We start from the raw sequence: 57,671 nt of genomic DNA, 5'->3' as shown, positions 1-57,671 counted from the left end.
GAAAAAATGCAACATGCTATTTTACTAAAATGGGAACAAGTTCGCGGGAAAATTCCTGATCGTATAAAAGAACTTGAGCACTATATTAATACAAAACAACATTATTTAAATAACGAAGAAGACTTCGAAGTTTCTTGTAAACTAAATTCAGAAATTGCCGATCTTGCTTCCATCATTAATGACCTTTGGCTTTGGTATCGACTCACTCAAAATGTATCTGAGGGGAAAGCACACCAATGAAAAAAGCATGCCCCTCAATTACTTTGGGTCATGCTTTTTTGTCATAACATGATTTACAATATATCTCTTGTGCTGTTTTTGCCAAACACACATCAAAAGGGCCAACTAATATACTTCTTTCTTTCGGCAACTTTACAAAAGCAACAAGCTCTTCTTCATATTGAATTTTTTTCTGACATGAAATACATATTAATTCTTTTCTTTTGAACATTCCTTTTAGCATACCTTCACTCTCCCCTTCATCTATCTATATTAATATACTCTCATAATAGTTAAGACTTGTAAAAAAATGACACATTCCGAATCTAATGATTCATATACTATGTACAAAAGGAGGTCTACAGCTTATGCGTGCTTTCGTTATTATCGCTTTAACTTTTTTAAGTGTGATTAGTTGGGATGCGTTTTTTAAAGATAAAAGTGATGAAAAGAATACAACGGAATAAAACCCTTTTTTTCTTACTTATTGGACAAACCGTTACAAACTGTCCAATCCTCCGAAATAACTTAGGCTTTTCTACAAAAATATTTAAACATAACATTTTTTGTAGATTCCCTCCGTTTATTGTCGGTTTCCATCCGCATACATTTTTTAAAAGTATGATATAATAGTATAAATCTTGAAGGAAGGGATTTTGATATCATGATCGCTCGAAGGAGCATGTGGCATCGTATTGACGAATCATACACGTAGCGTATTTTTCAGCTCAGATACTTTAGTCTAGCGAAAAAAATACGAGAGTGGGGAAATTATGATTGCCCGAAGGATAATTTGGCAAAAAAAAGACTCTTCTTACACATAGCGTTTTGTTTAGGACTTAATTGTTACTAACTAAACAAAACAAAGAAGAGCAGGATTGCTAAATGACGAATCCTACTCCACGTTTTGTTTAGTCGTTTTAAGACTTAAACTAAAACGAAGGTAGGGAGAATTGATGGACGAGAGGATTATTCGTTATTTCTTCAGCGACATATAGCGTAGTTAGTTTTTTCGTAAACTAACTGAAAGCTACATGTGAGCTCGTAGTTAGTTTACAACACAAAAAGGACTACTAACTACGGAAAGAAGGAATAACGATGAGGAACATCCAAAGTCGGCAAATTATTAAAGAAATTTTTATGGTTTTAATCGGTTCATTTATTTTAGCAGCAGCGCTATATCACATTCACTTCCAAAACCACTTAACAGAAGGTGGCTTTGTAGGAATTGCACTATTCATTCAAAACTTTTATGATATTTCACCATCTATTTCAACTGTATTAATGGATATCCCAATTATTTTACTGTGCGCTTCATTTTTAGGTAGAAAAATGGTTGGTTATTCATTCCTAGGTTCAATTTCATTCGGAGTATTTTATTCCTTTATGGAAAATTATTCTCCATTTACGGTAGATTTATCAAATAACTTATTTATAGCTGCAGTATTTGGCGGTGCGTTAGCTGGTATTGGACTCGGTTTTATATTGCGATTTGGCGGTGCAACCGGTGGAGACGATATTTTAACAATTGTATTAAGTAAACGAACTCGTTTTACAATTGGGCAAATTTTCTTCGTCTTTGACGCGATTGTTCTTGCGCTTTCATTATATTATTTAAATTGGACAGAAATTGCTTTTACTATTCTTTCGATTGCCGTACAGGCAAAAACATTGGATTTAATTTATTATCCAAAAACAGAAAAAACAGCAGAAAAACAGCCAGTATCTGTTCCAATGTCCAAAAAACATGCAACAAATTAAAAAAGCGAAAGGCTTCGGCCTCTCGCTTTTTTTATGCTCTTTTTTCTTTCTCGACTATATGGCGCACTTGATAAAATCTATTTGCAAATTCAGTAACGTTTCTTGTTAAACGATAATTCACTGTAGATCCAATTGCCATTCCAATTACCGGTATACCTTGGAATAATTTACGACGAAGAGCATAAATCGAAAATGTCTTCAAAATTTGTTTTAACACAACCTCAGTAGAAGCTGTTTGTAGCACTGCTTCGTCTCCTTCGTAGAAGAACGAATCTTCTTGCTCCAGCTCTTGCAATAAATTGTACCATGCGTATTGCTGAAGTCTTCCTGGTAGTAATGACGCATGAAACACCTTTAACGCAAGCATCATTTCATACGGCTTGTTCACATCATGTCCAAATGATGTTGCAATAAGTTGGACTGCCTTCACATTTAATGCGATCATAACCGGAAAATCCGCCGTTAATAATAATAAACCTCCAGCACCTGTTGCCCCGCCTTGTACAAATGAATATAGACGATGACGTGCTGTTTGCTGCTCTGCTATGTATGTTAATTGATCAATAGATAATGCTTTCAAATCTTCAAGCTGTTCAATCGATTCATCAAATAATCTTGATGTTCCTAAAATCCGATTACGTGCATCTAACTGTGCTTGTGAACTTTGAATAAATGCATGCAAATGAAAGAGCCATCCATCTGCTTTCGTGAAGAATTCTTTTCGCTTTTTCTCAGGTAATTTCGCAACTGTAGTATGTAACCATTTATCAAACACTTTTTGAAAATCGGTCGCTTCTTGCTCAACTAATTGCGCTTCCCATTCTTTTATATTGTCTAAAATGGCTTGTTCTCGCTTCGATCGCATCGTAACAACCACCTCGTTCGATTTTTTTCTATTGTAACATATTTCTGCTTATTCTTTGCAAATATGCTTGTCTATCTTTATTCACATACCATTTTTGAATGGCATAAAATATTAACAAAAAGGATGAGATAAATCACATGAATCTATCCGATATAAAAAAAGAATATAATGCGGTATTCAGCTTAGGACAAAACTGCTGGCCTGCTTGGGCATTATATCAATTAGAATTATCACCATTTTTTGGCGTTATTGATTTTATGCTAAGCCCCTCATTAGAAAAAGTGAATGTATTATTACAAAATCGATTTGACCGCTTTTTAAATTTCGAAAATTTATCCTTCATCTCATTTTGGGATGATGATGCAAAATTAAGATTAAGGGACAACCTTTATGAAATTGACTCCTGTCATGACTTTAAAACAGATGTAAACACACCAACTTCTTGGCCTTCTTATACAGAAATTAAGTTAAATTATGAACATCGTATTAATCGTTTTCTAGCTACAATTGAAACGGCCGAATCCATATTATTTATTCGAACTGGAGGAACATATGAAGAAGCATGTTCCCTAGAACAAATTTTATCTCAAATCGTTACACATACATTCTCTGTCCTGTTACTAATTCCTGCCGATATACCAACTATCACCCAAGAAGATTGGGGATTACAACGTGTTTGCGTTATGAAATGTCCTATTATGGATGTATACCAATACAATGAAGCATTTTGGAAAGACTTATTTGATGGAATTACGATTAGACCACATTCTTAAATACATGACACCTTTACTACAAAACATATTATAATCTTCCTTATACAAAAAATAAGGAGTGATTGTATATGTATCCACGTGCAAAGGCTTTTGGCATTGCTATACATCACGGGCGTCTTCTCGTACAAGAATATCATTCAGCCGATGAAACATTTTACCGACCTCTTGGTGGTTCAATTGAACTTGGTGAACAATCAGCACATACCGTTATTCGTGAATTTAGGGAAGAGCTTCATACAGAAGTGGAAATCACCAATTATTTAGGTTGTTTAGAAAATGTCTTTCATCTAGATGGAGACATTGGTCATGAAATTATTCAACTATATTCTTTGCGTTTATTAGACACGTCACTATATGAAATGAAAATATTAAATATACAAGATGAGGAAACAGTAACATATGCGAAATGGATTCCTATTACGGCATTCATTCAGAAAGAAAAAATATTATATCCGGATGGAGTTTTAAAATACATCCAAAAGAAAAAAGACGAAATCCTATAGGATTTCGTCTTTTTTTTCATATATTAACCAATATCTCCAAGACGTAGTACGTCACGAGCAATCATAACTTCTTCGTCAGTTGGAATTACGATAATTTTTACTGGAGAGTGTGGGAAGCTGATGAATGCTTCTTCACCGAATACGTTATTACGTTTTGCATCGAAGTATACGCCCATGTACTCAAGGCCTTCTAATACGCGCTCACGAATAATCGCACTGTTTTCACCTACACCAGCTGTGAAGATGATTGCGTCTACACCTTTCATACGAGCAGTGTAAGAACCGATGTATTTGTGGATACGGCTTACGAATACATCAAGTGCTACTTTCGCACGGTGGTCGCCTTCTTCTTCTTTCGCAATGATGTCACGTAGGTCACTAGAGTAACCAGTAAGACCTAACATACCACTCTTCTTGTTTAATACGTTAACTACTTCTTCTACTGTTTGGCCTGTTTTTTCCATGATGTATGGAATTAACGCAGGGTCAAGGTTACCAGAACGTGTACCCATTGTTACACCAGCAAGTGGAGTGAAGCCCATAGAAGTATCAATAGATTTACCGCCTTCTACTGCTGCGATACTTGCACCGTTACCTAAGTGACAAGAAAGTAAGCTTAAGCTTTCAATTGGACGACCTAATAATTCAGCCGCACGCTCAGTTACATATTTATGAGAAGTTCCGTGGAAACCGTATTTACGGATGCCGAATTTTTCATAGTACTCATATGGTAAGCTGTATAGGAATGCAGATTCCGGCATTGTTTGGTGGAATGCTGTATCGAATACTGCTACTGCTGGTACGTTTGGTAATACTTCTTGGAATGCTTTAATACCAACAACGTTTGCTGGGTTATGAAGTGGTGCTAAATCGCTTAATTCTTCGATATCAGCTAATACTTCATCAGTAATTAAAACAGAGTCAGCAAATTTTTCGCCGCCGTGAACAACACGGTGACCGATACCGCCAATCTCATCTAGAGATTTAACGATTCCGTTTTCAGTTAATTTTTTTAGAAGCATATTAACTGCTACTGCGTGATCTGGAATGTTTGTAATTTCTTTTTGTTTTTCGCCATCTACAGTAATAGTGAAGATACTATCTTCTAAACCGATACGTTCTACTAAACCTTTTGTTAATACTGTTTCACTTGGCATTTCAAATAATTGGAATTTTAAGGAAGAGCTTCCTGCGTTAATCGCGATGATTTTTGACATCTAGTCTTTCGCCCCTTTTTCTCTTGGTAGTTGTGTGGATGTTTCCACAAACCGCTCGATTTTATCTGATCAAATTCACTAAATATGAAAACGTTTCATCATTAGCAAATTTTATACTCACGATTTTAATTTAAACATCGTCCGACATATATTTCAAGTGAAAAAATTGTAACACCAAGAAAAAATATATATTACAGATTTCAAAAAAATTCAGTTAAATCTTGTATATATTTAAAAATATGACATATTATATAAAACTGTACTACATGAATCACTAATGCTGTTACATATACCTAGCTTTATTTATGTGTTGCAAACCAAGTATTTAATTGATCCATAATGTCTTCCATCGCCTTCATGTTAGAGAATTTAGGCAACTCCACTAATAACGCCTGTTTTGGCATTGTTACATTAGCGCCTTTCTTTTGGAGAACAAATATACTTTTTGCATTTTTCTCGTTTTTAAACATGGAAACAGGAAGCTGTAATAACCCTTGAATAAAGCATGTTTCTTTAATAAATGCATGTAATTTTGGTGCCTGGTCACTTTCAAAAATGAAGTTTGGTACTAAGAAGAATAAGTACCCGCCCTCTTTCGTATGTTTCACACTTTGTTCAATAAATAAGTGATGGGCATATGACATTCCTTCATCTGCTTTTAATTTATATTCACTTGCACCGATTTCGTTTGGATAATAACCAACTGGCAAGTCTGAAACGACTGCATCAACTGGATCGATATAAAGTGGTGCTAGTCCATCTTGATGGAAGAATTCGATTGCATGCTTTTGTAAATTTGCATTTACTAAAGCAAGTTTAATTAGCACTTCATCCACTTCTACACCAAATCCACTCATTGTTAGTCCTTCTTTAGCGCTATTAAACACTGTAGTCATTAAGTTACCTGTTCCAATTGCAGGATCTAAAACTGTAATTTCATTTTGACCTTGCATAAATTTATGGAATAAGTAACTCATGAACATCCCAACTGCATCAGGTGTCATTTCGTGATTCGCTTGTACGCCTTCTTTCATTCCTTTTAAGATGGCTAACTGAAATGCTTTACGAATTTCTTCACCTTTATATGTTTCTTCATTAAACGTACTATATTCACGATTCAGCCTTTCAATTGCTGATTCGGATAATTCCTCTTGTAAAATCGCTCCCTCAAACAAGTTATCACCTGTTTCTACAAGCGCCTCTAAATATGTTACATCTAATTCTTTACGTAAAACTACCGCAGAAGAATCAAAAATAGAAAATAATGTTTCTACTGTCTGACTCACGTACATTCCTCCTTCTCTCTTTTACACATAACTTATATCATACCACAAAGTGTTTTTTTCCAAAAAGAAAAAGCGACCTCCTGTAAAGAGCTCCCTTTTAAGTTATATATGATATAACGTTTTTTCTCATATATCGATGCCGTTACAGAGCAATATATGAGAAAAAACGACCTCTTTATAAGAGGTCATTTCCTTCACATTACTTCGCAGATTTAGCTGCTTCTAATGCTGCTTCATAGTTTGGATGGCTTGTACCTTCGCTTACGTACTCTGCGTAAACTACTTTGTCGTTGCTATCTACTACGAATACTGCACGAGCAAGTAAACGAAGCTCTTTCATTACTAAGCCGTAAGCTTCACCGAATGAAAGGTCACGGTGGTCAGAAAGTGTTACAACATTTTCTAAACCGTTTGCTGCACACCAGCGTTTTTGAGCGAATGGTAAATCAGCGCTAATTGTTAATACTTTCGCATTTTCAATACCTGCTGCATCTTGGTTAAAACGACGTGTTTGTGCATCACAAACACCTGTGTCGATTGAAGGTACAACACTAATTAATTTCACTTCGCCTTTGTATGTTTCTAAACTTACTGGAGATAAGTCGTTTGCTAATACTTGGAAGTTTGGCGCTTGATCGCCAACTTTAACTTCTGTTCCAACTAAAGTCATTGGATTACCTTTAAAAGTTACGTTTGCCACTTGAAAATCCTCCCTTATTTAAACAAAATATGTACAATGTAAATGATAGTTTGTCCCTATCGATAATGCAAATAAAATCGCTTTATTTACAAAAAAATTAAAGAAGCTAACCTATTGATTAGCTTCTTTATTCGTTAAATTTGAAATTCAGGATCATCTTCTTTTCGTTTATCCATCATTTCTTTCACTTTATCAACAGCTTGTGGAGCTAATTCAATTATTTTATCGATGACATGTGTTTGTTTATCTAAGTGCAATACTTTCACACCATCTCCATTTATAACAAGAAAGGCAACAGGATTAATAGAAACTCCTCCACCACTTCCCCCGCCAAATGGATGGCGGCCTGAATGTTCTACTTTACCAAATTCACTTCCACCAGCAGCAAATCCAAAACTTACTTTTGAAACAGTAAGAATTACACTTCCATCTGCCGCTTTAATTGGGTCACCAACAATGGTATTTACATCAGTCATTTGTTTTAAATGCTGCATTGCGGTTGTCATTAAACCTTGAATTGGATGGTCCATTCTATATCCCCCCTATGCTTGAACAGATTTTTCTGTCATACCAGATCTTTGCTTCCTCATAAATATGAGCAATTTCACCGCTGTTTTTATAGTGCGGAATATCCGAAAAGATGCTGTTAACTCACATCTTGACGCAAATCCTTTCCCTTGAAAAACAGGAGTAATTTCAAATTCTGGTACATCGACAATATGCATATATTGTCCGACAACTCCAGCAGCCATACCTTTTGTCCCCCATGCATATCCAGTGACAATTCCAGTACTAGCTGCGTCGCCTGCTCCAATTTGTGTATGCCATTTCCAACCATTGATTTTCACTCGTTTGAGAAAATCTTTAACAATAGTATGAACTTCTTGAAGCTTTTTTATCAGTTCACCAATGCTGTCAAGTTGCGCCATAATTTTATTATCGAGTCCGCCGTCCTCTTCAGCTTTTTCGATTTTCTGTCCTGTCTTTTTCTGCTGTTTTTCAATTCTTTCCAACACATCAAATGTATATCGAATCATCCATATTTTCACTTGAAGCAAACATTGCTTTTCCATTTCTGAATATAAAAATGTCACCTTAAGCTTTATTTTCGACAATAGTATAAACAAAATAAAAAGAAGAAGAATTATTATTCCAATTACGAACCACTTCATACGTATCATCCTTTCACTCCGTACCCATTATCGACAACTTTATTCATCATTAAACAGGGTTCTATAAGATTGAATATAAAAATTTTTCTAAAAATAAAAAGGTATTTTGACAATTTATATCGAAATATATTATTTGAACATATCATCAGGGAACGGACTCTAATGATATGTAGCACGAAAAACAGAAAATTTAACTGCAGTGGAGGGATACATAATGGCAGATCGTCGCAATTTATTTTTCTTTTATGGTGATGACAAAGCAACGCTCGTTGAAAAAATGAAACCAATCTATCGTATTTTAGAAGAGAATGGATTTACCATATTAGATCATCCAAAAAATGCAAACGCTATCGTCAGTGTTGGAGATGATGCAACCTTCTTACAAGCCGTTCGTAAAACTGGTTTTAGAGAAGATTGTTTATACGCAGGGATTTCTACGAAAGATGAAACTTCTTTCTACTGCGATTTCCATATTGATCACGTTGATACAGCCCTTCAAGAAATTACAAAAAATGAAATTGAAGTGCGTAAATATCCAACAATTCAGGTAGATGTAGATCACAGTACATCTTTCCATTGTTTAAATGAGTTCTCATTACGTTCTAGTATTATAAAAACATTCGTTGTAGATGTTCACGTTGATGATTTATATTTCGAAACATTTAGAGGTGACGGTTTAGTAGTTTCTACCCCAACAGGAAGTACTGCTTACAATAAATCATTGCATGGCGCAGTTGTTGACCCACTTATTCCATGTTTCCAAGTAAGCGAACTAGCATCTTTAAACAACAACACTTACCGTACGCTCGGTTCACCTTTCATTTTAAATCACGAACGTACATTAACTTTAAAACTAAGACCAGACGGTAACGATTATCCTGTTATCGGCATGGATAACGAAGCGCTTAGCATTAAACAAGTGGAAAAAGCTGTTGTACGCTTAAGCGATAAACAAATTAAAACGGTTAAATTAAAAAACAACTCTTTCTGGGAAAAAGTACAGAGAACGTTTTTATAGGATTAAAATAACCGCAGAATTATGGAATTCCATAATTCTGCGGTTATTTATTTACCCCGATTGGCGCGGACAATAATCTCTTACTATCCGGCCGTTATTCTTGTCAGTTTTTGTCGGTAAGTCGATATATTCCGATAATCGCTGATATATTTTTACGCATCTTTTCTATAGACAACTTGGCCATCTATTACGGTCATTTCTGCTTGTACTTCTTTTATTTCTTCTGCCTCAATTTCAAACATATTGCGGTCTAATATTGTAAAGTCTGCTTCATATCCTTTTGTAATTTGCCCTCGCTTCGCTTCTTTTCCAATTGCATAGGCACTTCCTGTTGTAAATAAAGAAACAGCCTCATATACCGTTAATCTTTCCTCAGGCATATAGCATACACCGTCAATAAAACTTCTACGTGTAACAGCGCTATATATGCCTAAAAACGGATTTACTTGTTCAATAGGAGCATCTGAACCACCGTTGCAGTGTAATCCTGCTTCCAGTAACGTCTTCCAAGCATACGCATAACGAAGACGACGCTCTCCTAATTTTTCAATGACTGACGGAAAATCTGATGAAAGAAAGACTGGCTGTATATCGATAATGGCTGGCAAGTTTTTCATTCTTTCTATCAACTCTTCACGAGCAAGCTGACAATGAATAATGCGGTCACGTAACCCTTTTGCTGGTGGATATAATTCGAGTGCATCAATGACATATTCAAGCGATAAATCACCGATAGTATGAATCGCAACTGGCATATGTAAATCTCGTGCTTTCTTCACTAATTCTGCAAGTTCTTCACGTGAGAAAATCGCAACCCCATTCGTTTCCTTAGCATCTTCATACGGTTCACTTAATAATGCTGTTCTTCCGCCAAAAGAACCGTCAGAAAAAATTTTCATTGCCCCAAATTCAATATAATGTTCATTTTCATATTCTTTTCGTTCATGTGCTACTTCATGGTGAACGAGCAAATGGGCTTTAAATGGCATTTCTTTTATCACATGAGAAAACGCATTATGCGTTTTTCTAAAACCACCATAATAATTTAAATCTTCCGTATGCCCGCCAACAAGTCCGTATTTCCAGCAATCTTTAATCGCTGTTTGCAGAGCTCTTTGTAAATAAGCTTCATCAATTTCTGGCTGAACATGTTTAATTAATTCTTGCCCTTGTTCATATAAAAGTCCTGTTAACTTATTTGATGAATCTCTGCCAATTTTCCCGCCTTTTGGATCTTCTGTCGCTTCTGTTATATCCGCTTCTTGCAGTATGTATGAATTCACCCATGTAACGTGACGACAAACTCTCTTTAATAAAATAGGATGGTCTTTCGAAATTTCATCTAAATCACGCGCGTGAACATCTTTCGTATCTGTAAAGTTATTTTCATTCCATCCTTCTCCAATAATCCAAGAGCCCTTTGGAGCTTCTTCCACTCGCTTCTGAACAAGAGTCAGTACTTCGCTATAAGATGTACAATTTGATAAATCTAGACGGAGTAATCTCTCTCCATGCCCAATAAGATGCATATGGCTATCAACGAGACCTGGGATCATTGTTTTTCCTTTTAGGTCATGTAACTTTACGTTTGAATATCTGCTTTCTAATTCTCCCTTATTACCAGCATCAACAATTATGCCGTTTTCAACGTAAACAGCGTCCACTTTTTCATTTTCTTCTCTCATTGTGTAAATGGTGCCACCATACCAAATTTCTCCCATATATCCCATCTCCTTTATTTTTTATTGTATAAAAAAAAAGCACCATTTCAAAACATGGTGCTTTTCTAAAAATTACTTTTGTTCAGTAGTAGACGTTGTAACTTGCCATTCAATATTAAATTTATCTTTTACTTGTCCGTATGCTGGGCTCCAGAATGTTTCTTGAAGTGGCATGATAACTTCTCCACCTTCTTGTAACTTATCGAATACTTCTTTTGCTTTTTCTGCATTACTAATTTGAATTGCGATTGTTACTTGAGATCCGATTGCATGTCCTTGACCTGGGAATGTATCAGAAATCATAAGATCCGTATTACCAACTTTTAAAGTAGCGTGTAAAACGCGCTCTTTCGCTTCAGCTGGAATCGGGTATTCTGGATTTTCAGGCATGTCACCAAAAGTTTGCATGACTTCTACTTTTGCATCTAAAGCCTCTTTATAAAACTGTACAGCTTCTTGCCCACTACCATCTAAAACTAAGTACGGATTAATACCTAAAATCATACGGACACCTCTTTTTTAAGTTTATAAAATCGAACTTGTGTTCGTTTTTATATTATCATTGTTTTGCATTTCATTCAACTATTTACTTCACTGTTTTCAAAATTATTTTGACGGAATCTCCATCTCTTGTTTTCTAAGTTCAATACGGCGAATTTTTCCAGAAATCGTTTTTGGTAGTTCATCTACAAATTCAATTTTGCGAGGGTATTTATATGGTGCAGTGAGTTCTTTGACGTGTTGTTGGAGTGTTGGAATTAATGTTTCTTCGTTCTTTTCTATATTCTCTCTTAATACGATAAATGCCTTCACGACACTTCCACGAATTTCATCAGGACTTGCGACAACTGCACATTCTCTTACGTAAGGATGTTTTACAAGTGCATCCTCTACTTCAAACGGCCCGATTGTATAACCAGAGCTAATAATGATATCATCACCGCGCCCTTCAAACCAGAAGTAGCCGTCTTCATCTTTCTTCGCTTTATCACCTGTAATATAATAATCACCGCGGAATTGCATCGCTGTACGTTCATCGTCTTTGTAATATTGTTTAAAGAGGGCCGGTGTTTCAATGTGAACTGCAATATCACCAACTTCGCCTACTTTAACTGGAGTACCTTCCTCATTTACGATATCGACGTGGTTACCTGGCGTTGGTTTCCCCATTGAACCTGGTCTAATATCCATCCCTTTCATTACACCAACAAGTAATGTATTTTCCGTTTGCCCATAGCCGTCTCTCACTGTAATATGAAAGTGCTTTCGGAACGTTCCAATGACTTCTCTATTTAACGGCTCACCTGCGGATACAGCGCTATGTAACGCCTCTAAATTGTACTGGCTTAAATCTTCTACCTTTGCCATTAATCTATACTCAGTCGGTGTACAACAAAGCACATTCACCTTATTATCGTCTAATAAGTTCAGGTACGTTTTCGGTTCAAACTTACCGTGATATACAAATCCTGTTGCCCCTGATCCTAGCGTTGCTAAAAACGGGCTCCAAATCCACTTTTGCCAGCCTGGACTAGCTGTTGCCCATACAATATCATTCTCTTCAATTCCGAGCCAATTTGGAGCGCTCGTACGTAAATGAGCGTATGCCCACGCATGTGTATGAACGACACCTTTTGGATTTCCTGTCGTTCCTGACGTGTAAGATAAAAAAACCATATCTTCTTTATCTGTCTTCGCCATTTCTAACATGTCACTCTCTGTTTCTAACGCTGTTTTTAAATTAATCCATCCATCTACTGACTGCTCGCTCAGGACAAATTTTCGAAGAGATTCCATCGCTTCTATATCATCAAACTGCCTAATATACGGCTCATAGCTTACTATCGCTTTTACTTCTCCATGTTCAATTCGATATTCTATATCTTTTTTACGTAACATTTCCGAGCTTGGAATTACGACAAATCCTGCTTTAATAGCAGCAATATACGTCATGTACGCTTCAATTAAACGCGGCATCATAATGAGAAGCTTGTCCCCTTTTTGCAAACCACTTTTTATAAAAGCGTTTCCAATTTTATTCGCACCTTGCATTAATTCAGCGTATGTAACTTCCCTTCGATTCCCTTTATCATCTTGCCAAATTAAAGCTAATTTCCCTTTATCACCCGTATATTTCTCTATTTCAGAAACTAAATTATAAGACGGTGGCGCCAACAATTCTTCTCGCTTCATAAAATATCCTCCCTTTTCTTTATGCCTCCTTTATATAATAAAGAATTTTCTGTTAATTTTGAACCCTCTTCTTTTGACAAATTTTTCAGTTCTGTCGAATTACTAAATGAAATTACATCAACTTACCGACAAATGGCAACACAAAAAAGAAAGAGCGGGAGAACCCGCTCTTTCTAAGCCATCATATGGGATTATTTTTGGTAACCGCCTAATTGTTGCTCAGCTAGTGAAACTAGACGTTTAGTGATTTCACCACCAACAGAACCGTTAGCGCGAGCTGTTGCATCAGCTCCAAGTTGAACACCAAACTCTTGAGCGATTTCGTATTTCATTTGGTCTAATGCTGATTCAGCACCAGGAACCGCTAATTTATTTGTGCTACGTGACATGTTATATCACCTCCTTGTGAGTATAGAGTGTGATAAATAACATGACTTCATACACGTTTTAGATATGGTAATTTATGGTTTAGAAAAGTTCTTCAAATTTTTCTTCTTCCGCCACTACTTCTATCGTTTGTAATACCATTGTTTCTTTGTTCGCTACAGCTTCATCGATTAATGGTGTGAAATCGTATTTCGCTTCAAAACGATTTGCTTTTTCACGTTTCGGCTTCGTCGCTGGGCTTGCTGGTGTAAATACAGTACAGCAATCTTCATATGGACGAATTGAAATATCATACGTGCCGATTTCTTCAGCGATTTTAATAATCTCTAATTTATCCATCGTAATAAGCGGACGAATAACTGGGTAGTTTGTTACTTCGTTAATCGTATGCATACTATCTAACGTTTGGCTTGCTACTTGCCCAAGACTTTCACCAGTCGTAATTGCAAGTGCGTTACGCTCCTCAGCAATACGCTCTGTAATACGCATCATCATACGGCGCATAACCGTCATTGAATAGCTAGATGGGATTTCTTTATTAATCGTTTTTTGCACTTCTGTAAACGGAACAAGGTGAAGCGTTACTCGTTTACAATACTTCGTTAACTCTTGCGCTAAATCGATTACTTTTTGTTTTGCACGCTCACTTGTGAAAGGTGGACTATGGAAGTGAACTGCTTCCACAGATACGCCGCGTTTCATCGTTAAGTACGCTGCTACTGGGCTATCAATACCACCAGAAAGAAGTACCATTACTTTTCCGCCAACGCCAACTGGTAAACCGCCAGCTCCCATACGCTCATCACACATAATGTAGCTATAACCACTGCGAATTTCTACACGTACATTTACATCTGGATTATGAACATCTACAGTAATATCTTCTGTATTTTCTAGAATGTGTCCACCAATCTCAGGTAATAATTCCATCGTTCTCATTGGGAAATGCTTATAAGAACGGTGTACAGTAATTTTAAATGTTTTCACATCGCCTTTTACTTGTAAGAAAGCTGCTAATGCACCTTCTTTAATGTCTTCTAATTCTGATGGTACTTTCATCGCTAAGTTAAATTTATGAATGCCAAATACATCTTTCAATCTTTCAGATACCGCTTCATGATCTTCGCCATTTAACTGGATGTACATACGGTCATGTGTTGCATCGATTTTAATATTTGGGAATTTTTTCAGTTTGAACTTCACGTTATCTTTTAATGTGCTTACAAATTTAGAACGGTTCTTACCTTTTGTCGTCATTTCTCCATAACGCACTAAAATATATTCATATTTCAACATAATTTCTTTACCTCATCACTTCATATAATTTTGGCATCGTCTCTTTTACAATACCTTCAAATTGTTTTACTTCTTCCATTGTGTTTTCTGGTGCCAAACTAATACGAATAGCGCTTGCAGCTGCTGCATGCGGCACTCCCATTGACACTAACACTCTGCTCACTTCATTTGCTTTTGAAGAACAAGCAGATTTCGTTGACACATATACACCGTGTTCTTCTAAAGCATGAACGACTACTTCTGGTTTTAAACCAACAAATGATACATTTAAAATGTGCGGTGCTGCATATGCAAGCGACGTGTTAATCGTTACATCTTCCATCTCTTTAAAGAAACGAACAAGCTCTGCTTGTAAACTTTGCAAATGAGCTACCTTTTCTTTCACTTGTTCCATTGTCATGCGAAGTGCTTTCACCATCGCTACAATGCCAGGTAAATTCTCTGTACCAGAGCGATACTTAAGCTCTTGTTGACCACCTGATAAAATCGGATCTAATCTTACGCCATCGCGTACATAAAGAAGACCTGTTCCTTTTACACTGTGGAATTTATGTCCAGATATTGAGCAAAGATCAATATGAGAAGCATATAAATCAAGCGGTACTTTTCCTATCCCTTGTACATGATCTACATGGAATCTTATTTTCGGATGATTCGATAATAACGTTCCAATTTCAGCAACGGGTTGAATTGCTCCGGTTTCGTTGTTCACATGAATAATTGACACAAGAATCGTATCTTCACGAAGCGCTCGTTTCACATCTTCTACCGATACAACACCATGCTCGTTAACCGGTAAATATGTTACATCAAACCCGAGTTCTTCTAATTGCTTATATGCTTCAAACACAGACGCGTGTTCAATATTTGTTGTAATGATATGTTTGCCACGCGAACGATTCCTCATCGCTATCCCTTTAATCGCAAGGTTATTTCCTTCCGTTCCACCTGATGTAAAAATAATTTCAGAAGGTTTAACACGAAGAAGCTGCGCTGCAATCGTTCTTGATTGTGTTAATAGACGCTCTGCCTCTCCTCCAAGCGAATGAATAGAAGAAGGATTACCAAAATATTTCCCAGCAACCGTCACGTACGATTGAAGAGCTTCTGGATATGGCTTCGTCGTCGCACTATTATCAAAATAGATCATCGTTCTTCCCCTTTCAGCGCTATCACATCGTATAATCATATCATAAATACGTGTCATTACGCTAAGACTACGCAAAGGTTCCGTTTTATCTCGATTGGTGAAGGCTAATAATTGGCGAGGATGCCCTCCCATTACAGTTTCACTTTATCCCGCATTAACGGGCAATAAGACTCTCACCTCAAAATCCAGTTAGAGCAAAGAAGTTAGATGGGAGATTAACTGCCCGTAAATGTCCGATTGGTGAAGGCTAGTAATCAGTGGGGATGAATCCTCCCACCGATTACAGTTTCACTTTATTTTGAAACGAATAACCTTGCTGTATTCCGCTATTCATTATAGCAACATCGCCTGCAAAATTACATAAAAAAACAAACCCTTTTATGAAAGGGTTTGTTCATTGTCTACATATTCAGCTATTTTTTGAACAACGCCAGGTTCAAGTTGCTCTAATACTGAAGCCGCTTGTTCTAAAGCTGCATCGTATTGGTATTCACGGAATAATTTCTCAGCATAATTTAAACTTTCTGCTAGGTTTTCATCATGACTACGGTAACGGTTACCGTACTGAATTAATTTTTCCACTAAATACGCTTGTCCAATTAACTCTTCTGTCATTTCAGCCACACCGTTCACAGTTGTATATGCTTCTTCTAAACTGCTATTTACAGCGTTCATATTTAACGGCTTCACTTCTAATTGTTCATATACAGCTTGCATTGCCATTTGCCCTCTTTTTAAATCTTCCATAATACTCTCTGGAAGACCTGGCAAATTCGACTTTTGCATAAAGCGTTTCGTTTCGAAAATAGTATTTCGCATTTCTTGTAACTTCTCACGTGCTTCAAATTCTTCTTTACGCATCGTTTGCAGCATTTCTTTATATTCTGCATGAAGTACTTTTAACGTTTCACATTGCTCATAAACCTCTTCTAGTTCCTCGCGAATAATAGAGAAGGCAATATCTTGTTCTGCAACGCGTAATTGTAGCATTTCAAAACGTTTCGTTAAAATGTGCATTTGCTTTTCAATTACTTTTTGAGACTCAATGTCTTTATCTTGTAACTGATAGCTTTGTTTCACAAGTTGTGTTTCTGTTTTCGTTTCAATCGTTTCGATGCGCATTTCTTCTAAATCATCATAAACAGAAAGTGTTTTTTGCTCCACATAATGTCTCGCATGTACTTCTTGTTCCAGTTGATCGTAGAAGCCATCTAAACGTATTTTTAAGTTTTCTACTTTTTCAGCCGCTTCTGTTATATGAAGCTCCTGTATATCCATTAAACATGTTTGTAGTTGTTTCGTCATATCACGAACTTCTTTAGGGACTTCCAAATAATCTAATACATAACCTTGTCTTACCATATCATTGTGTCCGTGTAATAAATCTTCCAGCTGAACTGGTAACGTCGCTTGACACTCTACCAATAAATCTGGAATTTGGTGAATAATGATTTCTAAATCTGCTAAACCTTCTTCCAAACTAATAACAATTTCTCTCGCTTTTAAATAGTCGCCATTGTTTGTCGCTTCTTCAAAGGTTTTAAATTTCTCAGATTCAGCGTCTAGCATCTCTTCGATTTTCTGCTCTGCTGCTCCATACATATGTCTATGAGCAAGAACACTCTTTTTCATACTACGATATGTATCACGTAACCCTTCAATTTCCGAGCTATTTTTCTCATGGCTTTCTAACAATTGCTGTAATTCATTTAAAATGTCCGTAATACGATTATCAGCGTCATCTAAACCACTTATGGATTCGTTCATCGCATGCTTTGCTTTTCGGAAGGAGAATTGCGAGGCGAATTTTCGCGCTTGCGCTAAATCTTTGTCAGCTTTCGGAAGGGTTGTTGATACAATTTCATCCCATTCTTCACGCCATTTACCAAACAGTTCTTCTGTTTGACCCGTCATGTTTAAATCTTTTACCCGTTTTAGTTCATCTGCCACAGGTTTATCTTTTATCTCTTGTTTCCACTGCTCCAGTGCTTCAATATCTTTATATGAACGATTTCTTATCACAAGCTCTATCATGAGCAGCACTAGAATAGAGCTTACTACAATGATAACGATCGTCAGGATAGAATCCATGCAAAAAAGCCTCCTAGTTATATCTCTTTTTTTGTCCGTTCCGTTTATGAAATGGAAGGCATTATGTATAAAAAGGGAATTCCCCTATATTTAACAACTAACAATGTACTAATCATACCATGTAATGGTTTGTTTTTGACCTAGTTTTTTTAAAAATTTCATGTTCCTTTCAATGTGATTGTAATCTTTCTCAATATTCCGCCTACCTCACTACCTATCCTCAAATGATTGTAATAACAAACAATCTTTCGTATGGGATACGAAATAAATTTTCCGCATGAGTGGTGGTTCAACAGAAATTACATGTACATTTCCTTGCCTTACAGACTGCTCTACTGCCCTTTCTGGAAGTAACGTGATACCAAGGCCAGCTTTTACCATTGCAAGCATCGGTTCTGCGTAAGATGTTTCCACAGCTATAGTTGGTTTTACACCTATTTCATGAAACATGTTCATAATCATTTTCCTTACATCACATATTTCTGGATATACAATTAATTTTTCATTGTGCAGCTCTTCTATTTGAATGACTATCTTCTCTTTGTACGGATGATTATTTGAAACGGCACAAACAATTTTCTCTTGTTGCACTTCTTTTATATACGTAGCACCTTCTACTACTGAATCGATGAACATCGCGTCAATCTCCCGCGCTTTAAATAACTCTCTTAATACTTCCGTATGTCCGATTTGCCATTCCACTTCGAACTCATCACCTAATATATCTTTACATTCTGATATGTAATACTCCGCTAAACTCGGTAGTATACCAATTGAAAACTTCCGGTTCTCTTGATACCCCCTCATTTCTGTTTTCACTTCATTTATTTGCTCCAAAATTGGTAACATTCTTTTTATAAATAACTCTCCTGCCTCCGTTAACTCTACTCCTTGCGCAGAACGTTTAAGTAAAGTAACCTCTAAATCCGCTTCTAACTTTTGAATTTGTTTACTAAGCGCTGGTTGCGATATATGTAAAATCTTACTTGCCTTTGATAAACTTCGCGTATGCTTCACTTCAATAAACGATCGTACTGCCTCCAAATCCATCGTACACACCTCTAACAAAAAGTTATAACCGTTATAAGAAATCGATATTTCCTCCTATAAACAATTACTCTTTATACTTATTTCATCAACTTACTATAACGAAATGTAAAGGGGAAAGATACTCTTGAACAAAAAACAAATGCTACTCGGATCCTTTCTATGCTTACTCGCCGTCACTGCCTGGGGATTTATGTTTCCTGTAATGGCAAATGCTCTGCAATTTATCGATCCATTCTTCTTCACAACGATTCGCTATGGATCAGCAGCTATTATTTTTCTTATTTTGCTATTAATTACTGAAGGAAAGACTTCACTCCGCTTAGAAAAAAGAACACTTTCTCTATTCTTTTACGGGACAGTCGGTTTCGCGGGGTATGGTTTTCTCGTTTTCTACGGACAACAACTTGCCGGACCTTCCGGAGCAATCCATGCAGCTATGATTCAATCCCTTATGCCACTGATTGCCTTATCACTGCAATGGATAACGAAAAATCGCCGCCCACAAAACTATACATTCCTTTGTATGTTCGTTGCATTACTTGGTGTTATGCTTGTCATTTCAAAAGGAAATATTGAATTACTATTTGGAGCTGCAAGCCACTTATCAACAAATATATTGATGCTATGCGGCGTTACTTGCTGGGTCATTTATACAAACGGGGGTGCTCGTTTTCAATCTTGGTCACCACTTAGGTACACGACATTAACTTGTTTATTTGGCTCCATTTCACTCATCGTTATTGTTACTTTCTTAACGTACACAAATATAGTTACTATGCCGTCACTGCGTACAGTTGTGAGCGTTCGTTTTGAACTCTTTTATATGTCGATTATCGCAGGCGTTATCGCTGTATTTTGCTGGAATATGGGAAATCGCTATATTTCATCTATTAACGGCATATTATTTATGAATTTAGTTCCTATCCTTGCACTGATTGGTTCTATCTTTCGAGGTTATACAGTCGATAAAATTGAAATCGCTGGAGCTGCATTAACAATTATCGCGCTATTATGTAACAATTTATGGCAAAGAAAAGTAAACATAAAAATCCCCACCTCAGTTCGTTAGGTGGGGATTCTTCACATATGAACAGCTCTTGGCCATTCATGGTACATATTCGCTTTACATAATGCTTGTTCCATCCATTGCTCAATCTCTTTCGTGTACATCTCTATAAAAAATGTCTCAGACGGGAAAGAATGCAGTACTTCTGATATATATTGTGGATATAAAAACGGCATATTTATCATACCTTTTAATTGCGTCATAAACATTGTAAATGATACTTTCTGAAATTCTTGTTTCATTTGTCCTTGTCTAATCATTTGTTCTATATAATATCTTTCTTTAGAAAAATAAACGGTCATCACTTCACGAATTAATGTCGTATCAAGCGAAAGCTCTCGGTAGAAGAAACGTGTTAGTTCTCTATTTTCAAATTGATATCGTAAAATCCCTCGCACCATTTGCACCATTACATCTTTAGCCGACAAATACTCTCTCTGTTCAAACGACATTTCAATCACATGAATATATCCTTCTAAAAAATCAGTAATAAGCTGTTCTAATAAACCTTGCTTCCCAGCAAAATAATATGAAATATTCGCTACATTCACATCCGCTCGCTTTGCAATGTCTCGCACTGACGTTCCATCATAACCTTTCGTATTAAACAACGATATTGCCGCATCAATTACTTTTTGTTTCGTCTGCTTCATGCGCTCACTTCCCTTCACTGAACAGCTATAGTTTAAATTTCTTGACTTTTAAGACAAATTCCTTTAATTTTCTATCGACAAAGTCATGTGAAATACATCGTATTTTGCTAATATTTTACACATCTCGATAAAAAAGGAGCTGTTTCCATGTTTACTAAAGAAAGTTATGCAGGATCTCGCGTGCAGCAATATGAGACAGTAATTAAACAACTGGATGCGTTATTAACTGGCGAATCAAACGTAGTCGCAAACTTATCAAATGCGTCCGCATTATTAAACCAATTTTTAGATCGCGTTAATTGGGTTGGCTTTTACGTAACAGAAGGAACTCAGCTTGTTCTTGGACCGTTCCAAGGAATGCCTGCTTGCGTGCGCATTCCATTTGGACGAGGCGTTTGCGGCGTAGCAGCTGAAACGAAAACAACACAGCTTGTAGCAGACGTTCACCAATTCCCAGGTCACATCGCTTGCGATAGTGCTTCTAATTCAGAAATCGTTGTACCGATTATGAAAGAAGGAGCTGTCATTGGTGTACTTGACATTGATAGTCCTGAAAAGAATCGTTTCGATGAAGTAGATCAGCGCTATTTAGAAAAGTTTGTGGAAACACTCCTAAAACATATGTAAAAAGAAAAGAGCGAGTTATCGATTTAGTACGTCCTGTACAAAACCGATAGCTCACTCTTTTTTATTGATTAACAGTAGATATTTTCTTTAATGCCTGCTCTAAATCAGAAACGATATCCTCCCACGATTCTAAACCGACTGATAAGCGTATTAAATTATCGAAAATGCCCATTTCTTTTCTTAGTTCAGCTGGAATCGCAGCGTGCGTCATCGTTGCTGGATGCTGAATTAACGTTTCTGTATCTCCTAAACTCACCGCAATTGTAATAAAGTGAAGATCATTAATAAACGCTTGCGTCTCTTCTTTTCCGCCTTTTACTGAAAAAGAAATAACACCGCCCCCGCGTTTCATTTGACGAGATGCTAACTCCCCTTCTGGATACCAAACACCTTCTACCGCATCATGTTTTCTTAGGAACGATACAATTTTTTCTGCATTATCACAATGACGATCCATTCTTACTGCTAACGTCTTTAACCCGCGTAATAATAACCACGCATCAAACGGTGCCATAATACCGCCGATATCCTTTCGCATCGGGCGAATCTTTTCAGCTAATGCTTTCGTTTTACAAATTGTTACGCCCGCTACAACGTCACCGTGACCACCAATATATTTTGTCGCACTATGCACAACAGCGTCACAGCCAAGCTCAAGCGGTCTTTGTAAATAAGGTGAACAAAATGTATTATCAACAATAACAAGTAAGCCATTTCGCTTTGCAACCCGAATCACTTGTTTTAAATCAATTAATTTCATTGTCGGATTAATCGGTGTTTCAACGAAAATAAGCTTTGTATTTGGGCGAATTTTATTTTCAATATCAACCTCTGTCTCCATATCACAAAACGAATGCGTAATCATAAATTTTTCTTCTAACACTTCTAAAAAACCGTACGTGCATCCATATAATCCATTTGAACAAATAATATGATCTCCAGCTTTTAGAAAACCGATTAACGTTGCTGAAATAGCTGCCATACCAGATCCGAAGGCAAGTGCTTCTTCTCCTCCTTCTAACAACGCCATACGTTCTTCAAATAATTTCACAGTTGGATTTCCAAGCCGTGAGTAAATATAAGATGGATCCACTCCCGCAAAACTCGCCTCTCCTTGCTGCGCAGTCTCAAATGTAAATGTAGAAGTTTGAAATAAAGGTGGTGTTAAACTTCCTTTATGTTCCTCAGGTGTATAACCGTGGTGAATTAACGCTGTCTCCATATGCTTCTTTTTCATAAAAACATCCCCCTTATGTTTTTATTGCCGCATATTCATCCATAAAAATTTGATGAACGTTTTCCTTTATTTTATGTAAGCGTTTTATTTGTGTTTCTATCTCTTCTTCTATATTGTTTTAAATTCCTTCTTATATTAATTTCCAAAATTTTTATGCATAAAACAAAAACGTACTTGCTTGACGAAACTCTGGGTAAAAGATATAATAGCGTTTGTGTAAAATAAAAAGGCAGCCTTGTAATGTGAGTTTATCGTTTGTATTTTGTTCCTCTACGGAGGTGTATCTCGTAACTCCCTGCTGCTGGAGCGAAGGTACATGAAAACAAAATGCCCGTAAATATCGATTACGTCTGTTTTTATTTTACGTAAATAAAAACATTTTTAAAGGAGGAGTCAACTATGGCTCGTTATACAGGTCCAGCTTGGAAACTGTCTCGTCGTCTTGGAATCTCTCTAAGCGGCACAGGAAAAGAATTAGAAAAACGCCCTTACGCACCAGGTCCTCACGGTCCTAACCAACGTAAGAAACTTTCAGAATACGGTTTACAATTACAAGAGAAACAAAAACTTCGTCACATGTACGGCATGACTGAGCGTCAATTCCGTCGCACATTTGACCAAGCAGGTAAAATGCCTGGTAAGCACGGCGAAAACTTCATGATCCTTCTTGAAGCTCGTCTTGACAACTTAGTTTACCGTATGGGCTTAGCTCGCACTCGTCGTGCAGCTCGCCAATTAGTAAACCACGGTCACATCATGGTTGATGGCGCTCGCGTAGATATCCCATCTTACCGTGTAAAACCTGGTCAAACTATCAGCGTTCGCGAAAAATCTAACAGCCTTGTTGTTGTTAAAGAAGCGATCGAAGTTAACAACTTCGTACCAGAATACTTAACTTTCGATGCTGACAAATTAGAAGCTACTTACACTCGTCACGCTGAGCGTTCTGAGTTACCAGCTGAAATCAACGAAGCATTAATCGTAGAGTTCTACTCTCGTTAATCTCGGTACTCTGCAAAGAGTCGTATTAAAAGCCTTAGGAACCTTGTTTATCAAGGGGCCTGGGCTTTTTTTATTAAATATAGCCTGTATATGTATAAAAACGGAACAATGTAACAAAATAAAACTTAGCCCTCTCTCTAAAATTTCATCCATTTTTATCCACATTAATAAAAACCTACCCCATAATTCATTTTTCTTTGCTGTACTCTCCTTTTGTTAACATTATTTTTACAACGTATTTATTTGTACATAATCTATACCTTCCCTTTTTCTATTCACATTCAACTTAAAAACCTCTTCATCACCCGAGCATCTGAATAAGATAAAAAAAACTTAATGAACAAGTATCTCTTTAACTGTCAAATTATTAGAACATTCAATTTACAACCCCTTCCTTAAATTGGTATTATTTTCTTGTAAGGGGAGGGAAAGTTACTAGAAGGAAGACATATTTCAGAGATTCCAACATCTAATAAAAAATTCAAAAAAATAGATGAATATATCAAGCTAGCAAAAGAAAAATATGATATTGATATTAGATTTAGGGAGGAATAATTGATGGCGTATGATTTAGAACCCGAAATTAAAGAGGTACTTGAGAAAATTGATTTTATTCAGAGATATAAAGCATTATCAAAACAATTTCCAGATAGAGAAAACACATTTGAAAACTATGAAAACGAAAAAGTAATTGCAGTATTTGAGTCTCTTGGCTATAAAGCTCGTTTCATGAAAAAAGAAAATTTTTTTATTGTTGGTGAGGTCAAGAATAAAAACATCTATACTTTTAGATTTAATATTAGTTTAAAACATGGCCTTGTTGAGTTTATTTGGTCTGCACGACATAATGGTGCAATAAGAGCTGGAGATCCATGGGCTATGTTTGTAGCAATATTATCAAATGATACAAAAAAAATACTTCGTCCATGCTTCCACAGTTACGATGAACTCAAAGAAATCATGAAAATTGCCTTTGAAATGTACGAAGATTTCAAGCGAGAATTAATTCCTATCTATTCATAATGTAAAAAGCTACCGAAGACACCAAAACAGTTACTTCGAGTAGCTTTTATTTATATATATTAAAGTTATTTATTTTCCTCTTTTTGAACATATACATAAGCATCTTTCTGCTCTTTATGTATATCAACTTTCGAATTCTCTGCAAGTTGACCCGCGTTTAGCAAAGAAAAAATAATCAACGCTTCTAGTGACATTTCGTTTTACCACTCCTTTCTAATTGTTATACGTTTATCATACCGCTTACATGTGATTTCCGTATGAACTCGAAAAGGAGATTAAAACAAAAAAGCTTTGAGGAAATTCCTCAAAGCTTTTTATTTATTAGTAACGAATTAAGAAATATTTCTTCTTACCGCGGCGAATGATTGTGAATTTACCTTCGATGCGGTCGTTTTCTGTTACAACGTAGTCTAATGCTTGTGTACGCTCACCGTTTACGTAGATTGCGCCATTCGTTACATCTTCACGTGCTTGACGTTTTGATGGAGAGATTTTGCTTTCTACAAGTAAGTCGATTAATACTGTATCTTCTGCAGTACGTTCTACAGATGGTACGTCTTTGAATCCTTGCTCGATTTCGCTTGCAGTCAGTTCTGCTACAGAACCGCTGAATAATGCAGCTGAAATTTTAATCGCTTGCTCTAATGCTTCTTCACCGTGAACAAGTTTTGTCATTTCAGAACCTAATGCTTTTTGTGCTGCACGTTTTTCTGGCGCTTCAGCTACTTGCTTTTCAAGCTCAAGAATTTCTTCATGAGATAAGAATGTGAAGTATTTTAAGTATTTAACAACGTCGCGGTCATCTGTGTTAATCCAGAATTGGTAGAACTCGTAAGGAGTTGTTTTCTCTGGGTCTAACCAAATTGCGCCGCCTTCGGTTTTACCAAACTTCGTACCGTCAGATTTAGTAACTAGTGGAATTGTTAAACCGAATGCTTTCGCATCTTCTTCTGATTTACGGATTAATTCAAGACCAGCTGTAATGTTACCCCATTGGTCACTACCACCGATTTGTAGACGGCAATTATGTTGCTGATATAAGTTTAAGAAGTCGTATGATTGTAAAATCATGTAACTAAACTCAGTGAATGAAATACCAGTTTCTAAACGAGATGCTACTGTATCTTTTGCTAACATATAGTTTAAACCGAAGTTTTTACCGATATCGCGTAAGAATGAAATTACATCTAAGCTACCAAGCCAGTCGTAGTTGTTAGCCATCGTTGCTGGGTTGTCCACGTTTTCAAACTCTAAGAAGTTTGAAAGTTGGTTTTTAATGCTTTCTGTGTAGTAAGCAACTGTATCTTTCGTATTTAATGTACGTTCTGCTTTTTTACCACTCGGGTCACCGATCATACCAGTACCACCGCCAACAAGTGCGATTGGTTGGTGACCAGCTAATTGGAAACGACGTAACATTAATACTGGTAACATATGACCAATGTGTAAGCTATCCGCTGTCGGGTCGAAACCACAGTATAATTTAACGCTTTCTTTTTCTAATAATTGCTCAAGGCCCTCAGCATCTGTTTGCTGATTAATTAGACCGCGAAATTCAAGATCTTGTAAAATACCCATATCCTACATACTCTCCTTTAAGTTCATTACTGGCGTGAAGGTTGAAAACATAAAAAAATCGCCCCTTCAAATAAGGGACGATTTTGATTATCGCGTTACCACCCTAGTTGCAGGCAAAAAAGCCTACCACCTTATTTACATAACGGCTTAGCACCGTCTTTTCCCTTTTGAATAAAATTCAATCGAAAAAAGATGCTCTAGGGGCGTAATTCGCGATCATCTATGTGCTGATTTTCACCGGCCATCAGCTCTCTAAAACAGGGAAATGATCACTACTTCTCCCTTTCCACGCTCAATTATTCATATACTTTTCTTTATACCATCATTTATATAGGCATGTCAAATAGAGGTGGAATTTCACTTCTCTCCAATCCTTTACAACGTCGCAAAGAGTAATTTATTAGACATATAAAAGCCTCCCTCATCTATTCTTTCATAAATGTATACAGACGAGGAAGACACTTCGTTCAAATATTATTTTAGTTTTTTTATAATCTTTGCAGGATTCCCGCCAACTACTACATTATTAGGCACATCTTTCGTTACGACAGCACCAGATGCGATCACCGCATTGTCTCCAATTGTTACACCTGGATTAATAATTGCTCTTCCGCCAATCCATACGTTATCGCCAATTGTAACTGGTTTTCCGTATTCTGATCCGCTTATACGCTCAATTGGATCAAGTGGGTGCGTTGCTGTATAAATGTGAACACCTGGAGCTAACATACAGTTCACTCCGATTGTTACCGGGCATACGTCTAAAATCGTACAGTCAAAGTTCGCGTAAAAATTTTCACCGACATGAATGTTATAGCCGTAATCACATCTAAAAGAAGATTCAAGATGAATATTATCTCCTGTCGTTCCGAATAATTCTTTTACGATTTCGCTACGCTCTTTCAATTGCTCTTCTGGCGTATCATTTAATTTTCTCGTTAATATACGTGCTTGCTCTCTTTCTTGTACTAAAACTGGATCAGCCGGTATGTACATTTCTCCTAGTATCATCTTTTCCTTTTCTGTTTTCATCATACTATCCCCTTTAACTTATATATATAAGTTCATGATATCATAAAAAAGAAAGGCCTGAACATTTTTCGTTCAGACCTTTCTCTCTTAATCTTCCATCGTTGATAAGTCACCTGTTGGTAAGTTTAACTCCCACGCTTTTAATACGCGGCGCATAATTTTACCACTTCTCGTTTTCGGTAATTTATCTCTAAATTCAATTTGTCGTGGCGCTGCATGAGCTGCTAGGCCTTTCTTTACAAATTGACGAATTTCTTCTTTTAATTCATCAGATGGTTCGTATCCTGCTCGAAGTGCGATAAATGCTTTAATAATTTCGCCGCGCACCGGATCAGGAATACCAATTACACCAGCTTCTGCAACAGCAGCATGCTCGATTAATTTACTTTCTACTTCAAACGGACCAACGCGCTCACCTGACGTCATAATTACATCGTCAATACGTCCTTGGAACCAGAAGTATCCATCTTCATCCATATAGGCAGAGTCGCCTGATACGTACCAATCTCCCGGCATGAAATAAGATTCATATTTTTGCTGGTTATTCCAGATCCCGCGCATCATAGATGGCCAACCTTTCGCAATTGCTAAGTTACCCATTGTGTAAGGAGGCACTTCATTTCCTTCATTATCAACAATCGCTGCTTTCACACCTGGAATTGGTTTACCCATTGAACCTGGACGGATTTCCATACAAGGGTAGTTACAAATAACTTGTCCACCTGTTTCTGTCATCCACCACGTATCATGAATACGAAGTCCAAATGCGTTCATACCCCAGCGAATTACTTCTGGATTTAACGGCTCACCAACGCTTAATACGTGACGAACTTGTGATAAGTCATATTTTTTAATTGCGTCTTGTCCAGCTCCCATTAACATACGGAATGCTGTTGGTGCGCTGTACCAAACCGTCACACCGTAATCTTGCAGTGCTTCATACCAAGCTTCTGGACTAAAGCGTCCACCTAAAATAACGTTTGACGCTCCAACTAACCACGGTGCGAAAATACCGTAAGCTGTTCCAGTTACCCAGCCCGGGTCAGCAGTACACCAATATACATCGTCTTCTTTTAAATCTAATACCCACTTCGCCGTTTGATAGTGCTGAACCATTGCGTTTTGCGCATGAAGCACACCTTTTGGCTTACCAGTAGAACCAGACGTGTAATGTAGAATCAAGCCGTCTTCACGGCCTAACCATTCAATATGTAATTCTTTTGAAGCTTGTTCAAATAAAGGATTGAACGCTACCGTTTTACCGCCTTCTTCTACATTATCTCCAACAAGGAAAACTGTTTTTAAAGCCGGTAAATCATTTAATGGTACGCGCTCTAACAATTCAGGCGTTGTAATTAACACCTTTGCTTCGCTATCTTCTAAGCGATCGCGAACTGCGCCTTCCATAAATGCTTCAAATAGCGGTCCAACAATTGCTCCTAATTTCACTGCACCTAAAAGTGCGAAATATAACTCTGGAGAACGTGGCATAAAAATAAAAACGCGATCGCCTTTTTCTACATCGCCATAATTCTTAAGGACGTTTCCTGCTTTATTAGAAAAATCCTTCATTTCCTTAAATGTATATTTCTCTTTTCGCGATCCATCTTGATAATAAAGAGCTACTTTATTCTTTCGATCGGATTTCGCATGCTTATCAATTGCCTCATACGCCATATTTACTCGGCCTGTTTCATTCCAAGTAAAGTTTTTATTAACCTCTTCCCAGTTAAAATTCGCGTATGCCTCATCATAATTCGGCAAATTATTTTCTCCTTTAATGACAGGAAGCGTTTCTACTTTCATACTTTACATCCCCCTCCTATGTATTCTATTATCTATTATAATGACATTATTTAAAATTTTCAGTATATTTGTTGATTTTTAGACAAATTTTTAATGACAAATTTCGATTCACATCGCATATATTATAAAGTACGATATTAATAGATTCACAAACCCTCAAGGTGGTGAGCAATACATTGATTCATAAAAAAATATATAATGCTAGAAACTTAAAAACAGCGAAAGGCACTTTAATTATTGAAGGTCCTGTCTCTACACATAACTTAGAAATGTATGAGTTTCATCCAGACTTAATTGCGTTTCGTCCTGCCGAGCAACAATATAAAGCAATTGTCGAAATTTCTAAATTACCAGAAGCTCGTCTCATTATTGCTAGACATGACCAAACAATTGTTGGATATGTTACATACTTGTATCCTGATCCACTTGAACGATGGTCAGAAGGAAAAATGGAAAACTTAATTGAGCTTGGGGCAATTGAAGTAGTCCCAGCCTTCCGCGGGAGTTCTGTCGGAAAGAACTTACTAGAGGTTTCTATGATGGACGATTATATGGAAGATTACATTATATTGACGACTGAATATTATTGGCACTGGGATTTGAAACAAACAGGATTGAATGTGTGGGAATACCGAAAAGTAATGGAGAAGATGATGAATGCTGGCGGGTTACAATGGATGGCTACAGACGATCCTGAAATTTGTTCACATCCTGCCAACTGTTTAATGGTCCGCATCGGTAAACGCGTTGATACGGATTCTATTCAAGCTTTTGATCGTCTACGTTTTCACAATCGTTTTATGTATTAATAAAGGGGGCAACTGGAATGATTGTAGAAGAAATTATGAATCAAAATGTAGTTACATTACATCCAAACGATACAATCGAAACAGCAATCCGAACGATACGCACGAAAGGCATTCGGCACATTCCAATTGTCGATCAAAATAATCATGTCGTAGGCATTATTTCTGATCGGGATGTAAGAGATGCAAGTCCGTCTATTCTAGATGAACAAGTTTCAATCGATATGCTACAGCAACCGCTCGAACTTATTATGAAACATCCTGTTATGACTTGCCATCCTCTCGATTTCGTTGAGGAAATTGCTACTTTATTTTTTGAAAATAAAATTGGCTGTCTTCCTGTTACAAAGGCCGGGAAGTTAGTTGGAATCATTTCTGAATCTACAGTACTGCACACATTAGTAAAATTAACAGGAGCACATCAACCAAGTTCGCAAATTGAAATTCAAGTAAAAAACGAACCTGGTATTCTTGGAAAAGTCGTTGCTATTTTTAGTGATTTACAAATAAATATCGTGAGCGTTCTCGTCTACCCAGCAAAAGACGAGAATGATAAAGTACTCGTTTTCCGCATTCAAACGATGAATCCTCTAAAAGTGATTGATGCACTTGAAGCAGAAGGTTACCGCGTATTATGGCCAAACATCATGGGGATGCAGGCATGAGTAGCGCGTTTATTTATTCGGATGACTTTCGGGGCTATTCATTTAGCCCTGATCATCCTTTTAACCAACTGCGCGTCACACTTACGTATGATTTATTACAAAAGGGCGGTTTCATCTCTCCCTCTCAAATCATCTCACCACGGATGGCTACAGATGAAGAGATCGCCTACGTTCATACAGAGGAGTACATAAATGCGGTAAAACGTGCTGGAGAAGGAAAGTTAGAAAAATCAATTGCAATGACATATGGACTCGGAACAGAAGATACACCGATGTTCCCAAATATGCACGAAGCAAGCGCATTGCTCGTTGGCGGTACGTTAACAGCTGTCGATGCTGTTCTTTCCGGAAAAGTAAAACACGCACTTAATTTGGGCGGCGGCTTACATCACGGCTTTCGCGGCAAAGCATCTGGCTTTTGTATTTATAACGACAGTTCTATCGCAATGAAATATATTCAAAAGAAATACGGTTTACGCGTCTTATATATTGATACAGATGCTCATCACGGTGATGGCGTACAGTGGTCGTTTTATGATGACCCTAACGTATGCACCATTTCACTGCATGAAACTGGTCGCTATTTATTCCCTGGAACTGGCGCTGTAAACGAACGTGGCCAAGGTAATGGTTATAGTTATTCTTTTAATGTTCCACTCGATGCTTTTACAGAAGATGAATCATTCTTAGAATCATATCGAACTGTTGTAAAAGAAGTTGCAGCGTACTTTAAACCGGATATTATTTTAACGCAAAATGGTGCTGACGCACATTATTATGACCCACTTACACATCTTTGTGCGACAATGAATATTTACCGCGAAATACCGAAGCTCGCTCGTGAAATTGCTAATGAATATTGCGAAGGTCGCTGGATCGCTGTCGGTGGCGGTGGCTATGATCACTGGCGCGTCGTTCCAAGAGCTTGGGCGCTCATTTGGCTCGAAATGAACAACATCCAAAACATCTCAGGTTATCTCCCTCCAGAATGGATTGAAGCTTGGAAAGGACAAGCAGAAACAGAACTTCCCCTCACATGGGAAGATCCAGACAACATGTATAAACCTATCCCCCGTAAACCAGAAATTGAAGAAAAAAACGCATTAACTGTAGCGAAATCCCTTGAAATTATTCGGAATAATATGACAAAATCTTTATACTAAACGAAAAGGAGGCTCGTTTTTGAATAGCCTCCTTTTATTTAAAGCTTGCTATTATTGTCGTTTTCTGTCGGTAAGTCGATATATTTTAATAATCGCTGATATATTCCGAGTTACGCCGATATATTTTGATAATCGCTGATATATTCCGATTTGCGCCGATATATTCTAATAATCGCTGATATATTTTCATTTCATAACAGCCTGGCCCAACTTTTATGAGAAAAGGTCGTGATATTATGTGGACACAACAAATAATCAACACGAAACGCGGTACATTTGAACTCTTTACAAAAGGAAATGGCGAATCGCTTTGTATTACACATCACTATTCACAATTTAATGAAACTGGGGATTACTTTGCGGATGTTTTTACTGCTACGCATCGTGTATTTCTCATTAATTTACGAGATACTGGTCGCTCTGTAACCGCCCAGTCAGAAAACGAATTAAGCATGATTGAAACAATCCACGACTTAGAAGCCATACGAGAAGTATTACAACTTCCAACATGGCATTTCGCCGGTCATTCAACAGGTGGTATGCTTGGACTTTTATATGCGATTACATATCCAAATTCCTTACAATCATTAGTCGTAGCAGGAGCTGCAGCAAGTAACTATACCGAAACACCATTTTGCATTTATCACCCAGCACATCCACAGTTTCATTATATGCAAAAACTCATCGAAAACTTAAAAAGCCCTCACCTTACAAGTGAAGAACGAAAAGAACTATCTACTGAGAGAACAAAATTATCATTGTATAAACCAGAAAACTACAACTCTTATTTTTGTAAACCAATCAACAAAACAATGTCCGTTAGCCGGATGAACGCTTTCGCCAATGAATATCCTTCATTTGATTTAAGAGAGTATTTACCTTTCATCCAAACAAAGACACTTATTATATGCGGAAGATATGATGTGCAGTGTCCAGTTCAATATTCTATCGAGATACATGATGGGATACGTAATTCTATCTTCATTCCATTCGAAAACAGCAACCATTATCCTTTTTTAGAAGAAGCGACCCTGTTTACTTCTACTACTCAAATATTTTATAAATCGTTACGCCAGTACCGTTATTATTAAGGAAAGCTCACAGTCTCTATAAGACTATGAGCTAAATTTTCAGAAGAAATATTTCGTACTATATAAAAATAAAAGATAAAAGGAAAAGAGCACCAAACCTACATCAAACAACACTGACTTTTTATCTCCTTCTTTTAAACCTATCGTAATATTAAAAATGCTTCTAACTATCCAACCTAATACTAAAAATAACCAGCCGAAATGATCATTTGTATAATCTTTATCATAAAACATTTGTATTGCACCAATAATTAATAAAATAATTATAATATTAGTTCCAATCCTTAAGACCTTGTTTGATTTATTATCTTGTAATGTATCTCCCAAAATGTAGCACACCCTCTCATGCTCTACTATGTTTTATCTCTCTTTATATCTTAACACGAATTACCTATTATTTCCTTTTAACAAATAACATAAAAAACCTGCCAATTACTCGGCAGGTATATTACACATTAAAACGATAACCAGCTCCCCATACCGTTTCAATATATTGCGGGTGAGCAGGATCTCTTTCAATTTTTTCACGTAGCTTTCTAATGTGGACGACAACAGTGGCTAAATCCCCAGCGGAATCTAATCCCCAAATGCGTTCAAATAACTGTTCTTTATTTAATACTTGGTTTGGATGTGTGACAAAGAATGTTAATAAATCAAATTCCTTCGTTGTAAACGCCACTTCTTCATTGTTTATAAAAACTTTTCTCGCTCGTTGATCGATAGAAATTCCGTGAATATATAACGTATCACGTTGCTTACTTACATTTCCTAATAATCTTTCATAACGGGCAATATGTGCTTTTACTCTTGCGACTAATTCACTCGGGCTAAACGGTTTCGTTATATAATCATCCGCTCCTAATCCGAGTCCACGAATTTTATCTATATCTTCTTTTTTTGCTGAAACAAGTAGAATCGGAATATCTTTTACAGCACGTATTTGTTTACAAATTTCGAATCCGTTCATTTTCGGAAGCATAATATCTAAAATAATTAAATCATAGTCTTCTTGCAGAGCTGTTTGTAAACCTATTTCTCCTGAATGCTCTACATCAACTTGGAAATCATTAATTTCTAAATAATCTCGCTGTAATTCTGCAATACTTACTTCATCTTCTATTAATAAAATTCTTTTCAATTTACTCACCACATTCCTCTACTTTTTCCAATGAGAAGAAAATGCTTGTGCCTTTCCCAAGCTCGCTTTCCGCCCAAATTTCCCCGCCATGTTCTTCAACAATTTGCTTCGCTATCGCTAAACCAAGTCCACTTCCACCTGTGCTAGAATTCCGCGATTGTTCTGCACGATAAAAACGTTCAAAGATATACGGCAATGTATCAGATTCTATACCTGATCCGTTGTCCATCACTTTCACAATAATTTTATTATTATCACTCGATACTGTTACAGTAATTTTCTTCTCTTCTTTATCCATGTATTTCACACTATTATGAATTAAATTTGATATCACTCTATTGATTTTTTCGCAATCAGCCGTTACATATAGTGGTGATGCATGTAACTGTAGGCGCACTTCTATACCTTCTTCACTTAAATCCATCTGCATCTCTTCTATTAATTCTTGCATAAACGTATTCAATTCAACTGTTTCAAACTGGAATGGAACTCGATTCAAATCGAGCTTCGAAAATAAAAATAGTTCATCAATGAGTGTGTCCATATGTTTTGCCTTCGTATGGATAGTTGTTAAATACTTATCCATTTTTTCTGGCGTATTTGCTACCCCGTCCTTTATTCCTTCTACATATCCTATAATTGATGTAATCGGTGTTTTTAAGTCATGAGAGATGTTTGAAATAAGCTCTTTTCGATTTTCTTCATACTGTGTTTGCATCTCTATCGATTCTTTTAATCTCTTCCTCATTTCCTCAAACCCTTGATTTAATTGCCCTATTTCGTCGTGTGATGTAATTGGTATTTGAAAATCTAAATTTCCTTCTTTAATTTTCTCCGTTGCGCCTTTCAATACAAAAATTGGTTTTATTACACTTCTTGAAACGAGGTAACTTAATAATCCAATGAGTAAAATGGCTAGTAGTAAAAGCGATACGAATAAGATTGGAAATAATTTTTGTGTAAGATCTACAAATGAACTTTGCTTTTTTAATACAAATATACTTCCCTCTTCTTCCTGAGGAAAATAAAAATCAAACTTTACATATCGATAAAATGTATCGCCTAGTTCCGTTGTACCACGACTATTAATATTTGCTGATTCAAATTTCGGAAGGGCTTCTTTTAAAGAAACACTTTCAAATACGTTTGAAGCATATGAAAGTGTTTCTCCTTTTCTTACTACTATTTTCACACCCTCTTTTTCTATTGCTGAGACAAACGACTCATCTAGCAATTGAGATTGATGCTGTTTGGCTGCTGACTTCAACTCAAGATAGGCATTCTCTTCTTCTGGTGTAAGCGGCTTTTGAATGTAAGAACTTTTATAGAAATTTTTCACTGCTTCCAAGTCACCTGTTATCGAAAAAACGATTAAAAATCCCGCGACTAATATAAGCGTAATGGAAACGAGGATAACAGCAATATAAGAAAATAAAAACCTTGTTTTAATAGACATATCTTAAATCCTCACTTTATCAAACCTTATTATTTATAAGCATAAAAATATATGTTCAATTACTCAAGCGATTTTATAGTAATTTTAGCGTCAGTTTATAAAAATTTAATGTTCCTATTTTACAGTTGAAATTAGGAGGTTGAAATTCCATGTTCAAAAAAACATTAAGTATGATATGTTGCGTAATTTTTTTACAAGGATGCTCGCAAGAACAAGAAGTAAAAAAGGAGATGATAAACATGGAGACTGCACTACTAGCAGCCACTGAAAAAAATGAAACGAATACTGTTATATCTTTACTAAAACAAGGCGCAAATATAAATGCGACGGATAGTCAAGGACGCACTCCGCTTATGATTGCTACATACAAAAATGATGTAAAAACCGCAAAGGTACTTATCGAAGCTGGTGCTGACGTAAATATCCAGGATGACATGAAAAATAATCCCTTTCTATACGCCGGTGCGGAAGGTTACTTAGACATTTTAAAACTAACAATTGATGCTGGTGCAGATCCTACGATTACAAATCGTTACGGCGGAACAGCTCTTATCCCAGCCTCAGAACATGGCTATATTGACGTTATAAAGGAACTCCTCACTCGAACAAATATTGATGTAAATCATGTAAATAACCTGGGATGGACAGCTTTAATGGAAGCCATCGTACTAAGTAACGGAAACGAAACACAGCAACAAGTCATTCGCCTTCTTATTGAGCACGGTGCAGATGTAAATATTCCAGACAATGATGGTGTTACCCCGTTAGAGCATGCTCGCGCTCATCACTTTGAAGAGATAGAGAAGATTTTGTTAGAAGGCCGTAAGTAAAAAGCTAATTTTTGCCTTCCTCCCCCACCCTATGCTACATTTAAGCCGTTACATTACTATTAATAGGGTGGGAATAAATATGAACAAACCTAAAATTGGGATGATTGGACTTGGAAGTATTGCGCAAAAGGCCTATCTTCCAACACTTACAAAAGAAACTGATTGGAATTTTGTAGGGGCGTTTACACCTAACGCAGAGAAAAGAAAACAAGTTTGCCAGCAATACCGAATTCAAGACTTTCATTCTATTGAAATGTTAGCTTCGGAATGCGATGCAATCTTCGTTCATAGTTCAACTGCATCGCATTATGAAATCGTTTCTGAACTTCTAAAAAAAGGGATCGACGTTTATGTTGATAAACCGCTAGCAGCTACAGTGGAACAAGCTGAGCAACTAGTCGAGTTGAGCGAGAAGTATAACCGAAAATTAATGGTCGGATTTAATCGCAGATTCGTTCCTATGTATGTCGCTGCCAAAGAACAGGCTAATGATATTTCATGGATTCGAATTGAAAAGCATCGTACAAATAAAGTCGGGCCATATACGTACGACTTCACTATGTTAGATGATTATTTACACATTGTAGATACTGCCCGTTGGTTAGCTAACGATGATCTTAACGTCGTTCACAATATGATGCAAATGAATGAAAAGAATGAACTTCTTTACGGACATCATACATATACAACGCCAAGTGGACTGTTACTTTCTACTGCAATGCATCGCCATGCCGGTACAAATTTAGAACAAATTGAACTTGTAACGACAGGAAAAATCATTCGCGTAAAAAATATGAATACATTTGAAATTGAACAGGAAAACTCAGTTTCACAAAATGGTTCCCCATCATGGGATACGACGTTAAAACAACGTGGTTTTGAAGATGCTGTTCATCATTTTATTGAGTGTGTACAAGGCGATACAAAGCCTGTTGTAGACGGATTAGAAGGATTAAAAACGCAGCAAATGCTACAATCTTTACTAGATGATGTAAATAAAAATTAAAACGGATACATTTTTCAGAATTTACTTTCATTCCCATTCCCTCTTTATTTCTCTCGTAAATTTCTATAGAATATGTTGATAGGAATTATAAATTTCATAATGAATCGTGGAAAGGATGGGATTAACACATGTGGAACGAGTTTAAAAAGTTCGCTTTCAAAGGGAATGTAATCGATTTAGCCGTCGGGGTTGTAATCGGTGCTGCATTCGGTAAAATCGTTAGTTCTTTAGTAAAAGATATCATCACACCATTACTTGGTATGGTATTAGGTGGCGTTGACTTTACAGATTTAAAAATTACATTCGGTAAATCATCTATTATGTATGGTAACTTCATCCAAACTATTTTTGATTTCTTAATTATTGCAGCTTCTATCTTTATGTTTGTTAAAGTTTTCAACAAACTAACATCTAAAAAAGAAGAAGAAGAAAAAGAGGAAGAAATTCCAGAACCAACAAAAGAAGAAGTTCTTCTTGGCGAAATTCGCGACTTACTAAAACAGCAAAACTCTTCTAAAGATAGAGCATAATTGAACGGATAAAAAGGCATGTCCCTCTGGACATGCCTTTTCTATATGCTATAACGTTTCCGAATTCATATGAATAAATAAAATAATACCAGCAACCATAAGTACCATAATGCTACCTGCAAATAGTGTAATACCAATAAACATTAAACTTGTGCTCATATCTACTGATACACTTTCAATAAAAATAGAAATTACATACGTGATAAGGGCAATTCCTGCAAGAATACTTCCTGGAACAAATCGCTTTAAACCATTTTGTTTTAACGTCATATATGCAAAAATAGCAGTCATACAAAGCGTAATTATCCAAAGAACGATCATCTCTTTTCCCCCCTCACAAGCCTTTTCTTTCTATTATACATGACATTGCCCTATAATAGTTAAATTTGCACTTATGTGACATATAACAAGGAATAGCCCCATCTATAGCGAAGGCATTATGAAGAGAATCACGATACACTTTTTGAAGAAAGCATTATTCTTGTTAAAGCAAACAGTTTAGAGGATGCTCACGAACTTGGTAAAAAAATTGCTATGCAATCTGAAGATACGTACGATAATATGTAAGATGAGCAAATAACGTGGACGTTCCGAAAAGTGTTACATGTGTTTGAATTAGACGATACCCCATTTGAAACTGGAAAAGAATTGTACGCAAGATTTTTACACGTTAAGAAAAATGAAACTGTAGATACAGTAATTGAAAAATATTATCCTGAATATGAATAAAAGCTCACAGCAATCGCTGTGAGCTTTTTTATACTTACTTCGTTGAATCTCTAAATTGGATACGGTGAGGTAAGATAACAGTGTGATCTTCCACTTTTTCTTTGTTCATATACTTTGTTAATAAACGCATTGCTACTGCACCGATATCATACATCGGTTGAACAACTGTTGAAAGCTGCGGACGAACCATTAATGCAAGGCGTGTATTATCGAAACCAAGTACTTCTACGTCAGTTGGTACGTTTAATCCAGCGTCTTGTGCTGCATGGATTACACCTAGTGCCATTTCATCAGAAGACACGAAGATTGCTGTTGGCTTTTCATCATTGCTCCAAAGCTTTTCGAATGCTTCAATACCTGAGTCATATGTGTAATCTCCATCGATCACAAGATTTTCATCATATGAAATACCTGCTTCTTCTAAAGCTTTTTTATAACCTTGTAACTTCTTCGCGCTTCCCGCTTTATCAATGAAAGGACCAGAGACGAAACCGATACGTTTATGTCCTTGCTCGATAAAGTGCTTCATTGCATCATAAGCTGCTTGTGTATAATCAATATTTACTGATGGCGTTTCATTTTGCTCATCAAATGACGCTGCTAATACAATTGGTACTGGAGATTTTTTAAATTCTTCAATGTGAATGTCTGTAATATCTTCACCCATGAAAACAATTCCGTCCACTTGTTTTCCAAGCATCGTATTTAATAAATGGAACTCTTTCTCTTTGTTTTGATCAGAGTTACTTAAAATGATGTTATATTTGTACATTGTTGCGATATCTTCAATTCCACGTGCAAGTTCTGCATAAAACGTATTTGAGATATCAGGAATAATAACACCTACTGTAGTTGTCTTCTTACTTGCTAGTCCACGTGCTACCGCATTCGGGCGGTATCCTAAACGATCAATTGCTTCTAATACTTTCTTTCTTGTTGTAGGCTTTACATTTGGGTTACCGTTCACAACACGAGATACGGTAGCCATTGAAACGTTTGCTTCGCGCGCTACATCATAGATTGTTACGTTCATCTCATCGCACACTCCTTCTATTTTTGTTATCTATTTTTATGTATCGGTTACTTGAATGAAAAAAAGACATCAACTCTATTTGCAGATGCCACCAATCGTCCCGAGTTCTTCCTTTTACTAATGATACGATAAAAACGCAGGCTCATACAATATTTTCCCGCAAAAGTTTCGAAAAAATTCGCTTCTTTTCTCGTATTTTCGTATTTTTTATGAAAAAAGGGCATTTTTTGTAAAAAAATAGATGTTTCCTAAGTAGAAATCTTATTTTAAGCAGTACGATAGTAAATGAAATTTATATCAGCGATTTTTCGAATATATCGACTATAACTCGAAATATATCAGCGATTTTCCAAATATATCGACCGCAACTCTAATTATATCAGCGATTTTTTAAATATATCAACTTACCAACAAAAATCGACAATGACAGTCGCTATACAATAAGAGAAAGCTGTTCCAAAATGCCTTTTTGGAACAGCCCATTAAAAGTTTTTATAATTTACTTCCAAATGATTTTAATTCATTCATAAAATCATTGAACTGCGGTATATTCATTTGTTGCGCTGCATCAGATAAAGCTACAGCTGGATCTGGATGTACTTCAGCCATAATTGCGTCTGCACCAATTGCCATCGCTGCTTTTGCAGTTGGTAAAAGAAGGTCACGTCGCCCTGTAGAATGCGTTACATCGACAACGACAGGTAAATGTGTTTCTTTCTTTAAAATCGGCACAGCGGAAATATCAAGCGTATTACGCGTCGCTCTTTCATACGTGCGAATACCTCGTTCACATAAAATAATGTTCCCATTTCCCTTTGCCATAATATATTCTGCCGCATTAATGAATTCTTCAATCGTTGCTGATAGACCACGTTTTAATAATACTGGTTTATTTACAGCACCAGCTGCCCTTAGCAAATCAAAGTTTTGCATATTGCGAGCACCAATTTGAATAACATCAACGTAATCTAATGACATCTCAATATCATTCGGATTTAAAATTTCACTAATAACAGCCAAATCATATTCATCTGCTACCTGGCGCAAAATTTGTAATCCCTCTAATCCAAGACCTTGAAAATCATACGGTGAAGTACGTGGTTTGAACGCACCACCACGCATTAATTTCAGACCTTGTTCTTTCATTGCTTCAGCAACTTGACGTACTTGTTCATAACTTTCCACTGCACACGGCCCCATAATAAAATGCTGATTTCCGTCACCAATTTTTTCACCATTAATTTCAACAATCGTATTTTCTGTTTTTTTCTTACGAGAAACAAGTAATGCTTTACGATGATCATCTTCTTGTAATTCTAAACCAGCTTGAAAAATTTGTTTGAAAATATGTTGTAAAGTCGAAGTTTCAAATGGACCATTATTATTCTCTGCAATTAAATCCAGCATATTTCTTTCACGTACAGGATCAAAACGTTTCACACCTTGTACTTCTTTTAAATTACCAACTTCTTGTACGAGACGACCTCTTTCGTTTAGTAACTCTAATATTTGTAAATTAAGTTGATCAATTTCAGAACGTAAACGACCTAATTGTTGTGATGCCATAAGAAAGCCACCTCTTTCAAATTCCTATATGTTACTTTTTTAAGATAACTTATTATAGCTGATACATATACGATTGTCACACGATATACAGCAATGAATTACTATCAAAAAACGTTGTATATTTTCATTTAAAATAAAAAAAGACAGTTTACATACTGTCTTTTTTACAAGAAGGAAACAAACGGTTTATCACTGTTTTTCTCTTTTATAATCACAGCCTCGATTTTACTCTCGGACTTGATCTGTAATTGTACTTTCGCATCTTTAGGCAATTTGTCTAACATACCTTGCGCAGCTAATTGGGTAAGAGCCATTAATTCTGTTTTACCGTTATATTTAATAACAATATTCATATTTAATGTATCCATTTGATCTTTCTTATAAGAAACTTTAGCGTTGACTGGAATAAAATCTCCATTAGAAAAACCTTTTATTTCCTTAGCAAAGTTATTTATTTTTGTATTATCTTCTCCATGTGCTTGTGTAAATTCATCAGAAGGATATGAATACGACTTTTCATCAATTGTACTCCAATTTCCAAGGTTCGTATCATTCTTTTGAACAGTAGCACTAGCAATATACGTACCATTTTTTAAAGAACTAGTACTTTCTTGCTTAAAGATAGCAAACGTAATTGGAGATTTGTTATACTTATCATTTTTGTTAATAGCTTCAATAAGTTGTTTAGCAACTTCAGTCCCTTTAGACATAGCTTCTTCATTCGATACACTTGAAGACATAGCTAAACCTATCATAACACCAGATAAACTTAGTTCATTTGAATTCTGTTTTCCGAAATAGTCTTGTTCTATAATATTCGTCAAAACTGGCGCTTCTACTTTCGCAACTAGTTCATCAATTAGTTTCTCTGGAATATACTGGTTTAATTGCAGTACGTGACTCTCTGTATCAAATTGCTGCGTTGCAATATTTATTAAACCATTTTCATACTCTGCTAAATCTAATTTAGAATTTGTTTTTATATTAGCTGTATTAATAACCTTTTGTTCTTTTAAAGGAATAACAGTTCTATAATAATCTTTAGAAACAGCAGTTCTCGGAATCATACTTTTTTCTTTTGTATCTTTTTGTATAACTTCATCCTTCTTACTAATCGTATTACTATTGTTACTACAAGCTCCTAGTAATAAACTTACGACTGCGAAGGATAATGCCATTTTCTTCATTACTTAAAACCTACTTTCAACAATCTAGTTATTTAGTTTGAACTATTAATAGTGTACCACTAAATATATTTCAACAAAAACAAAAAAAAGAAGCAAGCACCTTTAGCTTGCTTCTTTTTACTTTATATTCTCTTCTAAAGCATCTTTTTTAATATTCCAATGAGATGTATTCCATACTACCATCCCATCTTTTATGTATAGCACTTGCGGTGATTCATGTCTAATACTGTATTGTTCTGCAACACGATTTGACACATCTCTCGCATCTTGTACGTATAAGTAATACGCTGGCACTTCTCTTTCTTCGCTGCAATACGCTTGAAATTCTGTGTATGCACCGTGACTAATCGGGCATGTCGTACTATGTTTAAAAAGAACATACGGCTCGTTCTTTTCTACTAAGACTTCAAGCTCTTCAATTGTTTCAAGTTTTGTCATATTCATCACGATTCACCTCTCATACGAAATCTAGAGCGCTTCTCTTTCTTTTCAGCTTTTTTCTCAATTCTTTCTAATTTACGCTCTTCTTTTTCAACCTTCTTCTCTTGTCTCGACGCACGGTAATGATTGTATACTTCAATCGCCGCACTGCTCCACTGTACAACTTGCGCTACTTTATCAGCGTTATTTTCAATTTCGTCCGTTACAGAGTCCGATACATTACGAAGCTTCGTATTTAAAGATTGGATTGTCGTTCCAATCCCATCTACACCCGCTACCACTTTATTTAATGACTGTGACTTCTGTTGAATATCATCAGCTAACGCATTCGTTTTATGTAATAATTGCTCTGTCTCTACGCTAATTCCTTGCATTTGCTTTTCTAAACCTTCTAACGTACTTGCAACGTTTTCCAACGTCTTCTGAACCGATAACAACGTTCTGCATACATACACTACTAATACTGCGAAAGCAACCGCGATAATAGCCGCACTTACATATAAAAGAACTTGCATTTCATCACTTCCTTTATCTTTTTCATACTTTCCCCTATTATACAATCATTTTCCGTTTCATTCTAATCCCTATCTCATCATTAGAATTTTCATACTTATTCGTTAACTGTAACATAAATCATTCAACAAATTCCACTAAGTAGGTTACAATAGGAGAGGATACATAATTAGTAGGGAGGCTTTACATATGAAAGATCCACGTATTGAAAAGTTAGCATACAATTTAATTAACTACTCTATCCGCTTACAAAAAGGTGAAAAAGTATTAATTGAAAACTTTGGCTTACAAAAAGAACTTGTAACTGCACTTGTAAAAGAAGCATATGCAGCTGGTGGTTTCCCATTCGTCTCTTTAAAAGATCATCAAGTAGATCGCTCTTTATTAATGGGTGCTACTGAAGAACATTTCGAACAAATCGCTGCATATGAAGCAAGCGTAATGAAAGACATGGACGCTTATATCGGCCTTCGCTCTGGCGATAATATTAATGAACAAGCTGACGTTCCAAGTGAGCGTATGAAAGTTCATGGCCAAACAGTTGGTAAAAAAGTTCATAGAGACATTCGCGTTCCAAAAACACGCTGGGTTGTTCTTCGCTACCCAAATGCTTCTATGGCACAGCTTGCTAAAATGAGTACAGAAGCTTTCGAAGACTTCTACTTCGAAGTATGTAACTTAGACTACGGTAAAATGGATAAGGCAATGGATAGCCTTGTTACATTAATGAATAAAACAGATAAAGTTCGTTTAACTGGTCCTGGAACTGACTTAACATTCTCTATTAAAGACATTCCAGCAATTAAATGCTCAGGTCATTTAAACATTCCAGACGGTGAAGTATACTCTGCACCAGTTCGTGATTCTGTTAACGGTACAGTTTCTTACAACACACCATCTCCTTACAACGGTTATACATTTGAAAATGTACAACTTAAGTTTGAGAACGGTCAAATCGTTGAAGCAACTGCAAACGATACAGAGCGCATTAACAAAATCTTCGATACAGACGAAGGCGCACGCTACGTTGGTGAGTTCGCAATTGGCGTAAACCCATACATCTTACATCCAATGGGAGACATCCTATTCGATGAAAAAATCGATGGCAGCTTCCACTTCACTCCTGGACAAGCTTACGACGATGCATGGAACGGCAACAACTCGAACATCCACTGGGATTTAGTATGCATCCAACGCCCTGAATACGGCGGCGGCGAAATTTACTTCGACGACGTACTAATCCGTAAAGACGGACGCTTCGTTGTACCTGAACTAGAAGCTTTAAACCCAGAGAACTTAAAATAATAATAAAAACGCTCGGAATTTTCGCCGAGCGTTTTTATTTCTTTCCTACCATTTCTATTTTCACATGTGGATTTTCTTTCTCTATAAGCCCCAAGAATTCATCCATATTTTGCGGCATCGCAACCATATGTACTTTATATGCATTCGTCGTAATTTCAAGAGACTTTCCGACCTGACGTATAATTCTCACATCTTTTAATACAATATCATCATTTAAAATACCGTACTTTAATACGCCATTTTCTACTTTATGTTTTTTAATAAATACTTCCCAAACGAGTGGTACATTTACAATGAAGCATAAACCCATCCCAATCAACGCTGACATCCAATGCGCTTTATTGGTGAAAAGCATGACAATTGGATATATAAACATAAACGCTAACGTAAGACAAACGAAAATGACTACTGACTTACTTCTTTGAATTGGAAAGTTCATACCTACACCCCCTGACCCAAATTATACCACTATTTCCATTTTTCTTCATAGAAAAAGGCCATTTCTAAATGACCTTTTACACAATGTACCTATAAAATTTCTTATCTACCTGTAGCACCGGAAAGTTTTTCGGCAACTCGTCTATACTCACACTTTCAAAACCATTCTTTTCATAAAAACGATGTGCCGCTAAAAATTTTACTGTTGTTCCTAAGTAAATATCTTTCAATTTTTTATCCTCAGCCCATGAAATTGCTGTTTGAAGCAACATATGTGATGCGCCCCATTCTTTTCCGCGAAACTCTTTCTTCACGAACATTTTTCTTAACGCTACTTGATGATTCTCAATATCTAATAAAGCTACTGTTCCAACTACTTTACCATCATAAATTGCTACCCAAAAGTTTCCGTAATCCTTTTGATAGAATGTTTCTATTTCAAGTAAATCAGGTTGCTCTTCTTTCGTAATTGAAACATTATACTCTTTTTGCTGAATATGAACGATAAGATCTACTACTTCCTCTTGAAACGTACTTTCATACGGAATAATGCATATCTTCTCGTTCATCGAATCTCCTTCCACTCTGAAGCTAGTAAACTATATACAGCGATATCGTGAAAATGATCATATAGCCATTCATCATCTCTTAAAATGCCATCTAACTTAAATCCTAAACGTTCTGGAATAGCGCGGCTTTTCACATTTTCAACACCGCATCTAATTTCCATTTTATTTAATTTTAAATTCTCAAATGCATAGTGAAGTACAGCCTTCACACTACGCGTCATAATACCTTTCCCGCCAGCATCTTCTGCAAGATAATATCCAAGACTTGCCGCTTTCTTCCCCCAACTTACTGGGTGAATGCCTACCATCCCAACGAGCTTTCCTTTGTAACGGATACCACTTTCAAAACCGTCTCCCTCTGCAAACTTCTTTAACCACATCGGACAAATCTCATCATACGCATCAGCAGATTTGGTCCCATCTACCCAAGGAAGCCATCTTCGTAAATGATTACGGTTTTGGTCTATTAATTGATATAGTTCCTCCTTATGATGCTTCTCTAATAACTGTAATTCGATTTCATCGTCTACTCGAAGTGTGAACATGTTTTTTAGTCCCCTTTTTATTTTTCTTATTATTCTAACACTTCTAGATGTAAATTGTTAAATATTCACACTTTTTTCGGTTTTATTTGTATAAAATTAGAAGAATACAATACACCCGTAACAACTAATATCATTCCTACAGACTGTGCGAGCGTTATATTTACTCCTTCAATAAAAGAAATAATCATTGTAACAACAGGCACTAAATTAAAAAATAAAGATGTTCTGGCTGCTCCAATTTGAGCAATTCCATTATTCCACCATAAGTAACCGAGCACGCTCATTCCAATTGCCATAAAAAGAATCGCTCCCCAAGCTAACAAAGGAATTTCCAAAACTGGTACGATATTTTTTTGAGTTGAAGATATGATCATAAAGGCAATGGCACCAATAGTCATTGTGTATGTCGTCGTTTGTATTGGGCTACTAGTTTTAATAAACTTTCTGCCTAGCACACCGTATAACGCCCAGCAAATATTCCCTAATAAAATATAAAAATCTCCTTTTGAAAATGATAAGTTTTGTAGTATCGTAAACGAACCTTGTGTCAGTACAAAGACAACGCCAAGTAATGCAAGTAACATCCCAATACCTTGGCGTTTTATAATTTTTTCTCGTAAAATAAAACTTGCTAACAGCGTCGTAACGAGCGGATTTGTCGCCATAATAAGTGCACCATTCATAGCTTCTGTATGTTTCATACCTAAAAAGAAAAAGAAGTTAAAACCGAATACACCAACAATACCTAGCAAAAAGTAATAAACCTTATTCTCCCTCCATACCTCTACCTCAAAATCTTTTCGTATTTTTAACAAACATAACATCACAAATGCAGCAATTCCAAAGCGCCATGCTGCTATATGAATTGCTTCGAAATACTGTACAGCATATTTCGAAGCATTAAATGTCCCACCAGTGAAAATCGCAAATCCAAGTAACTGAGCGTATACTTTATTTTTCATTGTCAGCCTCTGAATTTCCACCTTCTAGAAAACCGTAATAAATTTCTAGTTTCTCCTCCGTTAGCTGAACAACTTTTTGCAATTGTTCCTGCTGTTTTTTTAATCTCTCTAAGTGAGTTGTTAAAATTGAAATTCTCTTTTTTACTTTCGCCGGTACTTCCTCTTTTCTCTGCCTAATTTCCTCTATAATACATCCATCACTTGCAAACTGAGCCATCTCTTCTAATGACATTCCAGTTTGTTTTAACGAATATAAAAATTTTAAAAGGCGTACATCACCTTCTGTATATTGGCGGATCCCGCTATTTCGCGTTGGTGGTGGTAATAATCCTAATTTCTCATAGTAACGCAAAGTATGAATACCCATCCCAGTTAACTCTGCTACTTCACCGATTTTATACATGTTCTCTCCCCCTTGTTTTTACATCTTCATCTTACAACCTAGAGTTAACTCTAGGTCAATACATAAATAAAAGTTGAACACAACAAAAAAGACGCACAGCCACCGCTATGCGTCTTTTCTATTATTTCTCTGCAACTTGAACTTCTTTTACGTAAGCCGCTTCGAATTTTTGGATGTCTCCTGCGCCCATGAAAATTAGAACGCCGTTTTTATGTTTCTTTAATACATCCGTTGTTGTATCTGTAATTAGTTCTGCACCGTCAATACGCTTTTGCAGATCTTCGATTGTTAATTCACCTTTGTTTTCGCGTGCTGATCCGAAAATATCACATAAGTATACTTGATCAGCTTTGCTTAGGCTTTCTGCGAACTCATCTAAGAACTTTTCTGTACGTGAGAATGTGTGTGGCTGGAATACAGCGACAATTTCACGCTCTGGATGTTTTTGACGAGCTGCTTCAATCGTTGCATTAATTTCTGTCGGATGGTGTGCATAGTCATCGATGATTACTTGCTCTCCCATCGGCTTTTCATTAAAGCGACGTTTTACGCCTTCAAAAGTTGTTAATTGATGTTTTACTGCTTCTACATCAACATTTTCATAATGGCAAAGCGCGATTACTGCTAACGCATTTAATACGCTGTGATTGCCGTATCCTGTAATTTTGAACGTGTCATAGTACGTATTACGAACGAATACATCAAAAATAGTGCCATCTGTTCTCTTTTGGATGTTGCGTGCTTGGAAATCATTATCTTCTCCAAATCCATAGAAAATAACAGGTACTTTCGCTTGAATTTTTTGAAGTTCTTCATCATCTCCACATGCAATAATGCCTTTTTTCACTTGCAATGCCATCTCTTGGAATGCACTGAATACATCATTGATGTCTGCAAAATAATCTGGATGATCAAAATCAATATTCGTCATAATTGCATAGTCTGGATTATAAGACAAGAAATGACGACGATACTCACAAGCTTCAAATACAAAATACTTACTATTTTCTACCCCATGCCCTGTTCCATCTCCAATAAGGTAAGATGTTGGATGTGCACCTTGCATTACATGGGCTAACAAACCTGTTGTTGATGTTTTTCCGTGTGCACCAGTTACAGCAACACTTGTGTATTGGCTCATCAGGTCACCTAAGAAATGATGGTAACGATGGACTGGGATGTTTAATTCTTTTGCTGCTACGATTTCTTCATGCGTATCAGGAAATGCATTTCCTGCAATAATCACTTGTCCTTCTTCTACATTATTCTTATCAAAAGGAAGGATCGAGATACTACGCTTTTCCAACGCTGTTTGTGTAAAGAAACGCTTTTCATAATCAGACCCTTGAACAGTATGCTTCATATCATGAAGAATTTGCGCTAATGAACTCATTCCTGTTCCTTTAATTCCTACAAAATGGTAAACTGTCATCTTAAAGAACCTCCAACATTTCGAACTAATACAACGGCCTATCTATAAGACAGTATATGAATCTTTTCTTATTTTGGTAATCATCATACATTTTTGATGTAGTGAAGTTATTCTTCCCTTCACTTATCAGGATAAACTCGTACGTACTTCTTTATATATCTATAACAAGTCCATTATAGCAAAAAAGAAGCCGCTATACTATGATAACAGAAAAACTGATAGGGTCAATCACCTATCAGTTTTTCTCTCTTTTACATCTCTTCTCTTTTTTCTAATTGAACACGCTCTAAACGTGGGTTTGGACGATATTTACGACCAGCTTTTGCTTCTGGTTTCCCATTTAATTCTACATTATCACCAGTAAAGCCAATATTCATTTTTAATAAGCTACTTCCTACCCCGTATATGTCAACAGGTACGTTTTGAGCTTCAAATTCACGAATACGCTTCTCATCAAATCCACCAGTTACAACGATGTCTACATGCTGGAATCCTTCTTCATCAAGTGCTTTACGAAGTGCGAATACAAGCGATGGGTTTACACCACGTGGATCGAATGTTCCAAGTACTTCTGGGTGGCGAATGAAGTATTGATCAATCATCGTGCGGGACGTATCTACACGTACACCTTTTAATGTTGATCCAAATTCACGCGCTACGCGAAGTGCATCTGTAATGACATCATTGTTGTAATCAATTAATACAACTAATTCATCTTCTGGGAATTTCTTATGATATGCTTTTGCCGCTTCTACAACATCACCATTAAACATTTGAATTAATGCGTGAGGCATCGTCCCCATACCACTTTTGCCCCACCATTCATTCATCGCATGCGTCGCTTGTGCGCTCATACCTCCGATGTATGCTGCATAACCGTCACCAGCTTGTTGTGTATAATGATCGTCACGATCTCCCATGAAAATAACTGGTTTTTCTTTATCTACGCTACGCGCAGCTTGGACAACGTTATATACGTTTGTCGCAACCGATGTACGACGAGCTAAAATCCCATCAATGACACCTTCTAAAAATCCGAAATTTTCATAAGGACCATGAATTGTTAACACTGTTTCAAATGGACTAATTTTATCGCCATCTTTTAAAGAGTTAATCTCAAGTTCCTCAGGATTTTTAGCGAATGTTTGTAACAACGCAATCACTTCATCTGTTCCGCAAAGAACTGCATTTTCCTTTTGGAAAAATTGCATCGTTACAACACTTTTCGGGCGAAATTCTTCAATGATTTCTCTAGTCTTTAAAAAGTAAACGGCAGAGAACCAACCTTCTCCAACGCGTTCGTCAAATTTAAATGTTTTATTTGTTAGTCTATTTATTTCACCTTTTAATTTTAATTCAATTTCTTTCATGTCGCTTTACTCCCTACTTTACTATCCAACATTTTCTCTTAGTATACAGCATAACCGTTTACTATACATTTGTTTCCTGCATAGCAGCGAATTCATCCTCAGAAATAAGGACATCTCTTGGCTTCGTTCCTCTTGCTTCAGAAATAATTCCTTGCGATTGCATCTCTTCAATGAGACGTGCTGCGCGATTATAACCGATTCGGAATTTTCGCTGTACAGAAGATGTGGACGCTCCCCCTTGTTCTACAACAAATTGACATGCTTCGAAGAACAATTCGTCTTCCGACTCAGCTTGTTCTGTTTTCGCTAATAAATCCTCTTGCTTAAATAAGTAATTCGGCTTCATTTGCTTTTTCACATGATCAACTGTCTTTTCAATCTCATCATCCGATACATATACACCTTGTACACGAACAGGCTTAGATGTACCGTTCCCTAAGAATAACATATCACCACGGCCAAGTAATTTCTCCGCGCCACCAATATCGATAATCGTACGCGAATCAACTTGAGATGATACAGTAAACGCAATACGCGTTGGAATGTTTGACTTAATTAAACCTGTAATAACATCTACAGATGGACGCTGCGTTGCTACTAATAAATGAATACCACAAGCACGTGCTTTTTGTGCAATACGACAAATCGCTTCCTCAACATCACCAGGTGCTACCATCATTAAATCGGCTAACTCGTCAATGACAATAACGATATAAGGTAATGTTTCTCCCGGAATTTCTCGCTCACTTACAATCGTATTATAACGAGTTAAATCACGAGCACCTGCGTGCGCAAACAATTCATAACGACGTTCCATTTCCTCAACTGCCCATTTTAATGCAGCTGTTGCTGCTTTTACATCCGTAATAACAGGTGCTACAAGATGTGGAACAGAATTGTATGGTGCAAGCTCAACCATCTTCGGATCAATTAACATTAACTTCACTTCATGTGGTTTCGCTTTATATAAAATACTCGTTAAAATCGCGTTAATACACACACTTTTACCTGAACCCGTTGCACCCGCAATAAGTCCGTGCGGCATTTTTCGAATATCCGTTACAATTGGATCCCCTGAGATATCAAGTCCAAGCGCAACAGTAAGCGGTGATTCACTCTTTGTGAATACAGGACTTCTTAAAATTTCGCGAAGAAATACTGGCTTACTTTCTTTATTCGGAACTTCAATTCCAATCGCACTCTTCCCTGGAATCGGTGCTTCAATACGAATATCTTTCGCAGCTAAGCTTAACTTAATATCATCACTTAAATTTGTAATTTTATTTACTTTCACACCTGGGTCTGGCTGCACCTCAAAACGAGTGACTGCCGGACCTTGCGATACATTAATAACATGTGCTCCAACGTGAAAATTATTAAACGTTGTATCTAATAATTCTTTCTGCTCCTCTAACCATTCTGTATTATCTAACGCTGATTGCTGTGGAATCGACAACAGCGCTAATGGCGGAACAGTGTATGTCGGTGGTGTGTGCAATACATTTCGCATATCGTTCTCTCTTTGATTTACAACATATGCTTTCTCTTGTACTTCCGTACTTGAAATTGGCTTTTGTACTTGCTCTACCACTACTTGCTGTATTGGTTGTTCTTCCACTTGTGGCTCTGCTACTACTTGCTGCACTGGGTGCTCTTCCACTTGTGGTTCTGCTACTACTTGCTGCACTGGGCGTTCTTCCACTTGTGGTTCTGCTACTACTTGCTGCACTAGGTGCTCTTCCACTTGTGGTTCTGCTACTACTTGCTGCACTGAGTGCTCTTCCACTTGTGGTTCTGCTACCTCTTGCTGCACTGGGTGCTCTTCCATTTGTGGTTCTGCTGCTACTTGCTGCACTGGGTGCTCTTCCACTTGTGGTTCTGCTACCTCTTGTTGCACTGGCTTATTCTCTACTCGTACATTAGCAGAAGGCTGCATTGCATTTGCTCTAGCTGCATGTCTTTCCATTAATCGTGTTCTATCTTGTTTCAACATAACAACATTAAATGGTACATGACGCTTTTTCTCACGTTTTGGTTCTTCTTTTTGTACAACTGGTTGTTCTTCTACGACTGGCGCTTCTTCTACAACTGATTGCTCTTCTACGACCGGTGCTTCTTCTACAACTCGTTGCTCTTCTGCGACTAGTGTTTCCTCGGCAACTGGTTGCTCTTCTGCGACTGGCGCTTCTTCTACAACTGGTTGTTCTTCTGCAATTAAAACATCCGCAAAGCTTTGAACATCTTTCTTCGTTTGTTCATCAGCCTCAGCAACATGTATGAATTCACTCTTTTGTTCAATTGCTTCATCTTCTTGCTGAATTTCCTCAAGTGCTACAAATGTCTCTACTACAGGCGCGTTTATTTCTGCAATTACTTCAGCTTCTTCTGACTCTTCTGCTTCCGCAATTACTTCCACTTCTTCTGACTCTTCTACTTCCGCAATTACTTCAGCTTCTTCTGACTCTTCTGCTTCCGCAATTACTTCTACTTCTTCTGACTCTTCTGTTTCTGTAATTACTTCCACTTCTTCTGACTCTTCTGTTTCTGTAATTACTTCCACTTCTTCTAGCTCTTCTGTTTCCGCAATTACTTCTACTTCTTCTAGCTCTTCTGTTTCTGTAATTACTTCTACTTCTTCTGACTCTTCCGCTTCTGCAATTACTTCCACTTCTTCTGACTCTTCTGCTTCCGCAATTACTTCCACTTCTTCTGACTCTTCCGCTTCTGCAATTACTTCCACTTCTTCTGACTCTTCTGCTTCCGCAATTACTTCAGCTTCTTCTGACTCTTCTGTTTCTGTAATTACTTCCACTTCTTCAGGTGCCTCTGTTTCCATAACTACTTCTTCAAACTCTTCCGTTTCTGCAATTACTTCTACTTTTGACACTTCTTCTGGTATTTCCACAATGATTGTTTCCTCAAGTTTTTCTTCTGCTTTGACAATCACTGATTCTTCTGGAGCTTGCTTTTCTACTTCAATAGTAGGTTGTTTTATTTCTGTATTACGTTTAATTTCTTCTGATAATATTGTATCCTCGTGCTCTACTTTAGAAGCTACTAATTCTTCTTGTAGATTGTTTTCGTTTAACACCACTACATCTTTTTCTAGCTTAGCACTTTCCATCTGCTCAGCTACTGTTTTATGAAGTAATTCATCCGCTGAAACTTCCTGCGGTGTACTCATTTCTTGAATCACTTCTTTTTCTTCTACTAAAGGCACTTGGCGTTCAATTTCATAACCGTTTTTCTCTAGCCATTGATCAACTACTGACTTTTCTTCCTTTTTATTCTCTTCATATTGTTGCTCCCCTTGCTGGTTAGCAGCTCTATGACTAGAAGAAGTTGGTGCTTGTCCTTCTGAGAAATCAGATAATGTATATCCTTTTTTCTCTAACCATGCATCAACGACTGATTTACCCTCTACAGATATTTCAAGGTCTTCTCTTTCCTTTACTTCCTCCTGCTTTTCTTCCTTTTTCTCTACTGAAGGACGATTATATCCATAAATTGGCGAAATCATTTCTGTTGGACGAAATGGTCTACGGTTACTCTCTTGCGAAGGTACAGATGCCTTTTTAACGACAGACTCCCGCACCGGTTCATATTGCACTTCCGGCTCTTCATATGTAGAAACTACCTTTTCCACATACGGTCGTCTGCTTCTTTCCACCTTTATTCCTCTTTGGGCAGTCGGTTCTTCATATGTTACTCCTTGAACAGGTTGTTCTTCGAAGCGATTTACTTCGCTTTCATCCTCTTCATCGAACCCATTATCCGGTACTAAAGGAAAACGGCATTTACCTGCATTCCTACTTGCCATTTGTGCTTCTCTTGCTTCAGTGTAGTGGTTTACACGAGGAATTTTCGGCTGACTTTCAATTTGCTTTGGTACTTCTTTATTCATCGCTGTTTGTTCTTCCTCTTTGTTAAACAGCTTTTTCATCCAATCTAACATGCTTACCACTCTTTCTACTAAATAGTAACATCCTTTATTGTATCAGCATTCGGCAAAAAGTGCAGGTAAAATTAAGCATGTCATATTTATCCACAATATTCTAATTTACGAGTGTTTCATATGAAAAAACGCAGCCTTTCATATAAGACTGCGCTTAAGCTTTACTCTTCTGATATGCATCTATGCTATCCGTTACACTTTGCAATAAAGAATTTACATATTGCGGGTCAGATAATTTTTTATCTTCTTCATGGTTTGACATAAACCCAAGTTCTAATAACACACCAGGAACCTTTGCCCAATTAAATCCAGAAAGATCATCCCGAAATTTAATTCCATTTACTTTTACTTGCTGGTTCTCCCTCATTTTATTTACAATCATTTGAGAGATTTGAAGACTTTCCGCATAAATCTCTTTCGTATACGGACTTCCTTCTGCCGGCGTCAATACAGCGAATCCACTTTGGTTTGGATTTTCAGAACCATCTGCATGAAGACGTAAAAATAAATTAGCCTTATGATTATTTGCGAATGTCGCCCTTTCTTTATTACTTATATCAACGTCTTGTGATGTTCTCGTCATTAATACTTGTATCCCTTTTGCTTCAAGCTTTTCTTTTAATAAAAAAGCCATTTCTAATACAAGTACAGCCTCTCTTTTTTTCGTCACAACACCAGTTGTACCATCTGTCACTTTATATTTTTGCGTCGCTGCCCCTGGCCCAATCGGCTCTAAATTTAAATTCGCTTTTTGTTGATGCCCTGGATCAATAACAACGAGAAACTTTCCTTGTTTTTCATTACTCTCTACTTTTTGTTCATTATTTTGCACTGGTTGCTCAGCCGGCTGCACTGGCGTAGTTTCTTCTTTCTTTTCATCAGATGATACTTCCTCTTGCTTATGTTCTACTTGCTCATTCGTTTGAATTGCTTGCGATTCTTCGTTCTTTTCTTGTTCTTGCTGCTTTTCTACCGGTGCGTCTTCTTTGGTATCTTTGTTTTTCTCTTGTATAGAAGATGTAGTTTCTTTTTTCGGCTGCCCTTGTGAACAACCGGCCATATATATTCCAATGAATGCAATCATGCTCATTATTTTTATATACTTCATACTTCTCTCCCATCACTTTGCACCGGATTCAAAGTTTTTCTTATAATTGCCCTATAATCTCATCTATATTTCCAATATAAACTGGTTGCCATTTTTCTGTACCACGTTCTGCAGTATAAAGCGGATAAGCGTCATCATCTATATTTACGAAAACTGGATCGCCCATATCCGTTTCATATCCAATTGTAATCCATTCTTCTTTCCATTTTCCGTGTTCTTCACTTATTAATGAATTTTTATGTTTATCGTATCGGTAACCGATTTGTCCTTTTTCTAATTCACTTTCACTAAACAAATATATTTCATAAGTACCTAGCTCAACATCTTGCTGTTTTGAAGTTTCAATTCGTTTTAGAAGTTCTGCGATTTTTGGTTGCTGTTTCATACTTCTATCCCCTTCTACTTTTCTAAATTTTAACTAGTTTGTTTATAAAATACAATATAGATTTTAAGAAAAAAGGTGACATCCTTATCATATTAACAATTTTTTGAATATATCTATCACTACTCTCAATATATCAACGATTTTTTAAATATATCTATCACTATTCTCAATATATCAACGATTCAACATGAAATTTCGAATTACCAACAATGAATGTAAAAAAAGAGAGGCTGTCCAAAAGGACAACCTCTCTTTTCTTATATCAATTAAAATTTGAACTCTTGTCCAACTTCAAAGCTATCTTCTAATACAAGAATACCTTTCTCTTGTGGAGCGTCTGGAAGCTCTAATTCACGTGCTGAACAAATCATTCCAGCAGAAGGAACTCCTCGAAGCTCAGCTGGCTTGATTAACATACCGCTTGGCATTACAGCACCAATTTTTGCAACGACAACTTTTTGTCCTGCATCAACGTTTGGTGCACCACATACGATTTGTAATGTTTCTGTACCGATTTCTACTTTACAGATGTTTAGCTTGTCAGCATTTGGATGCTTTTCTTTTTCAGCTACATAGCCTACAACAAATTTCGGAGAAAGATCTGCTTCTACTGTTTCTTCAAAGCCATTCTTCGCTAAAATTTCGTTGATTTTCTCTACAAGCTCTTTCGTTAATGTAAGGTTGCCTGTTTCTTTTACTTCTAAGTAAGAAGATGCATTAAAGATGTTGAATCCTGCTGTTACATTGCTTTCACGATCGTATACGCGTGCAACATCTCCTTTGCGATCAAAAGTACGGTTCTCTAAAGTAATATCTTGTAAGGCAACAATTAAAGTGTCACCAATTCCTTCAAGGTTGTAAAAAACGTTCACTTCGTTCACTTCGTTCATCCTTTCTCTTTTCCATCTGTCTTCTTCCGATTTTTCGCTAAAATAAAGATTGGTTCAAATTCTCCATCTTCATATACGAATGAAAGTGATGTAATCGGAACATGCCCTTCGGCAAAAAATTTCATTGTCATTTGTGCAATAATATCATAACCGATTTCGTTGACGATATCAGCAATAATTAATACATCTTGGTGAGGAACAGCAACAACCATGTCACCAGAAATCTTTTCACGCATCGATTGTAGTAACGATTCGTTTAAAATACGAGTCGCGTCATACCCATCATTTGTGTTTAAAAAGTAGAATGTATTACCCGCTACTGTGTCTTGTTTAAATTCATAACCTAATGAGCGTGCGTTGAATAATGCCATTTCACGCACTTGCTGTTCTGTAAGTTCTAATTTTTGTAATAGACGCTCATCAATTAGTCGATACGTTTTATTCGAATCTAACGCATAGTAAATACGTGTTTCCGCCGTATGATCCGTCATAATAAACGGATTTCCTTCTTCTGCTTGTTTCGGGAAAGAAGTAGAGCGAATAACAGGTAAAATTTTCGCTCCGCTATTTTCTTCTTTATGCATCGCAATTAGCGCTTCTTGTACGTAATAAGCAACTTCTTCAATTGCCTTTTCTTTGTTCACTTCCCATTTTGCCACAACTCCTGGAAGCGATACGTTAATACCTTTTTTGGAGTCTTTTTGTTCAATACGTAAAACTTCTTTCTCA

General features: G+C 36.7%; 59 protein-coding genes, 1 pseudogene and 1 other annotated feature (2 of these 61 only partly in view). Of the genes and pseudogenes, 18 read left to right on the top strand and 42 right to left on the bottom strand.

Going from position 1 to position 57,671, the window contains the following annotated elements; translation table 11 throughout:
- Positions 1 to 240, top strand: partial view of a hypothetical protein gene (locus tag AU379_RS01315; protein ID WP_000417218.1) — the 3' portion only. 78 nt of this gene lie to the left of the window's left edge; 240 of the gene's 318 nt are visible here — the last part of the coding sequence; its start codon lies off the left edge, out of view; the stop codon is at positions 238 to 240.
- A 28-nt stretch (positions 241 to 268) separates the two neighbouring features.
- Here the strand turns inward: AU379_RS01315 and AU379_RS01310 are convergent, their stop codons facing one another.
- Complete coding sequence (locus AU379_RS01310) at positions 269 to 463, bottom strand: hypothetical protein (protein WP_000911985.1); 195 nt, start codon at positions 461 to 463, stop codon at positions 269 to 271.
- A gap of 854 nt (positions 464 to 1,317) precedes the next feature.
- Between AU379_RS01310 and AU379_RS01305 the strand changes: the two genes are divergently transcribed.
- The gene (locus AU379_RS01305; RefSeq protein WP_061138921.1) at positions 1,318 to 1,980 is read left to right on the top strand and encodes a YitT family protein; all 663 of its coding nucleotides are present in this window, start codon (positions 1,318 to 1,320) and stop codon (positions 1,978 to 1,980) included.
- A gap of 31 nt (positions 1,981 to 2,011) precedes the next feature.
- Here AU379_RS01305 and AU379_RS01300 read toward each other — a convergent pair whose 3' ends face one another.
- Positions 2,012 to 2,845: an EcsC family protein gene (locus tag AU379_RS01300; protein ID WP_001256853.1), complete on the bottom strand. Its 834-nt coding sequence runs from the start codon at positions 2,843 to 2,845 to the stop codon at positions 2,012 to 2,014.
- A gap of 137 nt (positions 2,846 to 2,982) precedes the next feature.
- Between AU379_RS01300 and AU379_RS01295 the strand changes: the two genes are divergently transcribed.
- Both AU379_RS01295 and AU379_RS01290 read left to right on the top strand, forming a co-directional pair.
- Complete coding sequence (locus tag AU379_RS01295) at positions 2,983 to 3,618, top strand: DUF1796 family putative cysteine peptidase (protein ID WP_001053732.1); 636 nt, start codon at positions 2,983 to 2,985, stop codon at positions 3,616 to 3,618.
- 68 nt (positions 3,619 to 3,686) lie between these two features.
- Complete coding sequence (locus AU379_RS01290) at positions 3,687 to 4,121, top strand: NUDIX hydrolase (protein WP_000283470.1); 435 nt, start codon at positions 3,687 to 3,689, stop codon at positions 4,119 to 4,121.
- Positions 4,122 to 4,144: 23 nt separating this feature from the next.
- Here the strand turns inward: AU379_RS01290 and ackA are convergent, their stop codons facing one another.
- From ackA to AU379_RS01265, 5 genes are all read right to left on the bottom strand, one after another.
- On the bottom strand, positions 4,145 to 5,338 hold the full coding sequence (gene ackA, locus AU379_RS01285) for an acetate kinase (protein ID WP_000034575.1): 1,194 nt from the start codon (positions 5,336 to 5,338) through the stop codon (positions 4,145 to 4,147).
- Between the two features lie 299 nt (positions 5,339 to 5,637).
- The gene (locus tag AU379_RS01280) at positions 5,638 to 6,624 is read right to left on the bottom strand and encodes a class I SAM-dependent methyltransferase (RefSeq protein WP_000084367.1); all 987 of its coding nucleotides are present in this window, start codon (positions 6,622 to 6,624) and stop codon (positions 5,638 to 5,640) included.
- A 199-nt stretch (positions 6,625 to 6,823) separates the two neighbouring features.
- A complete protein-coding gene (tpx, locus tag AU379_RS01275) occupies positions 6,824 to 7,324 on the bottom strand; it encodes a thiol peroxidase (RefSeq protein ID WP_000024525.1) in 501 nt (166 codons plus the stop codon).
- Between the two features lie 134 nt (positions 7,325 to 7,458).
- Entirely contained in the window at positions 7,459 to 7,854 is a 396-nt protein-coding gene (ytfJ, locus tag AU379_RS01270; RefSeq protein WP_000350003.1) for a GerW family sporulation protein, read from the bottom strand.
- 12 nt (positions 7,855 to 7,866) lie between these two features.
- On the bottom strand, positions 7,867 to 8,505 hold the full coding sequence (locus AU379_RS01265; protein ID WP_002098024.1) for a DUF2953 domain-containing protein: 639 nt from the start codon (positions 8,503 to 8,505) through the stop codon (positions 7,867 to 7,869).
- Positions 8,506 to 8,710: 205 nt separating this feature from the next.
- On the opposite strand from AU379_RS01265, the gene AU379_RS01260 reads away from it, so the two are divergent.
- Positions 8,711 to 9,514, top strand: coding sequence for an NAD kinase (locus AU379_RS01260; RefSeq protein WP_000785186.1), 804 nt, complete (start codon positions 8,711 to 8,713; stop codon positions 9,512 to 9,514).
- Positions 9,515 to 9,666: 152 nt separating this feature from the next.
- On the opposite strand, the gene AU379_RS01255 is transcribed toward AU379_RS01260, so the two are convergent.
- The 8 genes from AU379_RS01255 to AU379_RS01220 form a co-directional block, all read right to left on the bottom strand.
- Positions 9,667 to 11,235 carry an amidohydrolase gene (locus AU379_RS01255; protein WP_061138920.1) on the bottom strand — a complete coding sequence of 523 codons (1,569 nt, stop codon included), beginning with the start codon at positions 11,233 to 11,235 and terminating at the stop codon, positions 9,667 to 9,669.
- A gap of 72 nt (positions 11,236 to 11,307) precedes the next feature.
- The gene (locus AU379_RS01250; protein ID WP_000600350.1) at positions 11,308 to 11,739 is read right to left on the bottom strand and encodes a VOC family protein; all 432 of its coding nucleotides are present in this window, start codon (positions 11,737 to 11,739) and stop codon (positions 11,308 to 11,310) included.
- A gap of 102 nt (positions 11,740 to 11,841) precedes the next feature.
- On the bottom strand, positions 11,842 to 13,428 hold the full coding sequence (locus AU379_RS01245; protein ID WP_061138919.1) for an acyl--CoA ligase: 1,587 nt from the start codon (positions 13,426 to 13,428) through the stop codon (positions 11,842 to 11,844).
- Between the two features lie 191 nt (positions 13,429 to 13,619).
- A complete protein-coding gene (locus tag AU379_RS01240) occupies positions 13,620 to 13,817 on the bottom strand; it encodes an alpha/beta-type small acid-soluble spore protein (protein ID WP_000091640.1) in 198 nt (65 codons plus the stop codon).
- A 79-nt stretch (positions 13,818 to 13,896) separates the two neighbouring features.
- Entirely contained in the window at positions 13,897 to 15,111 is a 1,215-nt protein-coding gene (gene thiI, locus AU379_RS01235; protein ID WP_000922336.1) for a tRNA uracil 4-sulfurtransferase ThiI, read from the bottom strand.
- Between the two features lie 7 nt (positions 15,112 to 15,118).
- Positions 15,119 to 16,261 carry a cysteine desulfurase family protein gene (locus tag AU379_RS01230; RefSeq protein WP_000638992.1) on the bottom strand — a complete coding sequence of 381 codons (1,143 nt, stop codon included), beginning with the start codon at positions 16,259 to 16,261 and terminating at the stop codon, positions 15,119 to 15,121.
- Positions 16,262 to 16,639: 378 nt separating this feature from the next.
- The gene (gene ezrA, locus AU379_RS01225) at positions 16,640 to 18,352 is read right to left on the bottom strand and encodes a septation ring formation regulator EzrA (protein WP_030028553.1); all 1,713 of its coding nucleotides are present in this window, start codon (positions 18,350 to 18,352) and stop codon (positions 16,640 to 16,642) included.
- A 210-nt stretch (positions 18,353 to 18,562) separates the two neighbouring features.
- A complete protein-coding gene (locus tag AU379_RS01220; protein WP_000362536.1) occupies positions 18,563 to 19,402 on the bottom strand; it encodes a LysR family transcriptional regulator in 840 nt (279 codons plus the stop codon).
- A gap of 124 nt (positions 19,403 to 19,526) precedes the next feature.
- Between AU379_RS01220 and AU379_RS01215 the strand changes: the two genes are divergently transcribed.
- Positions 19,527 to 20,471: a DMT family transporter gene (locus AU379_RS01215; RefSeq protein WP_061138918.1), complete on the top strand. Its 945-nt coding sequence runs from the start codon at positions 19,527 to 19,529 to the stop codon at positions 20,469 to 20,471.
- A gap of 11 nt (positions 20,472 to 20,482) precedes the next feature.
- Here AU379_RS01215 and refZ read toward each other — a convergent pair whose 3' ends face one another.
- Positions 20,483 to 21,121: a forespore capture DNA-binding protein RefZ gene (gene refZ / locus AU379_RS01210; protein WP_000814921.1), complete on the bottom strand. Its 639-nt coding sequence runs from the start codon at positions 21,119 to 21,121 to the stop codon at positions 20,483 to 20,485.
- A 147-nt stretch (positions 21,122 to 21,268) separates the two neighbouring features.
- Between refZ and AU379_RS01205 the strand changes: the two genes are divergently transcribed.
- Positions 21,269 to 21,748 (top strand): GAF domain-containing protein, encoded by a 480-nt coding sequence (locus AU379_RS01205; protein ID WP_061138917.1) that lies wholly within the window; start codon positions 21,269 to 21,271, stop codon positions 21,746 to 21,748.
- Positions 21,749 to 21,809: 61 nt separating this feature from the next.
- Here the strand turns inward: AU379_RS01205 and megL are convergent, their stop codons facing one another.
- Positions 21,810 to 22,985, bottom strand: coding sequence for a methionine gamma-lyase (gene megL / locus AU379_RS01200; RefSeq protein WP_000726564.1), 1,176 nt, complete (start codon positions 22,983 to 22,985; stop codon positions 21,810 to 21,812).
- 399 nt (positions 22,986 to 23,384) lie between these two features.
- Here megL and rpsD point away from each other — a divergent pair, with 399 nt between their 5' ends.
- Complete coding sequence (gene rpsD, locus AU379_RS01195; RefSeq protein WP_000135317.1) at positions 23,385 to 23,987, top strand: 30S ribosomal protein S4; 603 nt, start codon at positions 23,385 to 23,387, stop codon at positions 23,985 to 23,987.
- Positions 23,988 to 24,545: 558 nt separating this feature from the next.
- Positions 24,546 to 25,010 carry a hypothetical protein gene (locus tag AU379_RS01190; protein WP_000312820.1) on the top strand — a complete coding sequence of 155 codons (465 nt, stop codon included), beginning with the start codon at positions 24,546 to 24,548 and terminating at the stop codon, positions 25,008 to 25,010.
- Positions 25,011 to 25,075: 65 nt separating this feature from the next.
- Here AU379_RS01190 and AU379_RS01185 read toward each other — a convergent pair whose 3' ends face one another.
- From AU379_RS01185 to acsA, 4 genes are all read right to left on the bottom strand, one after another.
- Positions 25,076 to 25,204 (bottom strand): hypothetical protein, encoded by a 129-nt coding sequence (locus tag AU379_RS01185; protein ID WP_000050940.1) that lies wholly within the window; start codon positions 25,202 to 25,204, stop codon positions 25,076 to 25,078.
- A gap of 127 nt (positions 25,205 to 25,331) precedes the next feature.
- A complete protein-coding gene (gene tyrS / locus AU379_RS01180; RefSeq protein ID WP_000512092.1) occupies positions 25,332 to 26,588 on the bottom strand; it encodes a tyrosine--tRNA ligase in 1,257 nt (418 codons plus the stop codon).
- A 70-nt stretch (positions 26,589 to 26,658) separates the two neighbouring features.
- Positions 26,659 to 26,886: a binding site (T-box leader), on the bottom strand.
- A gap of 176 nt (positions 26,887 to 27,062) precedes the next feature.
- A complete protein-coding gene (locus AU379_RS01175; protein WP_016099034.1) occupies positions 27,063 to 27,623 on the bottom strand; it encodes a maltose acetyltransferase domain-containing protein in 561 nt (186 codons plus the stop codon).
- Positions 27,624 to 27,707: 84 nt separating this feature from the next.
- On the bottom strand, positions 27,708 to 29,426 hold the full coding sequence (gene acsA, locus AU379_RS01170) for an acetate--CoA ligase (protein WP_000862049.1): 1,719 nt from the start codon (positions 29,424 to 29,426) through the stop codon (positions 27,708 to 27,710).
- A gap of 176 nt (positions 29,427 to 29,602) precedes the next feature.
- Between acsA and acuA the strand changes: the two genes are divergently transcribed.
- The 4 genes from acuA to AU379_RS01150 all read left to right on the top strand — a co-directional run bounded on the left by acuA (position 29,603) and on the right by AU379_RS01150 (position 33,151).
- The gene (gene acuA, locus AU379_RS01165) at positions 29,603 to 30,235 is read left to right on the top strand and encodes an acetoin utilization protein acetyltransferase AcuA (RefSeq protein ID WP_000581388.1); all 633 of its coding nucleotides are present in this window, start codon (positions 29,603 to 29,605) and stop codon (positions 30,233 to 30,235) included.
- A gap of 17 nt (positions 30,236 to 30,252) precedes the next feature.
- The gene (locus AU379_RS01160) at positions 30,253 to 30,897 is read left to right on the top strand and encodes an acetoin utilization AcuB family protein (protein WP_000634578.1); all 645 of its coding nucleotides are present in this window, start codon (positions 30,253 to 30,255) and stop codon (positions 30,895 to 30,897) included.
- Positions 30,894 to 32,060, top strand: coding sequence for an acetoin utilization protein AcuC (gene acuC / locus AU379_RS01155; RefSeq protein WP_000092824.1), 1,167 nt, complete (start codon positions 30,894 to 30,896; stop codon positions 32,058 to 32,060). Before AU379_RS01160 ends, acuC begins: the two co-directional genes overlap by 4 nt.
- Before the next feature lie 215 nt (positions 32,061 to 32,275).
- Positions 32,276 to 33,151 carry an alpha/beta hydrolase gene (locus tag AU379_RS01150; protein WP_002005817.1) on the top strand — a complete coding sequence of 292 codons (876 nt, stop codon included), beginning with the start codon at positions 32,276 to 32,278 and terminating at the stop codon, positions 33,149 to 33,151.
- A 39-nt stretch (positions 33,152 to 33,190) separates the two neighbouring features.
- On the opposite strand, the gene AU379_RS01145 is transcribed toward AU379_RS01150, so the two are convergent.
- From AU379_RS01145 to AU379_RS01135, 3 genes are all read right to left on the bottom strand, one after another.
- Complete coding sequence (locus AU379_RS01145; RefSeq protein WP_000502934.1) at positions 33,191 to 33,478, bottom strand: hypothetical protein; 288 nt, start codon at positions 33,476 to 33,478, stop codon at positions 33,191 to 33,193.
- Between the two features lie 121 nt (positions 33,479 to 33,599).
- Positions 33,600 to 34,289 carry a response regulator transcription factor gene (locus tag AU379_RS01140; RefSeq protein WP_001986686.1) on the bottom strand — a complete coding sequence of 230 codons (690 nt, stop codon included), beginning with the start codon at positions 34,287 to 34,289 and terminating at the stop codon, positions 33,600 to 33,602.
- A 1-nt stretch (position 34,290) separates the two neighbouring features.
- A complete protein-coding gene (locus AU379_RS01135; protein WP_048568508.1) occupies positions 34,291 to 35,745 on the bottom strand; it encodes a HAMP domain-containing sensor histidine kinase in 1,455 nt (484 codons plus the stop codon).
- A 149-nt stretch (positions 35,746 to 35,894) separates the two neighbouring features.
- Here AU379_RS01135 and AU379_RS01130 point away from each other — a divergent pair, with 149 nt between their 5' ends.
- From AU379_RS01130 to mscL, 3 genes are all read left to right on the top strand, one after another.
- Complete coding sequence (locus AU379_RS01130; RefSeq protein WP_061138916.1) at positions 35,895 to 36,575, top strand: ankyrin repeat domain-containing protein; 681 nt, start codon at positions 35,895 to 35,897, stop codon at positions 36,573 to 36,575.
- A 79-nt stretch (positions 36,576 to 36,654) separates the two neighbouring features.
- Entirely contained in the window at positions 36,655 to 37,581 is a 927-nt protein-coding gene (locus AU379_RS01125; protein ID WP_061138915.1) for a Gfo/Idh/MocA family oxidoreductase, read from the top strand.
- Between the two features lie 128 nt (positions 37,582 to 37,709).
- On the top strand, positions 37,710 to 38,111 hold the full coding sequence (mscL, locus tag AU379_RS01120) for a large-conductance mechanosensitive channel protein MscL (protein WP_061138914.1): 402 nt from the start codon (positions 37,710 to 37,712) through the stop codon (positions 38,109 to 38,111).
- Positions 38,112 to 38,159: 48 nt separating this feature from the next.
- Here mscL and AU379_RS01115 read toward each other — a convergent pair whose 3' ends face one another.
- Positions 38,160 to 38,432 carry a DUF3917 domain-containing protein gene (locus AU379_RS01115; RefSeq protein ID WP_000636589.1) on the bottom strand — a complete coding sequence of 91 codons (273 nt, stop codon included), beginning with the start codon at positions 38,430 to 38,432 and terminating at the stop codon, positions 38,160 to 38,162.
- Positions 38,433 to 38,546: 114 nt separating this feature from the next.
- On the opposite strand from AU379_RS01115, the pseudogene AU379_RS01110 reads away from it, so the two are divergent.
- Positions 38,547 to 38,840 (top strand): annotated as a pseudogene (locus AU379_RS01110) (DUF4288 domain-containing protein); the annotation flags it as partial.
- A 34-nt stretch (positions 38,841 to 38,874) separates the two neighbouring features.
- On the opposite strand, the gene ccpA reads toward AU379_RS01110, so the two are convergent.
- From ccpA to AU379_RS01085, 5 genes are all read right to left on the bottom strand, one after another.
- The gene (gene ccpA / locus AU379_RS01105) at positions 38,875 to 39,873 is read right to left on the bottom strand and encodes a catabolite control protein A (RefSeq protein WP_001103297.1); all 999 of its coding nucleotides are present in this window, start codon (positions 39,871 to 39,873) and stop codon (positions 38,875 to 38,877) included.
- A gap of 492 nt (positions 39,874 to 40,365) precedes the next feature.
- Entirely contained in the window at positions 40,366 to 41,439 is a 1,074-nt protein-coding gene (locus AU379_RS01100; RefSeq protein WP_016110801.1) for a bifunctional 3-deoxy-7-phosphoheptulonate synthase/chorismate mutase, read from the bottom strand.
- Between the two features lie 164 nt (positions 41,440 to 41,603).
- Positions 41,604 to 42,626, bottom strand: coding sequence for a CamS family sex pheromone protein (locus AU379_RS01095; protein ID WP_000738025.1), 1,023 nt, complete (start codon positions 42,624 to 42,626; stop codon positions 41,604 to 41,606).
- Positions 42,627 to 42,743: 117 nt separating this feature from the next.
- A complete protein-coding gene (gene ytxJ, locus AU379_RS01090) occupies positions 42,744 to 43,070 on the bottom strand; it encodes a bacillithiol system redox-active protein YtxJ (protein ID WP_001057469.1) in 327 nt (108 codons plus the stop codon).
- Entirely contained in the window at positions 43,070 to 43,582 is a 513-nt protein-coding gene (locus AU379_RS01085; RefSeq protein WP_001197720.1) for a DUF948 domain-containing protein, read from the bottom strand. Before AU379_RS01085 ends, ytxJ begins: the two co-directional genes overlap by 1 nt.
- 187 nt (positions 43,583 to 43,769) lie before the next feature.
- Between AU379_RS01085 and AU379_RS01080 the strand changes: the two genes are divergently transcribed.
- Complete coding sequence (locus AU379_RS01080; RefSeq protein WP_000654731.1) at positions 43,770 to 44,885, top strand: aminopeptidase; 1,116 nt, start codon at positions 43,770 to 43,772, stop codon at positions 44,883 to 44,885.
- Positions 44,886 to 44,919: 34 nt separating this feature from the next.
- On the opposite strand, the gene AU379_RS01075 is transcribed toward AU379_RS01080, so the two are convergent.
- From AU379_RS01075 to AU379_RS01020, 12 genes are all read right to left on the bottom strand, one after another.
- Positions 44,920 to 45,324, bottom strand: coding sequence for a PH domain-containing protein (locus tag AU379_RS01075; RefSeq protein WP_001010629.1), 405 nt, complete (start codon positions 45,322 to 45,324; stop codon positions 44,920 to 44,922).
- 76 nt (positions 45,325 to 45,400) lie between these two features.
- Complete coding sequence (locus AU379_RS01070; protein WP_061138913.1) at positions 45,401 to 45,892, bottom strand: GNAT family N-acetyltransferase; 492 nt, start codon at positions 45,890 to 45,892, stop codon at positions 45,401 to 45,403.
- The gene (locus AU379_RS01065; protein WP_000494658.1) at positions 45,889 to 46,437 is read right to left on the bottom strand and encodes a GNAT family protein; all 549 of its coding nucleotides are present in this window, start codon (positions 46,435 to 46,437) and stop codon (positions 45,889 to 45,891) included. The genes AU379_RS01070 and AU379_RS01065 overlap by 4 nt, the downstream gene beginning before the upstream one ends.
- A 65-nt stretch (positions 46,438 to 46,502) precedes the next feature.
- Complete coding sequence (locus AU379_RS01060; RefSeq protein ID WP_000792460.1) at positions 46,503 to 47,399, bottom strand: EamA family transporter; 897 nt, start codon at positions 47,397 to 47,399, stop codon at positions 46,503 to 46,505.
- The gene (locus AU379_RS01055) at positions 47,389 to 47,802 is read right to left on the bottom strand and encodes a MerR family transcriptional regulator (RefSeq protein WP_000276603.1); all 414 of its coding nucleotides are present in this window, start codon (positions 47,800 to 47,802) and stop codon (positions 47,389 to 47,391) included. Before AU379_RS01055 ends, AU379_RS01060 begins: the two co-directional genes overlap by 11 nt.
- A gap of 121 nt (positions 47,803 to 47,923) precedes the next feature.
- Positions 47,924 to 49,234 carry a UDP-N-acetylmuramate--L-alanine ligase gene (murC, locus tag AU379_RS01050; protein ID WP_000219468.1) on the bottom strand — a complete coding sequence of 437 codons (1,311 nt, stop codon included), beginning with the start codon at positions 49,232 to 49,234 and terminating at the stop codon, positions 47,924 to 47,926.
- Positions 49,235 to 49,485: 251 nt separating this feature from the next.
- Positions 49,486 to 50,604: a nicotinate phosphoribosyltransferase gene (locus AU379_RS01045; RefSeq protein WP_000658370.1), complete on the bottom strand. Its 1,119-nt coding sequence runs from the start codon at positions 50,602 to 50,604 to the stop codon at positions 49,486 to 49,488.
- Positions 50,605 to 50,665: 61 nt separating this feature from the next.
- Positions 50,666 to 54,559: a DNA translocase FtsK gene (locus AU379_RS01040; protein ID WP_061138912.1), complete on the bottom strand. Its 3,894-nt coding sequence runs from the start codon at positions 54,557 to 54,559 to the stop codon at positions 50,666 to 50,668.
- Positions 54,560 to 54,713: 154 nt separating this feature from the next.
- Positions 54,714 to 55,667 (bottom strand): N-acetylmuramoyl-L-alanine amidase, encoded by a 954-nt coding sequence (locus AU379_RS01035; RefSeq protein WP_000874056.1) that lies wholly within the window; start codon positions 55,665 to 55,667, stop codon positions 54,714 to 54,716.
- A 40-nt stretch (positions 55,668 to 55,707) separates the two neighbouring features.
- Positions 55,708 to 56,052 carry a hypothetical protein gene (locus tag AU379_RS01030; protein ID WP_000813343.1) on the bottom strand — a complete coding sequence of 115 codons (345 nt, stop codon included), beginning with the start codon at positions 56,050 to 56,052 and terminating at the stop codon, positions 55,708 to 55,710.
- 266 nt (positions 56,053 to 56,318) lie between these two features.
- On the bottom strand, positions 56,319 to 56,933 hold the full coding sequence (gene ytpR, locus AU379_RS01025) for a YtpR family tRNA-binding protein (protein ID WP_001006769.1): 615 nt from the start codon (positions 56,931 to 56,933) through the stop codon (positions 56,319 to 56,321).
- Positions 56,934 to 56,938: 5 nt separating this feature from the next.
- A protein-coding gene (locus tag AU379_RS01020) for a DUF1444 domain-containing protein (protein WP_000784588.1) crosses the window boundary here: on the bottom strand, positions 56,939 to 57,671 show its 3' portion. The gene runs 80 nt beyond the window's last position; 733 of the gene's 813 nt are visible here — the last part of the coding sequence; its start codon lies beyond the right edge, outside the window; it ends in the stop codon at positions 56,939 to 56,941.

The sequence above is a fragment of the Bacillus sp. JH7 genome (assembly GCF_001563515.1).
GTDB classification, from domain to species: Bacteria; Bacillota; Bacilli; order Bacillales; family Bacillaceae_G; genus Bacillus_A; species Bacillus_A cereus.
The sequence above is the reverse complement of the archived record's forward strand: the minus strand, read 5'-3'. Positions and strand labels throughout refer to the sequence as shown.

Excerpts from the sequence above, each read along its gene's own strand:
- AU379_RS01095 (WP_000738025.1), bottom strand. The coding sequence starts at position 42,626 with ATGAAGAAAATGGCATTATCCTTCGCAGTCGTAAGTTTATTACTAGGA.
- AU379_RS01060 (WP_000792460.1), bottom strand. The coding sequence starts at position 47,399 with ATGAAAAATAAAGTATACGCTCAGTTACTTGGATTTGCGATTTTCACT.
- ytfJ (WP_000350003.1), bottom strand. The coding sequence starts at position 7,854 with ATGGACCATCCAATTCAAGGTTTAATGACAACCGCAATGCAGCATTTA.
- AU379_RS01310 (WP_000911985.1), bottom strand. The coding sequence starts at position 463 with ATGCTAAAAGGAATGTTCAAAAGAAAAGAATTAATATGTATTTCATGT.
- AU379_RS01160 (WP_000634578.1), top strand. The coding sequence starts at position 30,253 with ATGATTGTAGAAGAAATTATGAATCAAAATGTAGTTACATTACATCCA.
- AU379_RS01080 (WP_000654731.1), top strand. The coding sequence starts at position 43,770 with ATGAAAGATCCACGTATTGAAAAGTTAGCATACAATTTAATTAACTAC.
- AU379_RS01190 (WP_000312820.1), top strand. The coding sequence starts at position 24,546 with ATGGCGTATGATTTAGAACCCGAAATTAAAGAGGTACTTGAGAAAATT.
- AU379_RS01250 (WP_000600350.1), bottom strand. The coding sequence starts at position 11,739 with ATGATTTTAGGTATTAATCCGTACTTAGTTTTAGATGGTAGTGGGCAA.
- AU379_RS01220 (WP_000362536.1), bottom strand. The coding sequence starts at position 19,402 with ATGGATTTGGAGGCAGTACGATCGTTTATTGAAGTGAAGCATACGCGA.
- AU379_RS01070 (WP_061138913.1), bottom strand. The coding sequence starts at position 45,892 with ATGAACGAGAAGATATGCATTATTCCGTATGAAAGTACGTTTCAAGAG.
- AU379_RS01205 (WP_061138917.1), top strand. The coding sequence starts at position 21,269 with ATGTTTACTAAAGAAAGTTATGCAGGATCTCGCGTGCAGCAATATGAG.
- refZ (WP_000814921.1), bottom strand. The coding sequence starts at position 21,121 with ATGAAGCAGACGAAACAAAAAGTAATTGATGCGGCAATATCGTTGTTT.
- AU379_RS01290 (WP_000283470.1), top strand. The coding sequence starts at position 3,687 with ATGTATCCACGTGCAAAGGCTTTTGGCATTGCTATACATCACGGGCGT.
- murC (WP_000219468.1), bottom strand. The coding sequence starts at position 49,234 with ATGACAGTTTACCATTTTGTAGGAATTAAAGGAACAGGAATGAGTTCA.
- AU379_RS01130 (WP_061138916.1), top strand. The coding sequence starts at position 35,895 with ATGTTCAAAAAAACATTAAGTATGATATGTTGCGTAATTTTTTTACAA.
- AU379_RS01085 (WP_001197720.1), bottom strand. The coding sequence starts at position 43,582 with ATGCAAGTTCTTTTATATGTAAGTGCGGCTATTATCGCGGTTGCTTTC.
- AU379_RS01185 (WP_000050940.1), bottom strand. The coding sequence starts at position 25,204 with ATGTCACTAGAAGCGTTGATTATTTTTTCTTTGCTAAACGCGGGTCAA.
- ytxJ (WP_001057469.1), bottom strand. The coding sequence starts at position 43,070 with ATGAATATGACAAAACTTGAAACAATTGAAGAGCTTGAAGTCTTAGTA.
- acuC (WP_000092824.1), top strand. The coding sequence starts at position 30,894 with ATGAGTAGCGCGTTTATTTATTCGGATGACTTTCGGGGCTATTCATTT.
- mscL (WP_061138914.1), top strand. The coding sequence starts at position 37,710 with ATGTGGAACGAGTTTAAAAAGTTCGCTTTCAAAGGGAATGTAATCGAT.
- AU379_RS01240 (WP_000091640.1), bottom strand. The coding sequence starts at position 13,817 with ATGTCACGTAGCACAAATAAATTAGCGGTTCCTGGTGCTGAATCAGCA.
- AU379_RS01305 (WP_061138921.1), top strand. The coding sequence starts at position 1,318 with ATGAGGAACATCCAAAGTCGGCAAATTATTAAAGAAATTTTTATGGTT.
- megL (WP_000726564.1), bottom strand. The coding sequence starts at position 22,985 with ATGAAAAAGAAGCATATGGAGACAGCGTTAATTCACCACGGTTATACA.
- AU379_RS01295 (WP_001053732.1), top strand. The coding sequence starts at position 2,983 with ATGAATCTATCCGATATAAAAAAAGAATATAATGCGGTATTCAGCTTA.
- tyrS (WP_000512092.1), bottom strand. The coding sequence starts at position 26,588 with ATGGGTATTTTACAAGATCTTGAATTTCGCGGTCTAATTAATCAGCAA.
- AU379_RS01300 (WP_001256853.1), bottom strand. The coding sequence starts at position 2,845 with ATGCGATCGAAGCGAGAACAAGCCATTTTAGACAATATAAAAGAATGG.
- AU379_RS01230 (WP_000638992.1), bottom strand. The coding sequence starts at position 16,261 with ATGATCTATTTTGATAATAGTGCGACGACGAAGCCATATCCAGAAGCT.
- AU379_RS01065 (WP_000494658.1), bottom strand. The coding sequence starts at position 46,437 with ATGTTCACACTTCGAGTAGACGATGAAATCGAATTACAGTTATTAGAG.
- AU379_RS01260 (WP_000785186.1), top strand. The coding sequence starts at position 8,711 with ATGGCAGATCGTCGCAATTTATTTTTCTTTTATGGTGATGACAAAGCA.
- rpsD (WP_000135317.1), top strand. The coding sequence starts at position 23,385 with ATGGCTCGTTATACAGGTCCAGCTTGGAAACTGTCTCGTCGTCTTGGA.
- AU379_RS01135 (WP_048568508.1), bottom strand. The coding sequence starts at position 35,745 with ATGTCTATTAAAACAAGGTTTTTATTTTCTTATATTGCTGTTATCCTC.
- AU379_RS01245 (WP_061138919.1), bottom strand. The coding sequence starts at position 13,428 with ATGAAGCGAGAAGAATTGTTGGCGCCACCGTCTTATAATTTAGTTTCT.
- ccpA (WP_001103297.1), bottom strand. The coding sequence starts at position 39,873 with ATGAACGTAACAATCTATGATGTAGCGCGCGAAGCAAACGTTTCAATG.
- thiI (WP_000922336.1), bottom strand. The coding sequence starts at position 15,111 with ATGTTGAAATATGAATATATTTTAGTGCGTTATGGAGAAATGACGACA.
- AU379_RS01075 (WP_001010629.1), bottom strand. The coding sequence starts at position 45,324 with ATGAACTTTCCAATTCAAAGAAGTAAGTCAGTAGTCATTTTCGTTTGT.
- AU379_RS01040 (WP_061138912.1), bottom strand. The coding sequence starts at position 54,559 with ATGTTAGATTGGATGAAAAAGCTGTTTAACAAAGAGGAAGAACAAACA.
- ezrA (WP_030028553.1), bottom strand. The coding sequence starts at position 18,352 with ATGGATTCTATCCTGACGATCGTTATCATTGTAGTAAGCTCTATTCTA.
- AU379_RS01035 (WP_000874056.1), bottom strand. The coding sequence starts at position 55,667 with ATGAAGTATATAAAAATAATGAGCATGATTGCATTCATTGGAATATAT.
- AU379_RS01265 (WP_002098024.1), bottom strand. The coding sequence starts at position 8,505 with ATGATACGTATGAAGTGGTTCGTAATTGGAATAATAATTCTTCTTCTT.
- ackA (WP_000034575.1), bottom strand. The coding sequence starts at position 5,338 with ATGTCAAAAATCATCGCGATTAACGCAGGAAGCTCTTCCTTAAAATTC.
- AU379_RS01125 (WP_061138915.1), top strand. The coding sequence starts at position 36,655 with ATGAACAAACCTAAAATTGGGATGATTGGACTTGGAAGTATTGCGCAA.
- AU379_RS01100 (WP_016110801.1), bottom strand. The coding sequence starts at position 41,439 with ATGGCATCACAACAATTAGGTCGTTTACGTTCTGAAATTGATCAACTT.
- AU379_RS01175 (WP_016099034.1), bottom strand. The coding sequence starts at position 27,623 with ATGATGAAAACAGAAAAGGAAAAGATGATACTAGGAGAAATGTACATA.
- AU379_RS01045 (WP_000658370.1), bottom strand. The coding sequence starts at position 50,604 with ATGAAAGAAATTGAATTAAAATTAAAAGGTGAAATAAATAGACTAACA.
- AU379_RS01115 (WP_000636589.1), bottom strand. The coding sequence starts at position 38,432 with ATGATCGTTCTTTGGATAATTACGCTTTGTATGACTGCTATTTTTGCA.
- acsA (WP_000862049.1), bottom strand. The coding sequence starts at position 29,426 with ATGAAAGTAGAAACGCTTCCTGTCATTAAAGGAGAAAATAATTTGCCG.
- AU379_RS01255 (WP_061138920.1), bottom strand. The coding sequence starts at position 11,235 with ATGGGAGAAATTTGGTATGGTGGCACCATTTACACAATGAGAGAAGAA.
- AU379_RS01150 (WP_002005817.1), top strand. The coding sequence starts at position 32,276 with ATGAGAAAAGGTCGTGATATTATGTGGACACAACAAATAATCAACACG.
- AU379_RS01055 (WP_000276603.1), bottom strand. The coding sequence starts at position 47,802 with ATGTATAAAATCGGTGAAGTAGCAGAGTTAACTGGGATGGGTATTCAT.
- AU379_RS01030 (WP_000813343.1), bottom strand. The coding sequence starts at position 56,052 with ATGAAACAGCAACCAAAAATCGCAGAACTTCTAAAACGAATTGAAACT.